Source organism: Tamlana carrageenivorans (assembly GCF_002893765.1).
Classification (GTDB): Bacteria; Bacteroidota; Bacteroidia; order Flavobacteriales; family Flavobacteriaceae; genus Pseudotamlana; species Pseudotamlana carrageenivorans.
The window spans coordinates 346,030-403,700 of the sequence record NZ_CP025938.1 but is presented as its reverse complement, the minus strand read 5'-3'; the positions used below and the strand labels follow the sequence as shown (position 1 = coordinate 403,700).

46 protein-coding genes and 3 pseudogenes (2 of these 49 only partly in view) are annotated in these 57,671 nt (G+C 34.8%); 29 read left to right on the top strand and 20 right to left on the bottom strand.

Annotated elements, in window-relative coordinates; all coding sequences use genetic code 11:
• From C1A40_RS01845 to C1A40_RS01825, 5 genes are all read left to right on the top strand, one after another.
• Positions 1–1,394: the 3' portion of a glycoside hydrolase family 65 protein gene (locus C1A40_RS01845; RefSeq protein ID WP_102994403.1), read on the top strand. The gene continues 919 nt to the left of window position 1, outside the view; only the last 1,394 of its 2,313 coding nucleotides appear in the window; its start codon lies beyond the left edge, outside the window; it ends in the stop codon at positions 1,392–1,394.
• 19 nt (positions 1,395–1,413) lie between these two features.
• Complete coding sequence (locus C1A40_RS01840; protein WP_102994402.1) at positions 1,414–3,528, top strand: glycoside hydrolase family 97 protein; 2,115 nt, start codon at positions 1,414–1,416, stop codon at positions 3,526–3,528.
• 92 nt (positions 3,529–3,620) lie between these two features.
• On the top strand, positions 3,621–5,462 hold the full coding sequence (locus C1A40_RS01835) for a glycoside hydrolase family 13 protein (protein ID WP_241910520.1): 1,842 nt from the start codon (positions 3,621–3,623) through the stop codon (positions 5,460–5,462).
• Positions 5,463–5,816: 354 nt separating this feature from the next.
• Positions 5,817–7,703, top strand: coding sequence for an alpha-amylase family protein (locus C1A40_RS01830; protein ID WP_102994400.1), 1,887 nt, complete (start codon positions 5,817–5,819; stop codon positions 7,701–7,703).
• 3 nt (positions 7,704–7,706) lie between these two features.
• Entirely contained in the window at positions 7,707–9,371 is a 1,665-nt protein-coding gene (locus C1A40_RS01825; RefSeq protein ID WP_102994399.1) for an alpha-amylase family glycosyl hydrolase, read from the top strand.
• Positions 9,372–9,712: 341 nt separating this feature from the next.
• On the opposite strand, the gene lysS is transcribed toward C1A40_RS01825, so the two are convergent.
• Positions 9,713–11,404, bottom strand: coding sequence for a lysine--tRNA ligase (gene lysS, locus C1A40_RS01820; protein WP_102994398.1), 1,692 nt, complete (start codon positions 11,402–11,404; stop codon positions 9,713–9,715).
• Positions 11,405–11,675: 271 nt separating this feature from the next.
• Here lysS and C1A40_RS01815 point away from each other — a divergent pair, with 271 nt between their 5' ends.
• Both C1A40_RS01815 and lipB read left to right on the top strand, forming a co-directional pair.
• Positions 11,676–11,840, top strand: a complete 165-nt coding sequence (locus C1A40_RS01815; RefSeq protein ID WP_102994397.1) for a YqaE/Pmp3 family membrane protein — start codon at positions 11,676–11,678, stop codon at positions 11,838–11,840.
• 210 nt (positions 11,841–12,050) lie between these two features.
• The gene (gene lipB / locus C1A40_RS01810) at positions 12,051–12,755 is read left to right on the top strand and encodes a lipoyl(octanoyl) transferase LipB (protein ID WP_102994396.1); all 705 of its coding nucleotides are present in this window, start codon (positions 12,051–12,053) and stop codon (positions 12,753–12,755) included.
• 63 nt (positions 12,756–12,818) lie between these two features.
• Here the strand turns inward: lipB and C1A40_RS01805 are convergent, their stop codons facing one another.
• The 3 genes and pseudogenes from C1A40_RS01805 to C1A40_RS01795 form a co-directional block, all read right to left on the bottom strand.
• Entirely contained in the window at positions 12,819–13,784 is a 966-nt protein-coding gene (locus tag C1A40_RS01805; RefSeq protein ID WP_102994395.1) for a bile acid:sodium symporter family protein, read from the bottom strand.
• 85 nt (positions 13,785–13,869) lie between these two features.
• The gene (locus C1A40_RS01800) at positions 13,870–14,454 is read right to left on the bottom strand and encodes an acetate uptake transporter (protein WP_102994394.1); all 585 of its coding nucleotides are present in this window, start codon (positions 14,452–14,454) and stop codon (positions 13,870–13,872) included.
• 170 nt (positions 14,455–14,624) lie between these two features.
• Positions 14,625–15,761: pseudogene (locus C1A40_RS01795) on the bottom strand (IS4 family transposase).
• Positions 15,762–15,982: 221 nt separating this feature from the next.
• On the opposite strand from C1A40_RS01795, the gene C1A40_RS01790 reads away from it, so the two are divergent.
• Both C1A40_RS01790 and C1A40_RS01785 read left to right on the top strand, forming a co-directional pair.
• Entirely contained in the window at positions 15,983–16,750 is a 768-nt protein-coding gene (locus C1A40_RS01790) for an OmpA family protein (protein WP_102994393.1), read from the top strand.
• 23 nt (positions 16,751–16,773) lie between these two features.
• The gene (locus C1A40_RS01785) at positions 16,774–17,190 is read left to right on the top strand and encodes a hypothetical protein (RefSeq protein ID WP_102994392.1); all 417 of its coding nucleotides are present in this window, start codon (positions 16,774–16,776) and stop codon (positions 17,188–17,190) included.
• Between the two features lie 203 nt (positions 17,191–17,393).
• Here the strand turns inward: C1A40_RS01785 and C1A40_RS01780 are convergent, their stop codons facing one another.
• The 3 genes from C1A40_RS01780 to C1A40_RS01770 are packed head-to-tail and all read right to left on the bottom strand — an operon-like array spanning position 17,394 to position 21,555.
• Positions 17,394–18,443, bottom strand: a complete 1,050-nt coding sequence (locus C1A40_RS01780) for a nucleoid-associated protein (RefSeq protein ID WP_102994391.1) — start codon at positions 18,441–18,443, stop codon at positions 17,394–17,396.
• A 27-nt stretch (positions 18,444–18,470) separates the two neighbouring features.
• Positions 18,471–20,903, bottom strand: coding sequence for a ribonuclease HII (locus C1A40_RS01775; protein WP_102994390.1), 2,433 nt, complete (start codon positions 20,901–20,903; stop codon positions 18,471–18,473).
• 52 nt (positions 20,904–20,955) lie between these two features.
• Positions 20,956–21,555 (bottom strand): ribonuclease HII, encoded by a 600-nt coding sequence (locus C1A40_RS01770; protein ID WP_102994389.1) that lies wholly within the window; start codon positions 21,553–21,555, stop codon positions 20,956–20,958.
• 433 nt (positions 21,556–21,988) lie between these two features.
• Here C1A40_RS01770 and C1A40_RS01765 point away from each other — a divergent pair, with 433 nt between their 5' ends.
• Positions 21,989–23,983, top strand: a complete 1,995-nt coding sequence (locus tag C1A40_RS01765; RefSeq protein WP_102994388.1) for a putative porin — start codon at positions 21,989–21,991, stop codon at positions 23,981–23,983.
• A gap of 228 nt (positions 23,984–24,211) precedes the next feature.
• Here C1A40_RS01765 and C1A40_RS01760 read toward each other — a convergent pair whose 3' ends face one another.
• The 8 genes from C1A40_RS01760 to htpG form a co-directional block, all read right to left on the bottom strand.
• Positions 24,212–25,183, bottom strand: coding sequence for a DUF4372 domain-containing protein (locus tag C1A40_RS01760; protein WP_102994387.1), 972 nt, complete (start codon positions 25,181–25,183; stop codon positions 24,212–24,214).
• 288 nt (positions 25,184–25,471) lie between these two features.
• Complete coding sequence (locus C1A40_RS01755; protein ID WP_102994386.1) at positions 25,472–26,713, bottom strand: DEAD/DEAH box helicase; 1,242 nt, start codon at positions 26,711–26,713, stop codon at positions 25,472–25,474.
• 98 nt (positions 26,714–26,811) lie between these two features.
• Positions 26,812–29,001 carry a B12-binding domain-containing radical SAM protein gene (locus tag C1A40_RS01750; RefSeq protein WP_102994385.1) on the bottom strand — a complete coding sequence of 730 codons (2,190 nt, stop codon included), beginning with the start codon at positions 28,999–29,001 and terminating at the stop codon, positions 26,812–26,814.
• A gap of 140 nt (positions 29,002–29,141) precedes the next feature.
• Positions 29,142–29,522, bottom strand: coding sequence for a hypothetical protein (locus C1A40_RS01745; protein ID WP_067148745.1), 381 nt, complete (start codon positions 29,520–29,522; stop codon positions 29,142–29,144).
• A gap of 61 nt (positions 29,523–29,583) precedes the next feature.
• Positions 29,584–30,219: an MOSC domain-containing protein gene (locus tag C1A40_RS01740; RefSeq protein WP_102994384.1), complete on the bottom strand. Its 636-nt coding sequence runs from the start codon at positions 30,217–30,219 to the stop codon at positions 29,584–29,586.
• Positions 30,220–30,361: 142 nt separating this feature from the next.
• The gene (locus C1A40_RS18720; RefSeq protein WP_158651240.1) at positions 30,362–31,189 is read right to left on the bottom strand and encodes an FKBP-type peptidyl-prolyl cis-trans isomerase; all 828 of its coding nucleotides are present in this window, start codon (positions 31,187–31,189) and stop codon (positions 30,362–30,364) included.
• A 58-nt stretch (positions 31,190–31,247) separates the two neighbouring features.
• Positions 31,248–31,832: a DUF4377 domain-containing protein gene (locus C1A40_RS01730; RefSeq protein ID WP_158651239.1), complete on the bottom strand. Its 585-nt coding sequence runs from the start codon at positions 31,830–31,832 to the stop codon at positions 31,248–31,250.
• A gap of 316 nt (positions 31,833–32,148) precedes the next feature.
• Positions 32,149–34,059, bottom strand: coding sequence for a molecular chaperone HtpG (gene htpG, locus C1A40_RS01725; protein ID WP_102994382.1), 1,911 nt, complete (start codon positions 34,057–34,059; stop codon positions 32,149–32,151).
• 277 nt (positions 34,060–34,336) lie between these two features.
• Between htpG and C1A40_RS01720 the strand changes: the two genes are divergently transcribed.
• From C1A40_RS01720 to C1A40_RS01710, 3 genes and pseudogenes are all read left to right on the top strand, one after another.
• Entirely contained in the window at positions 34,337–35,344 is a 1,008-nt protein-coding gene (locus C1A40_RS01720; protein ID WP_102997110.1) for a 3-oxoacyl-ACP synthase III family protein, read from the top strand.
• Between the two features lie 490 nt (positions 35,345–35,834).
• Positions 35,835–36,714 (top strand): annotated as a pseudogene (locus C1A40_RS01715) (IS982 family transposase).
• 16 nt (positions 36,715–36,730) lie between these two features.
• Complete coding sequence (locus tag C1A40_RS01710; RefSeq protein WP_102997109.1) at positions 36,731–37,093, top strand: CoA-binding protein; 363 nt, start codon at positions 36,731–36,733, stop codon at positions 37,091–37,093.
• On the opposite strand, the gene C1A40_RS01705 is transcribed toward C1A40_RS01710, so the two are convergent.
• Positions 37,043–38,512 (bottom strand): sodium:solute symporter, encoded by a 1,470-nt coding sequence (locus tag C1A40_RS01705; protein ID WP_102994381.1) that lies wholly within the window; start codon positions 38,510–38,512, stop codon positions 37,043–37,045. The genes C1A40_RS01710 and C1A40_RS01705 overlap by 51 nt on opposite strands.
• A 96-nt stretch (positions 38,513–38,608) precedes the next feature.
• Here C1A40_RS01705 and recR point away from each other — a divergent pair, with 96 nt between their 5' ends.
• The 14 genes from recR (at position 38,609) to rimO (ending at position 51,707) form a co-directional block, all read left to right on the top strand.
• Positions 38,609–39,226, top strand: a complete 618-nt coding sequence (recR, locus tag C1A40_RS01700; RefSeq protein WP_102997108.1) for a recombination mediator RecR — start codon at positions 38,609–38,611, stop codon at positions 39,224–39,226.
• Positions 39,227–39,319: 93 nt separating this feature from the next.
• Positions 39,320–40,423 carry a glycosyltransferase family 2 protein gene (locus C1A40_RS01695; RefSeq protein ID WP_102994380.1) on the top strand — a complete coding sequence of 368 codons (1,104 nt, stop codon included), beginning with the start codon at positions 39,320–39,322 and terminating at the stop codon, positions 40,421–40,423.
• A gap of 86 nt (positions 40,424–40,509) precedes the next feature.
• Positions 40,510–41,844 carry a dihydrolipoamide acetyltransferase family protein gene (locus tag C1A40_RS01690; RefSeq protein ID WP_102994379.1) on the top strand — a complete coding sequence of 445 codons (1,335 nt, stop codon included), beginning with the start codon at positions 40,510–40,512 and terminating at the stop codon, positions 41,842–41,844.
• A gap of 116 nt (positions 41,845–41,960) precedes the next feature.
• Positions 41,961–42,287 carry a DUF134 domain-containing protein gene (locus tag C1A40_RS01685; RefSeq protein ID WP_102994378.1) on the top strand — a complete coding sequence of 109 codons (327 nt, stop codon included), beginning with the start codon at positions 41,961–41,963 and terminating at the stop codon, positions 42,285–42,287.
• Positions 42,288–42,728: 441 nt separating this feature from the next.
• Positions 42,729–44,801 carry a hypothetical protein gene (locus tag C1A40_RS01680; protein WP_102994377.1) on the top strand — a complete coding sequence of 691 codons (2,073 nt, stop codon included), beginning with the start codon at positions 42,729–42,731 and terminating at the stop codon, positions 44,799–44,801.
• Between the two features lie 121 nt (positions 44,802–44,922).
• A complete protein-coding gene (locus C1A40_RS01675; RefSeq protein ID WP_102994376.1) occupies positions 44,923–45,699 on the top strand; it encodes a 3'-5' exonuclease in 777 nt (258 codons plus the stop codon).
• Between the two features lie 70 nt (positions 45,700–45,769).
• Positions 45,770–46,381: a fumarylacetoacetate hydrolase family protein gene (locus tag C1A40_RS01670; protein ID WP_102994375.1), complete on the top strand. Its 612-nt coding sequence runs from the start codon at positions 45,770–45,772 to the stop codon at positions 46,379–46,381.
• Positions 46,382–46,723 (top strand): Hpt domain-containing protein, encoded by a 342-nt coding sequence (locus tag C1A40_RS01665; RefSeq protein WP_102994374.1) that lies wholly within the window; start codon positions 46,382–46,384, stop codon positions 46,721–46,723. It abuts the gene before it with no gap.
• Positions 46,724–46,731: 8 nt separating this feature from the next.
• Positions 46,732–47,982, top strand: a complete 1,251-nt coding sequence (locus tag C1A40_RS01660; protein ID WP_102994373.1) for a competence/damage-inducible protein A — start codon at positions 46,732–46,734, stop codon at positions 47,980–47,982.
• Positions 47,983–48,065: 83 nt separating this feature from the next.
• On the top strand, positions 48,066–48,302 hold the full coding sequence (rpmB, locus tag C1A40_RS01655) for a 50S ribosomal protein L28 (RefSeq protein WP_067148698.1): 237 nt from the start codon (positions 48,066–48,068) through the stop codon (positions 48,300–48,302).
• A gap of 25 nt (positions 48,303–48,327) precedes the next feature.
• Positions 48,328–48,510, top strand: coding sequence for a 50S ribosomal protein L33 (gene rpmG, locus C1A40_RS01650; RefSeq protein ID WP_102994372.1), 183 nt, complete (start codon positions 48,328–48,330; stop codon positions 48,508–48,510).
• 48 nt (positions 48,511–48,558) lie between these two features.
• Positions 48,559–48,711, top strand: a complete 153-nt coding sequence (locus C1A40_RS01645; RefSeq protein WP_067148695.1) for a DUF4295 domain-containing protein — start codon at positions 48,559–48,561, stop codon at positions 48,709–48,711.
• A gap of 212 nt (positions 48,712–48,923) precedes the next feature.
• On the top strand, positions 48,924–49,898 hold the full coding sequence (gene ftsY / locus C1A40_RS01640; RefSeq protein WP_102994371.1) for a signal recognition particle-docking protein FtsY: 975 nt from the start codon (positions 48,924–48,926) through the stop codon (positions 49,896–49,898).
• Between the two features lie 504 nt (positions 49,899–50,402).
• Positions 50,403–51,707: a 30S ribosomal protein S12 methylthiotransferase RimO gene (gene rimO, locus C1A40_RS01635; protein ID WP_102994370.1), complete on the top strand. Its 1,305-nt coding sequence runs from the start codon at positions 50,403–50,405 to the stop codon at positions 51,705–51,707.
• Positions 51,708–52,003: 296 nt separating this feature from the next.
• Here rimO and ttcA read toward each other — a convergent pair whose 3' ends face one another.
• On the bottom strand, positions 52,004–52,771 hold the full coding sequence (gene ttcA, locus C1A40_RS01630) for a tRNA 2-thiocytidine(32) synthetase TtcA (RefSeq protein ID WP_102994369.1): 768 nt from the start codon (positions 52,769–52,771) through the stop codon (positions 52,004–52,006).
• A 209-nt stretch (positions 52,772–52,980) separates the two neighbouring features.
• Here ttcA and C1A40_RS01625 point away from each other — a divergent pair, with 209 nt between their 5' ends.
• Positions 52,981–53,637 (top strand): peptidoglycan DD-metalloendopeptidase family protein, encoded by a 657-nt coding sequence (locus C1A40_RS01625; RefSeq protein ID WP_102994368.1) that lies wholly within the window; start codon positions 52,981–52,983, stop codon positions 53,635–53,637.
• A 109-nt stretch (positions 53,638–53,746) separates the two neighbouring features.
• The gene (locus tag C1A40_RS01620; RefSeq protein WP_102994367.1) at positions 53,747–54,916 is read left to right on the top strand and encodes an IS4 family transposase; all 1,170 of its coding nucleotides are present in this window, start codon (positions 53,747–53,749) and stop codon (positions 54,914–54,916) included.
• Between the two features lie 303 nt (positions 54,917–55,219).
• Here C1A40_RS01620 and C1A40_RS01615 read toward each other — a convergent pair whose 3' ends face one another.
• The 3 genes and pseudogenes from C1A40_RS01615 to C1A40_RS01605 all read right to left on the bottom strand — a co-directional run.
• Positions 55,220–55,450 (bottom strand): hypothetical protein, encoded by a 231-nt coding sequence (locus C1A40_RS01615; protein ID WP_199287733.1) that lies wholly within the window; start codon positions 55,448–55,450, stop codon positions 55,220–55,222.
• A 195-nt stretch (positions 55,451–55,645) separates the two neighbouring features.
• On the bottom strand, positions 55,646–56,524 hold the full coding sequence (locus C1A40_RS01610) for an IS982 family transposase (protein ID WP_102994366.1): 879 nt from the start codon (positions 56,522–56,524) through the stop codon (positions 55,646–55,648).
• Positions 56,525–57,149: 625 nt separating this feature from the next.
• Positions 57,150–57,671 (bottom strand): annotated as a pseudogene (locus C1A40_RS01605) (IS3 family transposase) (it continues 641 nt past the right edge of the window).

Here is a 57,671-nt window from a genome sequence, read left to right as displayed (position 1 = left end):
ATATGGCCGATATCACCATCGCTGGTGATGTAAAAGCGCAGCAGGGTATTCGTTTTAATATCATGCAATTAAATCATACCTACCTAGGGAAAGATGCCCGCTTAAATATTGGGCCCAAAGGGTTTACAGGTGAAAAATACGGTGGTAGCACCTATTGGGATACCGAAGCTTATTGCATTCCGTTCTATATGGCAACGAAAGACCAAAAAGTAGCCCGTAATCTGTTGGAATACCGTTACAATCATTTGGATCGTGCTATTGAAAATGCCGAAAAATTAGGTTTCACAAATGGAGCAGCCCTTTACCCGATGGTAACCATGAATGGAGAAGAATGTCATAACGAGTGGGAAATTACTTTTGAAGAAATTCACCGAAATGGGGCTATAGCATTTGCAATATTTAATTACCATCGTTATACCGACGATTACAGTTATATCCCAGAAAAAGGATTAGAGGTGTTAATCGGAATTGCCCGTTTTTGGCAACAGCGTGCTACGCTTTCTTCGGCGCATAACAAATACGTGATTTTGGGCGTAACAGGGCCAAATGAATACGAAAACAATGTCAATAATAACTTTTACACCAATTATATCGCTAAATGGTGTATTGATTATGCTCTAGAAAATATTAAAATTGTTTCTGAAGATTATAAATCAGATTATAAGAGAATCGAATCTAAGGTTCAAATCACCGAAGCTGAATTAGACCAATGGAGGGCTGTTGCCGAGAACATGTATTTTCCATATTCTGAAGAACATCAAGTTTATTTACAACAAGATGGTTTTTTAGATAAAGAATTAATAACAGTGGCCGATTTAGACCAAACTTCTCGACCAATCAATCAAAAGTGGTCTTGGGATCGCATTTTAAGATCGCCATACATCAAGCAGGCCGATACCTTGCAAGGCTTCTACTTTTTTGAGGAAGACTTCACGGTAGATGAATTAGAGCGCCATTTCGATTTTTATGAGCCTTATACCGTTCATGAAAGTTCCTTGTCACCTTGTGTTCATAGTATTCAGGCAGCAAAATTAGGTCGTATGGATCAAGCTTACGAGTTTTATTTACGTACCTCCCGCTTAGATTTAGACGATTACAATAAAGAAGTTGAAGAAGGGTTGCACATCACATCTATGGCCGGTACTTGGATGAGTATTGTTGAAGGTTTTGGAGGTATGCGTGTTAAAAATAACAGCCTCACCTTCGAGCCTAAAATTCCAAAGCAATGGGAAGGCTATTCGTTTAAAGTGAATTTTAGAAATCATATCATCAAAGTAAATGTCACTCAAAAGGGTACGACATTCACTTTAGAAAAGGGAGAGCACTTAAATATTTTGTGCCACGGAAAACCTGTAACCCTAAAAGTTGAAACACCTGAAGTTTCTGTAAGTTAAATTATTAAGATTAGGAATTATGAAAAGAGGAATTAGGTTGTTAGGCGTTTTACTTATAATGATTCAAGCTGTTCAAGCTCAGGAGTTAAAATCTCCCAATGGTCAATTAAAAATGAGTTTTGAACTTAAAAAAGATGGCACACCTACCTATCAGTTGTTTTACAAAAATAAATTGGTGGTTAAAACTAGTAAATTAGGTCTTGAATTAAAGGATGATAAAACGTCTTTATTAAATAATTTCAGCTTAAGCGATACAAAAACTTCAACTTTCGATGAAACTTGGAAACCGGTTTGGGGCGAGGAAGCCCAAATTAGAAATCATTATAACGAATTGGCAGTCACCTTAACGCAAAAGGAAACCGAGCGTATTATAATGGTTCGTTTTAGAATGTTTAATGAAGGATTGGGCTTTCGATATGAATTTCCAACGCAAAAAAACTTAGTGTATTTCACCATAAAGGAAGAACGTACACAGTTTGCCATGGCTGGCGACCATACCGCATTTTGGATTCCAGGTGATTACGATACCCAAGAATATGATTATACAGAATCGAAATTATCTGAAATCCGTAGTTTTTCTGAAGGTGCTGTAACCGAGAATTTATCGCAAACCTCTTTCTCGCCAACAGGCGTACAAACCTCGTTAATTATGAAAACGAATGATGGTTTGTATTTAAACTTACACGAAGCAGCACTTATTAATTATTCTTGCATGCATCTTAATTTAGATGATAAAAATATGGTGTTCGAATCTTGGTTAACGCCTGATGCAAATGGCGATAAAGGCTATATGCAAGCACCTGCAAATTCACCTTGGCGAACCATTATGGTGAGCGATGATGCCCGTGATATTTTAGCATCTAAAATGACTTTAAACTTAAACGAGCCTTGTGCGATTGAAGATACGTCATGGATTAAGCCTGTAAAATACATTGGTGTTTGGTGGGAAATGATTACAGGAAAAGGCTCTTGGCAATATACCGATGATTTACCAGCGGTTCAATTAGGGGTAACCGATTATTCAAAAGTGACACCAAATAAAACGCATTCAGCAAATAACACAAAAGTAAAACGCTACATTGATTTTGCCTCAAAACATGGCTTTGACGCGGTTTTAGTTGAAGGTTGGAATGTAGGTTGGGAAGATTGGTATGGCCATTCTAAAGATTATGTATTCGACTTTGTAACCCCTTATCCCGATTTTAATGTTGAAGAAATTCATGCCTACGCCAAATCTAAAGGCGTAGAAATGATGATGCATCACGAAACATCGGCATCGGTTAGAAATTACGAACGCCACATGGATGCAGCGTATCAGTTTATGAACGATCACGGTTACAAATCGGTTAAAAGTGGTTATGTTGGCGATATTTTACCGCGTGGTGAAAACCATTATAATCAATGGATTGTGAATCATTATCAATATGCTATTGAAAAGGCGGCCGATTATAAAATTATGGTGAATGCGCACGAAGCTGTTCGTCCAACGGGAATCGCAAGAACCTATCCGAATTTAATAGGAAACGAATCGGCTAGAGGTACCGAGTATCAATCTTTTGGAGGTTCAAAACCAAATCATGTTACGGTGTTACCATTTACACGTTTAATTGGCGGACCTATGGATTATACGCCTGGAATTTTTGAAATGGACATTTCTAAATTAAATCCAGAAAACCATTCGCATGTAAACAGTACTATGGCTAACCAATTAGCCTTGTATGTTACCATGTATAGTCCGTTGCAAATGGCGGCCGATTTACCAGAGCATTACGAGCAATTTATGGATGCTTTTCAGTTTATAAAACACGTGGCTATCGATTGGGATCAAAGCATTTATTTAGAAGCCGAACCCGGACATTACATTACCGTAGCCCGTAAAGAAAAAGGAAGCAGTAATTGGTTTGTTGGTAATGTAAACGGAAACGACGCTAGAACGTCAAAAATAAGTTTAGACTTTTTAGATAAAGATAAAAAGTATGAAGCTACCATTTATGCCGATGCTAAAGATGCGCACTATAAAACCAATCCGCAAGCTTATGTTATTTCTAAAAAGAAAGTGACTCACAAAACCAAATTGTCGCAATTATCTGTACCAGGAGGTGGTTATGCTATTAGCATCATGGAAGTGAAATAATTTTTTTATGAAGATTTTTTAGAAACAAAAACAGGTGTAATATGAGTAGGACAATAAAAGGATTAGGTAAAAAAATACAAATCACTTTGTTCATGGTTGCGTTGGTTTTGGGTATGACCTTAAATGCTCAAATTACACGTGTTGAACCATCAAATTGGTGGGTGGGTTTTAAAAATTCAGAACTTCAATTGTTAGTGTATGGTTCCAAAATAGGGGAGGCTGTGCCCGAAATTAATTATGACGGCGTAAGCATTACCAAAGTGCATCACGCTAAAAGTCCGAATTATTTATTCATCGATTTAAATATTTCTGCTTTAGCTAAACCCGGAAGTTTTGATATTGTTTTCAAATCTAAAAAAGGTAAAAAAGCAGCTTATAAATATGAATTGAAAGCCAGAGAAAAATCCGCGGAAGCGTATATCGGATTTAACAGTAGTGATGCCATTTATTTAATTACGCCCGATCGTTTTGCGAATGGCGATACATCCAACGATGTGGTTAAAAGCATGCAAGAAAAAGTGCTTAACCGTAAAGATGATTATGGCAGACACGGTGGGGATATTCGTGGTATAATTAATAATTTAGATTATATCCACGGATTGGGATTTACAGTCATTTGGCCAACGCCAATGTTAACTAACGATATGCCAACATCGTCGTATCATGGTTATGCTATGACCGATTTTTATGAGGTCGATCGGCGTTTTGGAACTTTAGATGAGTACATCGAATTGTCTCAAGAAATGAACGAGCGAGGTTTAAAATTAATTATGGATATGGTGGCCAACCACTGCGGAAGTAACCATTGGTGGATGACCGATTTGCCTTTTGAAGACTGGGTAAATCAGCAAAAAACTTTTGAATCTAACGGCAAACTGAAAAATTCAAACCACAGGCGTACAGCCAATCAGGATGTTTATGCTTCAAAAATTGATAAGCAAGACATGACTGAAGGATGGTTTGTGCCCTCTATGCCCGATTTAAATCAGAAGAATCCGTTTATGGCGAAATACATCATTCAAAATAATATTTGGTGGATAGAAACTTTAGGCTTAGGCGGTATTCGTCAAGACACCTACCCATATCCAGACAAAGCGTTTATGAGCGATTGGGCAGGCGCCATTATGAGCGAATATCCCAATTTTAGTATTGTTGGCGAAGAGTGGAGCACCAATCTGTTATTAGTTAGGTATTGGCAAACAGGCACGCCAAATAAGGAAGGTTACGAGTCGCATTTAACATCGACAATGGATTTCCCAATGCAAGAAAACATTGTAAATGCTCTAAATGAAGACGAAGCTTGGAGCACAGGATTCGTAAAAATGTACGAGGGTTTAGCGATGGATTTTGTCTATACCAACCCTGAAGCGATTTTAGTGTTTCCAGACAATCATGATATGGATCGCGTGTTTACACAGTTAAAAGAAAATGTAGTAAATACTAAAATGGCTTTGAGTTATATATTCCTCATGCCACGCATTGTACAAATGTATTACGGCACAGAAATATTAATGCAAAACACGGCAAAACCTCATGATCATGGTTTAATTAGAACCGATTTCCCTGGAGGTTGGCAAGGCGATGCTGTTAATGCCTTTTCAAGAAAAGGCTTAACAAAAGAACAAGCTAGTATGCAGGATTTTGTTGTTAAAATATTAAATTACAGAAAGAAAAGTGACGCCATTCATAAAGGGAAAACCATTCATTTTGCTCCAGAAAATGGTGTTTACGTGTTAAGTAGAACCGAAGGCACAGAAACCGTGGTGTTAATTTTGAATAAAAATGAAAGTCTTATAGATTTAGATCTGTCGCATTTTAAAGAGTTGGACTTGGAAGGAAAAATACTTAAAAACGTAATTTCAGGTGAAGCGGTCAAGTGGGGTGCTACATTGAAACTTTCAAAAAAAGGACCACTTTTATTAACAACTAAATAATATCCTGCTGGTGGATACCATAAATTAGGTATGATAATTAGAACAATAACGTTTTGAAGTTAATCAGGGTATGGCCTATCGAAAATTTATCGTAAAATTTGAAGTGAAAACACCGTAAAATTTCAGACTGTTTGAGCTAAACGAGTTTTTGAAGCTAGCAATAATTTTCAAAGCGAGTTTCTGAAATTTAGGTGTCGAGCGATAAATTTAGATAAAGATTCGTAAGCCTAGATTTTTTTGGTTCGTTTTTTCATCAATGGAAAAAATGAACAAGACTATGGCTTATTACGAGAATGATAGAAAAATAATATTCAGAAAAAATAAATTTTAAGTTAGAATTAAAATAAAAACAACATGTTAAAGCTTCGCGTAGTATCCATTGTAACGGTTTTAGTTGTATTAGTAAGTTGTGGCTCTAAAGAGAAAGAAGTAATGTCTGAAAATAACTTGATGGCGAACGATAAAAAGTCAAGAAAAGAAGTGGTTTATCAAGTGTTTACCCGCTTGTTCGGTAACACAAACACGACCAATAAACCTTGGGGAACCATTGAAGAAAATGGCGTTGGTAAGTTTAACGATTTTACAGATAAGGCTTTAGCAGAAATAAAGGATTTAGGCGTAACGCACATTTGGTATACTGGCGTTCCGCATCATGATGTCATTACCGATTATACAAAATATGGCATTTCTAACGACGATCCCGATGTGGTAAAAGGGAGAGCAGGCTCGCCTTATGCGGTTAAAGATTATTACAATGTAAATCCAGATTTAGCCGAAAACCCAGCAGCGCGTTTACAAGAATTTGAAGCTTTAATAAAACGTACGCATAAAGCCGGTTTAAAACTGATTATCGATATCGTTCCTAATCATGTGGCACGAAATTATAAAAGCATTTCCAAGCCAGAAGGGATTACCGATTTCGGAGAAACCGACGATAAAGCAGTCGTTTATAGTGTAAATAATAATTTTTATTACAATCCGGGAGAGGCTTTTAAAGTGCCCAATTGGCAAAATGGTTATTTGCCTTTAGGCGGAGAGAAGAACCCGTTGTCGGATGGTAAGTTTGAAGAAAATCCATCGAAATGGACTGGAAACGGTTCGCGTTTATCGCAACCAGAGCCTAACGATTGGTACGAAACGGTTAAGATTAATTATGGGGTATCGCCTGATGGAAAACATGATTTTGATCCTTTGCCCGAAGGTTTCGATATGAAGGATTATAAAGCGCATTTCGATTTTTGGAAAGACAAAACCGTACCAGATTCTTGGGATAAGTTTAAAGATATTGCCTTGTTTTGGACCGAAAAAAGCGTTGATGGTTTCCGTTATGATATGGCTGAAATGGTTCCTGTTGAGTTTTGGAGCTACATGAATTCTGCCATAAAAATGAATAACCCAGACGCATTTTTGCTTGCCGAAGTTTATAACCCGAGTTTGTATCGTGATTATATCCGTAAAGGAAAAATGGATTACTTATACGATAAAGTACAATTGTACGACACCCTAAAACATGTGATTCAAGGTTATGGAAAAACCGATAATATTCCACCCATTCAAGAGGATTTAAAAGATATTGAACACCACATGCTGCACTTTTTAGAGAATCATGACGAGCAGCGTATTGCAAGCCCAGAATTTGCAGGAAATGCTCAAAAAGCTAAACCAGCCATGGTGGTTTCGGCAACCATAAGTACATCACCGACTTTAATTTATTTCGGACAAGAATTAGGGGAGCCAGGGGCCGAAGATTTAGGTTTTGGAGATCCGTCAAGAACTTCAATTTTCGATTACGGTAGTGTACAAACCATAAACCGTTGGGTGAATAATAAACAATTTGATGGCGGCCAATCCACTGCTGAAGAATTAAACCTGCGCGATTTTTATAAGCGTTTGTTAAACGTGACTATTTCTAGCGAAGCCTTAATGGGAGCTTATAAAGATTTACACGAATACAATAAAGCGCATACAAAGTTTTACACGGCAAAACAATTGGCTTATGCCCGTTGGAATACCAATGAAAAACTTATTGTTATAAGTAATTTCGATGCAGATTACGGTGCCGAAATTAATCTGAAGTTGCCAGTAACACTAATTAAAACATGGCAGTTGGAGCCCGGAGACTATCAGGTAGAAGATTTGTTGTATAAAGAATTTAGATCGCTGTTGAAAGTTTCAGAAAATCAAGGGGTAGTAAAAATTACTTTAAAACCTTTAGAGTCTTTCATCTTAAAATTACAATAAGAAATGTTTAAACTAGGATCACTTTTTATTTTAGGAATGCTATTCGTAGGATGTCAAAATCAACAAGAAAAGTTAAAGGAATCTGAGACTGTGCCTTTTGATTGGGATGCAGCTACCATATATTTCATGCTTACCGATAGGTTTAATAATGCTGATACTACAAACGATGTTAATTTTAACCGTAATAAAGAAACCGGCGTTTTACGTGGTTTTGAAGGTGGCGATATTAAAGGTGTTATCGAAAAAATTGAAGCGGGCTATTTTACAAAACTGGGGGTGAATGCCATTTGGATGACGCCCATTGTAGAACAAATTCATGGCGGCACCGATGAAGGGACTGGGGTAACTTACGGTTATCATGGCTACTGGACTAAAGATTGGACCAACCTAGACCCTAATTTTGGAACCAAAGCCGATTTAAAACATCTTGTTGAGGTGGCGCATAAAAACGGCATCCGTATTATTTTAGATGCCGTAATAAATCATACAGGGCCAGTAACCGAAGATGATTCTGTTTGGCCAGACGATTGGGTGCGTACAGGGCCGGCTTGCGATTATCATAATTTCGAAAGTACCGTAACTTGTACGCTGGTTGAAAACTTACCCGATATTAGAACCGAAAGCAACGAAAATGTAGAACTTCCGTTGCCATTGGTGGAAAAATGGAAAGCTGAAAGACGTTACAAGCAAGAAATTGCCGAATTAGATGCCTTTTTTGAGAAAACAGGTTACCCCAGAGCGCCCCGTTTTTATATCATGAAATGGTTGGCCGATTATGTTACCGAATTTGGCATTGACGGTTACCGTGTAGATACCGTAAAACATACCGAAGCTTATGTGTGGAAAGAATTTAGAAAAGTTTTGGATGCCGCTTTCGCTGATTTTAAAACCAATAACCCAGAGAAAGTTTTAGATGCGAACGGTTTTTATTTAGTTGGCGAAGTTTATAACTACGGAATTAGCGCTACCAAAGCATTCGATTTTGGCGATAAAAAAGTAAATTATTTCGATAAGGCTTTCAATCAATTAATCAATTTTGAGTTTAAGTGGGATGCGCAACAATTGGATTATGAAACCATGTTTTCAAAATACGATGCATTGCTTCATAACGATTTAAAAGGTTATAGCGTATTAAACTATTTAACGTCACATGACGATGGGCAGCCATTCGATCCTAAACGAGAAAAATCTTTTGAAACGGCTACAAAACTATTATTATCACAAGGGGCGGCTCAAATATATTACGGCGACGAATCGGCTAGGGTTTTACATGCCGAAGGGGCAGTAGGCGATGCCAATTTACGAACGTTTATGAATTGGGAGGCTGTCAAATCAAATCCAGAAACACAAGCTGTTTTAGCGCATTGGCAAAAACTTGGGCGGTTTAGAGCAAAGCACCCGTCAGTAGGTGCAGGAAAGCATCATATGATTTCTCAAACACCTTATGTGTTTTCTAGAAAGTATGCCAAAGAAGGGGTTCGTGATGCGGTGGTAGTTGGTTTAAATCTAGATAAAGGACATAAAACTATGGCTGTTTCAGAGGTGTTTTTAGAAGGTGACCTGGTTCGCGATTTTTACTCAGGAAAGACATCAAAAGTGATAAATGGCATAGTTACTATAAATTCTAAGTTTGATATGATTCTGCTAGAATCTATAGGAAGGCATTAAGTTCATCACGGTAAAGTTGTGTGGTAAGTGGAGCTTGTTAAAACTCACAGCTAATTACATAATTATTAAAAAAATTAACAAAATACTTAAGCAATCTTAAGGAAAGTATAAAGTTAACTAGCAATGCTGTTAAATATTTCTAAAACTCTTAAACATATCACAGATATTCCTTCTCTTTGTAGTGTATAATTAGTTTGAAACAAATACTATTAAAAAGTTCCTCCTAAAATAACTTTTTAATTTACAATATATTGGTTTAAGAATTATGTTTAGTTGTTAGTTAGTTAAAAAAAAAGCCGGGGTGGTTCCCGGCTTTTTTATTTTATATGTTGTTTTAGAACTTAAAGTAGTTCCACAAACAAGCCGTCATTGGTATTTTCAACCTTAGCCAATTTGTTTTTTGTTAATTCCTTAATGGTTTTATCCCATTTCTTATTCGATAAACCAGACTGTGTTTTTAAATCTGTTAACGCTATTTTTTCAGCTTTCTTTAAAAGATCTAAAACAGCTTTGCCTTCATCACTTAAAGCAACCGCTTTTTTCTCTGGTCGCATTTGTGGGAAGAATAAAACTTCTTGAATGGATTGGTTGTTTGTTAAAAACATAATTAGTCGATCCATACCAATTCCCATACCCGATGTAGGCGGCATACCGTACTCTAAAGCACGTAAAAAGTCGTGGTCTATAAATTCGGTAGCTTCATCATCACCCTTTTCAGCAAGTTTTAATTGGTGTTCAAAACGTTCGCGTTGGTCTATTGGGTCGTTAAGTTCAGAATATGCATTTGCAATTTCTTTACCACAAACCATAAGTTCAAAACGCTCGGTTAATTCAGGATTTTCTCTATGTTCTTTACATAACGGACTCATTTCTTTTGGATAGTCTGTAATATAAGTCGGTTGAATGTAATTGCCTTCACATTTCTCTCCAAAAATTTCATCAATCAGTTTGCCTTTACCCATGGTTTCGTCAACTTCAACACCTAGATCTTTGGCAGCTTGCCTTATTTCTTCTTCAGTTTTTCCAGTAATATCAAACCCTGTAAAGTGTTTAATAGAATCGGCCATAGTCACTCTAGCGTATGGTGCTTTAAAATCGATTTCATGCTCACCAAATTTCACTTTTGTCTTCCCGTTAACGGCTATTGCACAGTATTCAAGTAGGCGTTCACAGAAACTCATCATCCAGTTGTAGTCTTTATAAGCTACATAAATTTCCATAGCGGTAAATTCAGGATTATGCGTACGGTCCATTCCTTCGTTTCTAAAGTTTTTAGAAAACTCGTAAACCCCTTCAAACCCCCCAACAATCAATCTTTTTAAATAAAGTTCGTTAGCAATTCGCATGTATAAAGGTACATCCAAGGCGTTATGATGCGTCATAAATGGGCGTGCAGCAGCACCACCAGGAATAGGTTGTAAAACTGGTGTTTCAACTTCAAAATAACCAGCAGAATTAAAAAATTCACGCATCGCATTAAAAAGTTTAGTACGTTTAATAAATACGTCTTTAACGTGTGGGTTTACAACTAAATCGGCATAACGTTGTCTGTAACGTTGTTCTGGATCGGTAAAAGCATCATATACAACTCCGTCTTTTTCTTTTGGCAACGGAAGCGGTTTTAAGGCTTTACTTAATAAGGTGAAATCTTTAACACGAACCGATTTTTCGCCAACTTTCGTAGTAAATAATTTACCTTCAACACCTATAAAATCGCCAAAATCTAAAAGCTTTTTAAAAACTTCGTTGTATTTAGTTTTGTCTTCCCCAGGACAAATTTCATCACGGTTAAAATAGACTTGTATTTTACCCTCAGAATCTTGTAACTGTGCAAAACTAGCCTTTCCTTGCACCTTTATCATCATTAAACGCCCTGCAATGGTAACAGATTTGCCTACTTCAAAATCGTTTTTAACTTCTCTAGAAGTATGATTTACAGGATATAAATCTGCTGGATAAGGATTAATTCCTAACTCACGCAGTTTTACTAATTTCTCTCTTCTTACAAGCTCTTGTTCAGATAATTGTGCCATACTTTAAATATGATGTGAAAATTTTTAAGGCACAAATATAATCATTTGATTTCCGATTTACACTTTATGATTTATGAATTTTAAGGGCGTTACACTCCCGATCCCAATCGGGAGGTCGGGCTATACGCTGCAATCTTTTTATTCGTACCTCACAAAAAGGATTTCCGCTGCTATCCCTAACGCAGCGCCGTCGTTTTTTAGGAAATTTAATGTAACGTTTAAACGTTTTAAGCGTCATAAAGGTAATCGTCAATCAAAAGAATAACAACACATGAGTTTTTGGAGAGTTTTACTGGCAATTATATGTCCGCCATTAGCCGTTATGGGCAAAGGTTGTGGCTCTGTATTAATCGTATTTTTATTATGGCTGTGCGGTTGGGTACCTGGTGTTATTGCTGCTTTGGTTATTTTAAACAATCCGAAGTACGCAAATTAATGGTATAAAAAAGTCTGATATTTGTTTTACGCATATTTCAGAATTATTTGAAGTAAGTTGTACAGAATTCCAGTCAGGCTGTGATTAAAAATAGTCACTTTAAAACACCAAATTCTTCAATCTACATTTATTGGCTTTTAATAATTACCTTTGCGCAACGTATTGGTGGGGTATCCCATAGAGTCGTCAAACTTTTATCATAAAAAGCTAGTGAATAAAGAAGTTAAAGTTCAAGAATTAGGTGTTAAAGATTACAAGGAAACTTGGGATTATCAAGAAGCTATTTTTAAGGAGATTGTCGATTTAAAAATTAAAAATAGAAGAGAAGATACCGCCTTAGCTACGCCCAATTATTTACTGTTTGTAGAACATCCTCATGTGTACACTCTAGGAAAGAGCGGCGTCATGTCTAACTTACTTTTAAGTGAAGCACAACTTACCGAAAAAGGCGCTGCTTTTTATAAAATAAATAGAGGTGGCGATATTACTTATCATGGTCCCGGACAAATTGTAGGCTATCCCATTTTAGATTTAGAAAACTTTTTTACCGATATCCATAAGTATCTACGTTTGTTAGAGGAAATGATTATTCTAACGCTGGCCGATTACGGACTTAAATCTGAACGTAGTCCAGGGGAAACGGGTGTGTGGCTAGATGTAGGCACACCATTTGCACGTAAAATATGTGCCATGGGTGTGCGTGCCAGTCGTTGGGTTACCATGCATGGTTTTGCTTTAAACGTTAATGCCGATTTAGGGTATTTTGATAATATCATTCCCTGTGGAATTAGAGGAAAAGCCGTAACCTCTTTAAACGTAGAGTTAGGAATATCTAAAGTAGACGAAGCCGAAGTAAAGGAAAAACTACTTAAACATTTTAAAACCCTATTCGAGGCCAAGCTAATAACACTCTAATTACGTAACTTCTTAACTTCTCACCTCCTTCACCTCCTCACCTCCTTAACTTCTCGCAACTCCTCATAACTCCTCATAACCCCTCCCCAACCGCGAAGCCACAACACTTATAATAAAAATCTGCAAAGCATGGAAAAGCATCAGTGGTAATAAAATCAAGCCTACGGGAAAAGTTGCTGGGAATAATATCTCTGCGAAAACAGTACCATGAACTAGCGATTTTTTTGTGCCGCAAAACTGTGCTGTAATTTGATCTTCTCTATTAAATTTTAAAACTTTAGATATTAATCCAATAAAGAAATATACGGCATAAAAAAGTAAAATAAGCAGCCCAGCCATAATTAACAAATCAATGAAGCTCATACTGCTAAAAATGTGGTCTTCAAAAGAGTGTACAAAGCTCTTATAAATAATTAAAAGTATAACAAGCTTATCGAAGGAGGTTAATTGGTTCTTGTATTTTGCTGCAAAATGTCTTCCAAAACGCTGTAAAAGGATGCCCAAAAAAACAGGGGCAATGATGGTGATAATTAATTTGGTGTAAATTTCTGTTAAATCGAAATCTGCCGTACTTGGAGGAATAAAAAGCTCCATCCATAGCGGTGTAATCATAATACCTATAAGTCCCGAAATACTGGCGTTAAAAATAGCTGCTGGCACATTGCCTTTAGCAATAGAAACCATAACGACCGACGATGATACCGTAGAGGGTAAAGCCCCTAGAAAAAGAAACGAGAGCCATAAGCTTTCTGCTTCATCAGAATAAATAAATGGTTTTGCCGCGAGAATAATTAAGGGAAATAGTAAAAATGTAGAAGCTTGTACTACCAGGTGAAGCTTCCAATTTTTTAAACCAGATTTAATTTTATCCGGACTTAATTTCAATCCGTAAAAAAAGAAAATTAGAGAAACACCAATAGTTCCTATGGTGTCCAAGGGCACAGGGCTTGAAGAACTTCCTAATTGTGGAAAAAAATAAGCGGCTATAATTGTAGTTATTATAGCCAATACAAAACGATCAATTTTCATTAAAGGCAAGGGTTTATCATAAAAAAACCATTTTTTAAAAAGGATTAAAAAATGGTTTTTGTAAAGCTAAAATAATACTTGTTTTCTAACCGATAGGCCCAATAGGTAGTATCACTTTTTTATATAATTCATTTATAACTTGCGCCATGCCAGTATAAATTGCCGAAAATCCACAGATGATACCAACAGAACCGGCAATAAAACCAATAGTGTCGTTATGCGTATAATCGCCTAAAGCTAGTAAAAAGAATAAAATGGTTAAAGAGGCAAATACAAACTGTAGCGCTTTACTTATTTTTAAAGTCCCTACAAATAAAGCTCCTGTGAAAATCCCCCACATGACTAAATAAGATACTAACGAGGCATTTTCTGGAGCTGTTGTTAGTCCCGTTTTAGGTAAAAGCACTAAAGCAGCAAAACTTAGCCAGAAAAAACCGTAAGACGTAAAGGCGGTAGTCGCGAAAGTATTTCCTTTTTTCCATTCCATAATCCCCGCAATCACTTGGGCTAAACCACCATAAAAAATACCCATACCTAATATTATGGCATCTATTTTAAACAGACCAATATTATGTAAATTTAATAATACTGTAGTCATGCCAAATGCTAACAATCCCAATGGAGCAGGGTTTGCAGTAGCGTCGATTAATTGTGTTTTATTATTTTCCATTAAAGATAAATTTTTAGGGCGCGAAATTAAATTATTAAATCGCCAAAAAACATGAGTATTGTTAGGAGATAAAATTATTTTTTAAAAATTTATCAATCCTGTCCTAAACATTTTTGATCTAATCAAAAGTCAACGATTTTACTGGTAATTAGCCATGTTTTTTATCTTTTTCAAAAAAGAACCCCTTGTGTATAATTTTGTTTGGGGGGAGGCTGCTCGTTAAAAGGGCTATCAATCCATTTTTGCAAATCCACTTTGACAAAAAGGTTAAGTCTTATAAAAGCTACTAAATTGGACAAGTACCAATTATATTTTGCATTTGCTTTTAAGGCTTTTAGGATGAGTATAGTAATAAGAGCCGTCCATATTTGTATCATTACGGCATTTTCAGAAGTTCCTATAAACGATTTAGTATGTAGCTGTTGTTTGATGTCTCTAAAGAATATCTCAATATCCCATCTAGCTTTGTAGAGTTGGCTAATTGTGTTTGCTGTCCAAGACATTTGGTTGGTAATAAGTTCTATTTCCTGGTTATTTTTATCGTCCCATACAGCTATTCTACGTAGCTTCTTTGGGTATTTTGTTTTTGATTTAGCCCCTGTTAGCTCAATGATTTCATCTTTTAAAACATGATGATGTCTATTTTCTGGCAATTCTTTTTCTTTAATACTCTTAAATTGGATGTTTTCTTTGTGCCTAATTACAAAAAACACTTGGTTGCTGTCTCAAACGTTAAGTAACGAAAAATCATTATAAAATCGATCTGCGACAATAACCGAACGGCTAATCAAAGGAATATCGTAAGCTCCTTTATTATCTGCTGTTTTACCATCATAATCAAGCAAGGTGTGCATTTTTACAGCTCCTTTGTGGGTTTTGTATTTTGCCCAATCAAAGAGACTTAAACATAGACTTATCGTTGTAGAATCTAATAGAAATATCTTGGATTTAATTTTGAATTTAACACGTTTTAAGTGAGGGTGCTGTCCAAAACTTTTTAAAAGAACATAGTAGTAATCTCGATAAAGCGTCCAGTCTCGATGTTTGTTTTGATAGCTTATCGTTGATTTGGAAGGTGCTTTCTGTATGCCTAAATGATTAAGGTTTCCTGTGGCAGAGCGAAGTCCATTACTTATATCTCGGACGGATTGACTTTTTGCAAATTGACAAAACAACATGGAGACTAAATGTGTCCAACTATTAAATCCTTTTTGATGTTTATCTATTCCCTTGGCTTTTACAAGTTTAGAAAAACTAGAACGGTCTAATTTGGAGATTATCTGAGAGAACAATGTTATATTTGTCATGGAGAAAGGTTGTTTTTTGTTGTGCAACTCAAAAATAATATTTTGAGATACAAAATCCCTTTCTCTTTTTAAGCGTTTTGGACGCTATTGAAAATTTATATTAAAAAAGTAATGTTTATATAAACGGTCCAGTAGGTGTTACTCATTGTTTTACGAAGGTAAAAGTTTATATATTATGGTTTTTTTTCGTACATTGAACAGGAATACTTAAAACCGTTAAAATGAAAAAAACATTAGCTTTCTTACTATGTATTCTTTTTCTGCTCTTGGCTTGGTTTAGCTGGGGTTGGTATAAAGATACAGTCGTGTGTTGTGCCGAACCCGAACCGGTAGTCGAATACGGGCCTTTAATTTTTGATTGTAATACAGGTGCTGTTATTACCAATGAAAAATGGCCAGCAAAAAAACAAGAAATTTTGGATGCTCAAGTTGCAGGTAAAAAATTACTTTTAGTAGGTCCTTATTTTACAGGTGAAGAAGAGCAAGCAGGATTTGATCGTGCAGAAAAAGTAAAAGCCTTATTTACCGAATTACCGGCAGAGGATATTGAAATAGACGTACGAGCAGCTAGCGATTGTGAAGCTACTAAAGTGAAAATGCTGCACGAACTTAAATACAAATGGGTAACTCGAAATGATAACGTAATGGAGCATTTAGAAAAAACCTTAGTGTTTTATAAATACGATTCGGCCGAGGAAGTTTCTAACGAAAGTATTTTAGCTTATTTCCAAGAATTGGCAACTTTCTTAAAAGATTCTGGAGATCATATTAAATTAGTAGGACATACCGATAGTGATGGCCCTCTACAGTATAATGAGGATTTAGGACTTAAGCGCGCTAACGAATATAAATCACACTTAGTGAGTTTAGGTGTTGAAGCAGATAAAATTACCGTAGAGTCTAAAGGCGAAACCATGCCGCTAAAGCCTAACGATTCTCCAGAAAATAAACGACTTAATCGACGTGTAGAAGTGCACATCACCAAATAACAATTAACCAAAAAAATAAAATTATGAGATTATTACAAATAAGTACGACCGCTTGCGATGGGTCTGATGTATTTTGGCCATGGTTTTTATGGCTTTTAGCAGCGTTTATTTTAGGCTTTCTTTTAGGCTGGCTTCTAAAATCGATTTTTGGATGTGGAAATAGTAAAGAAGAAGAAACTTATGTGAAACAAGATTTGAAAAAAGTTGAAGGTATAGGGCCTAAAATTGAAGGTTTACTCAACGATAAAGGTATTATAAGCTATAAGCAACTTTCTAATACTTCAATAGATTTTCTTGAAAGCATGCTCGTTGATGCGGGTCCTGCTTTTATTACCCATAGAGGAATGACTAGAACTTGGCCAGCACAAGCAAACTTAGCCGATTTAGGCGAGTGGGAAGAACTCGAAAATTGGCAAAAAGTCCTCAAAGGAGGCGTTTAATATTTAGATTACCACTTTATCAACTAAACCAAAAAAAAGAGGCTGTTTGAAAAGTTAGTAAAACTTGATTTTTAAGATTTAACTTATCCCAACCGATGGTGTTATCATTAATAGGACAAGTTCATTATAATATCAGGTATACTTTTCAAACGCCTCTTTTATTTATTTCTACAGCCGAGACGAGTTGCTTTCTTTTCGGTAAATTAGTCCTCGGCATTAAAAAACACTTTGTAGTAATGCATTTTTTTCTCCTCGTCGTAGCCACGTTCTAAATATTCTGCCGAAGAATCAGGTGCATCAATATCCAGTTTTATTTGAATATTGGTATCCAACTTAATATCGGTTTTAATCTTGCGCTTTGCTTTGGTTACAACGGCTTCAGCGACATCAAACTGATTTCTAATGATGAGGTTTTGGGCACCTTCAAACTCTTTTTTGTAATCATCAAACTGTTGTTTGTGTTTGTCTTCTTCAAAAAGCTCTTCTTTAAAACGTTCTACATTCACCACTTCATTCTCTTTAAAGAAATCGATAGTTTTAGCTAAAAAGCTGTTTTTTTCTTGAGCACCATAACTGGTTTGAATAATTTCTGTCGAAAATTCTTTGCAAAGCTCAATATATTGCTGGGTGTGGTTGTTGGCATCGTCGGCGTATTTAATATTAAGGAAGTGGTTAATCCAGTACTGTGCATCATAACTGTTATTGTCCACACTTAGAATGATATTGCCTTCACCATCACTTTGGTTTAAAATCAAGCAACCTTTATCAACCTTTCTAGAACTGATACCTTTTTGTACTAATACATCGTAGCTGTTGTCTTCTAAATAGGTTTGAAAGAAATTCACTTTACTTTCAATTTTAAATATACCTACAGCATTGGTCGTGATATCTTGAAATTCGATGCCTTCAAACATCACCACTAAAACATCACCCGTTTTAATTTGTGAAGAATTTGATTGTTCATACAAATGCGTAACAATATGTTTTGAAACATCAATAAAGGCTTCTTCATCATTAAATAATTGTGCCGCATAACTGTTAATTTCATTTAATGAAATATTAGAATGATGATTAAAACGGTAACTCTGCACCACGCTGCCAAATGGTTTTAACAAAAAAGGGAGCATGAGTTCGTAGCTAGCTTCATCGAAATCTACGGTTTTCTCGGAAAAAGCATTTTTAGTATCGTTGAATTTGTTACCAACTTTATGAATTATAAATTGAGAAATTGAAGCGTTTTTTCTAGAAATCATGGCTGTGTTTTTAGGAATGCAATAGTATTAATTAATTTGATACATAATGATGGAATTTTCATCACCTTTAGTTACAAATTCCAGTTTGTTGTCTTTGTCGATTTGCTCTAATGCTATGGGGCCATTACCGTAAACTGGGAAATTAGGTAAAAGCTGGGATTGACTATCAAAAAGATATACTTTATGAGCCTGTATATCGGTAGTCGATACATATATTTTATTGTTTATGTAAAACAAACTTGGCTTGGTGTATTGTCCGAAATCTAACTCGGTAGTTTTGTCTTTTATGGTAAGTTTGTTTTCACTTTGAGCGACTAATGTTTTACTTGTGGTTTGTAAACCATGATTTTCAGAAAGGTTTAAGTTTTGTGTGGACATACCGCCTTTGGTATCTGTAGAAATCAAATGACCATCGACCGAAGTACTTGTAAAGTTGCCGTTATATAAAAACACAGGTTCATCTGAAAAACTATGGAAATCTTGTGTTTTTACGCGGGTTTTACCGGTTCGGTTTAAAATATGTAGGTTGGTTTTTGTTTTGAAAACAATATAATCCTTACTAGAAATTCTAAAGTGTTCTGGTTTGCATATAATGTCGCTTTTGGCCGAATTAAAAGAAAAACCTTTCACAAACTTCCCTTTGCTATCATACATAATCAGGTTTTTGCCTTGTGTAACTAATAGGCGGTAGTTTTTGCGTTTATCATAATCGAAAACAGCCAAGGGCTGGGTGATTTTATCTTTAAATTTTAAAGCAAACGGTTTAACTTCTTTTCCGTTACGGTCTAAAACATATACCCGATGAGGTGTGGCGAAAGCAAGTTGTAGTCTGCCGTTTTTATACATGTCAATTTGTTCGATACGACCTAGAACAGGACCTTGAAGTTGTTTTTTCCAGAGTATTTTTCCGCCATTAGATATTAAATACAAGTTGTTGTTAATGTCCTGAACTACAATTTCCTGTTGATTGGTAATGTGGTTTTTTACAAACTGTGGGGCATTTAATAAAGGGGCATCAAGCTTAATATTAAGTTCTTCTGAAATGGATTGATCGGATACCTTCGTTTTATTTTTCTGAATAATGCCATTAACATGAGCAAAATTATTGTCGTAAATAAATTGAATCATAGTAGCATTATACTGAGAAATATCAAAATTTTCGCTACCTCCAAAATTACGATCTATAATAGATTTTAAAGTCGCTCCATTATTAAATAGCAGTATGGAAGCCGCATCACTTATAGCTATCTGGCTGTTTTTGTAAAAGTCTTTTTCGGCAAGCGTGGTTTTATTTTGATAATTCGATATGATATTTTGAAGCAACTCGGTATCGTTAGCAAACACAAAAAACTGATCTAAAACACAATACTTCGTCGCTTGGCTAAAAGTAATTATTGGAGAAAACATCTGTTTGAATAATTCTGGTCGACTAAAATCGTAAATGTTTATTTCTCTATACTGGTCTGTAATAGTTTGCTCTCCTAAAAGCGCATCATTGGTGGCAATAACATCTATAGAGTTTAAAACAATAGCACGCTTGTCGTCTTCATAAATTGAGCCTATTTCAATAACATCATTAAATAAAGCAGACTCGTTAATTATAGAATCTCGACGTTTAAATACTGCCATGTTTTTTTCAAAAGTTTTGAAATTATCAAAGGTCGTACTTAAAAACCCATCACAATTTGATGGCGCTATATGTTGAATTTGATTTATTTGCGGTACGGTTCCTTTAAATATATTGATTAAACTTTGAGTCGAATCGTTGGCTTTTGAAATGCCGTTAAATAAAATGTTATTCTGATTAAGATCGATATCCAGGGCTAAATACTCTGAGAAATCATTAAAAGGAATCGAGTCCTGTATAAATAGGGATTTAAGAAAAGTGCTTTCGGGCTTAATAATAAGTGAGAGCGTTTTATCTTGGGCAGTTGTACGGTATATTTTTATTAGCCCTTCATCTTTTGGGGCGTTTTCAAAAACAGCTTCAACGAGTGCTTTTGAAGATGATGCGAAAAATGTACTGTCAATAACAGCACTGTAAAAAGTAGCATCATTAATAGTCGATTTTGTAATGGTTTTCTTTTTATAAGCAAGAGACTCTTCAAAATAACTAGGAATAGAATCTGTTGTAAATAAAGCTTTATGGTACTTGGTTATAACCGAATAGTGCAGGCTGTCAAGATTATCTTTAGAAAGACAAATTAAAGTTTCACCTTGAGGTTTTAAATAAGAAATATTTTCTAGTTGCTGTTCTAAACCGGTAAAAGCAGTAGTTTTAGAAATTTTATTAAGAAAATCATTGTTCGTAATACCACTTTTCACTCTGTTTAATTCTTGGGTTTTAATAATAACAGCCGTGTTTTCAGGGGCAAAATCTAGCAGTTCAGAACGTTTAGTATTAGCATTGGTACAGCTTAATAATATTGTAAAGAAAAGAGGAATGCAAAAAAATCTCATAGGTTGCAAATGTTTCTACAAACCTAATATATTTTTTAGTGCCTTTAAAACCTTATAACTTTAACTTTAACTGTTCTGGTAATAATCGGAAAGATTTTCGGTGGTATTTTGTAATGCCGTATTTTTTTATAGCCTCCCGATGCTCTTTGGTGGGGTATCCTTTATTTTTTTTCCAATTATACATGGGGTATTCTTCATGGATGCTATCCATATAAAGGTCTCTATAAGTTTTTGCTAAAACAGAAGCCGCAGCAATACTTAAATATTTACCGTCGCCCTTAATAATGGTTTCATGAGGAATATTGGGGTAGTCTTTAAATTTGTTGCCATCTACAATAATAAACTCTGGGAGGGTTGTTAGTTGGGCAATCGATTCATGCATAGCAAGAATAGAGGCATTTAAAATATTGATGTCGTCTATTTTTTCTTGAAATACATGAGAAACGGCGAAGCATATAGCTTGCTCTTCAATAATAGGTTTTAAAAATAAGCGCTTTTTTTCGCTAATTTGCTTCGAATCGTTTAATATGTGATTGTTGAAATTTTCAGGAAGTATTACCGCAGCAGCTGTCACAGGACCCGCTAAACAGCCACGACCCGCTTCGTCGGTGCCACATTCTAAACTTAAACCGGAATGATTATTTAATAACATGGGGCTAAAATATTGAATATTTATTATTGCCTATTGATTAATTATTATTAATTCTACCGCTATAGTTACATGTTTTCAATAGTCGCTAGCCTAGCATATAGCGTACAGCCTAAAGCATTTATTATTGTCCTTTGATTATTTATTATAGCCTATTGAATATTAACCTTCCCTCTCTAGTTCCATGTTTTTTATAGTGGTCTGTCTAGCATATGGCTTACAGCATACAGCATAACGTCATCTCTGAAACTATGTGACTTTGCAACTCTGAAGCTTCCTTCGGCTATCAGCATACCACCTACAGCCTCCAGCTCATGACCTTTTTCAATATTTAAAATAATTTCGTGCTCTTTACGTTCAAATAATTACTTTTGCTTCAAGAAAAAAATGTTTGAGCGCTGCAGCATAATCGTTAGCGTTTACCTATAAGTTTAATATGATTGTAACGTTAAAAGTGCATACTAAAAAAAGGAATCTACAATTTACTACCCTAGTTTTAGTATCCATATTTCTTTTTTGTACCAACGTTATAGGGGCGCAAGCAAAACGTCTAGGCACGACGAGTCAAGATTCTGTTCGTACTTTTAAACCTAATGAAGGCCTAGGAAATAAAAAAACAAAAAAAATAAAGGGAGATATCGACCAATATCAAATCATATCGCATGAGAATGATACGACTTTTGTAGATACCACTCTCAGTATTCAAAAAGATTATAAGTTTAATTATCTTAGAAAAGATAATTTCGGATTGATTCCTTTTTCAAACCTAGGCCAAACCTACAATACCTTAAGTTATAATTTTGAAAGCACCCAGTTAATGCCATTATTTGGTGCGCGAGCAAGGCACTTTAACTATATGGAGGTAGAAGATATTAATTATTATCGCGTGCCTACACCGTTAACAGAGCTTTTCATGAAAACTGCTTTTGAACAAGGGCAGCTTGTCGATTCTTTTTTTACCGCAAACATGACCCCTGGCTTTAATTTTTCAATAGCCTATAAAGGGCTGCGTTCTTTAGGGAAATACCAGCATCTATTAACAAGTACAGGAAATTTTAGATTTACTTTTAATTATGCCACTAAAAATAACCGTTATAATGCCCGGGGTCATTGGGTTACGCAAGATTTAATGAATCAAGAAAATGGAGGGCTAGACGAAGCTAGTGTGCTTAATTTTGAAAGTGGAAACCCCGAGTATTCCGACCGTTCCATTTTAGAAGTTGGTTTTGAAGATGCCGAAAATATCATAGTAGGTAAACGTTATCATTTCGATCATAACTATAAAATTATTAAGCAAAACGATTCTGTTGCCAAAAACACCTTAACAGTTAATCATGTAATATCTGCCGAAAGCAAATATTACCAGTACGTACAAGCAACTGCAAATACCGAGTATTTTGGGAGTGCTTTCAATGCTAGTAATCTGTCGGATAAAGTCACTCTTAAAACCTTATATAATCAGTTACAGTTAAATTATAGTAACAATTTAATTGGCGATATTCAGTTTAATGCGAGTAATACTTATTATAATTATGGTTACGATCAGTTGGTGTTGGTTAACGGTGAAACCATTATTAATAGATTAAAAGGAAGTGTGACTGCTATAGGAGGGAAGTATCATAAACGTTATCGTAGATTTGATTTAGTTGGTGATATTGGAGTTAATGTTGCAGGAGACTTCGAAGGAAATTATTTAAAAGGAGTCGCGTCCTTTAAACTGAATAAAGATATTGAAGCAGTTGCTTCTATCAACCATAGTGCTAAAGCGCCAAATTTTAATACTTTATTATATCAAAGCAATTACTTAACCTACAATTGGCACAACGATTTTTCTAATATCGAAACCCAGCAATTGGCTTTTAAATTAAATTCCGATAAATGGGTTGATATTTCAGTCGATTTTACTTCTATAGGCAATTATATTTATTTTACAGAAAACCCAACTTCAGGGCAGATAGCTCCATTTCAAAACGACAAAACCATAAGTTATTTAAGACTGCGATTAGGAAAAGAATTTCGAGTAGGAAAGTTTGCGCTTAATAATACCATAGAATATCAAAAAGTAGACGATGAGAGTGGCGTTTTTAATGTCCCAGAATTCAATACTCGAAATACTTTGTATTTTTCTAGTCATTTGTTTAATAAAGCCTTGTTCTTGCAAACAGGATTAACCTTTAATTACTTTACAAAGTATTATATGAATGCCTATAATCCGGTTTTGGCAGAATTCTATGTTCAAAACATCAGAGAATTTGGAAACTTTCCAAGGTTCGACTACTTTATAAATGCTAAAATTCGGCAAACCCGCCTTTTCTTAAAGGCAGAACACTTCAATTCTTCATTTACAGGGAATAACTTTTATTCGGCACCAAATAATCCATACCGCGATTTTACTGTACGCTTCGGTGTGGTCTGGAATTTCTTCTTATAATTTTTTTTATGGTTATAAAGGTGTTCTTGGTCTGTTTGGTCAATTGAAATGCTTCGTTATAATGGATTAATAATTAAAATCATCATTTAAACAGGTTCGTGTGTGTTTTCTAGGATAGAATATAATTTTAAAAATATTATTGTCCGATAAAAAACAGAATTAGCTAAAAAAGCTTTGGTGTTGGCCTTTTTTATTGATCGCACTCTTTATTTTGAAAACAGAACCTCCTTATGGGTCAAAAAGGCTTAATTGCCCAATGTTTTTGGTTGTAATCTCTTCCCAATTAGCTTCTGGGTTTTTCAGGAATTTGAACAAATCGATATATGTCATCAAATGGTATCGTATGACGGACATCATATTGGAATAAGCCCAGTTTCTTTGGGTTTTTCTTTGGATCACAAGCATAATGAGCTGGATTATCAAACTGACCCAGATTTGTATTTCGATGGCATTTTGATTGTCTCCCAAAAAATACTTTAGCGGAAAGTTCTGTTTAAGCCGCTTGAACATCGTCTCAATCTGCCACCTATTTTTATAGATGTCGGCTATTTTGTCTGCATCAAGATCATAATTATTAGTGATGAACTCATAAACTTTTTGGTGCTTTTCGTGCCAAAAAGCGATTCTCCTCAGGGAAAAAGCGTGGTCGTGCGTGGCCGCGCTTGAAAACTTAATCAGACAAGGAACGTCTTCCATGGCGTTTATCATAGTATGCATCTTGATACCTCCTTTCTTTTTGCTGTTGAGCGGGTTCCTTCCTACACCTTTAAGAATGTCACTAAATAGGGGTATGGTCGAGGAATCAACGATTTTAAGGTTCTTCACTGCAGGTTCTAAGGGTCTGCTGTCCGATAAAAAGCGATGGTAACGTTTGTAGAGTAAATGATAAATATCGGCAAATACTTCAGAGCTTCTTCTCCTGTTAGCATCTGACAAGGTACTGCGTTTTGGAAAGTCCGTGAGTCCTAGATGGTTGATCTTTCCCTCGCAGGCAAGCATAATACTGGAAACCTCACGAAGTGAGCTACAGCCACTGATCACGGTAAATACCATAGTGGCCAAATGCTCATAGGTGGTAAACTTTTTGGTATAGCGATCGCTGTTGTGCTTTTTGGCTGTCCGATGAACATCTTTGGGCAAAATGAAATTTAATACCTGTTTGATTATGGGTTGTCCGCTAAAGTTTTTACTTTTATTCATATCTTGGATGTGTGATAACTTCAAGATACAAAATAAGCGGGAAATCCTATCTTGGAAATCCCGCTTTTAAAATCTTTTATTGGACACTAATGATAAAAAAACAAAAAACCAAGACTGATATTTAATCAATTCTTGGTTTTTAATATCTGAGTATTACTCAATTGAGCTAAATTCTGAATGTGCCTTTTTATGTTTTATAGAATAGCCTGTAATTTATCTTGTTTAATAAAAGCATCTAGTAGTGCAGATACGTGTCATATATTGCGATGAAAGCACTAATTTTAAAAGTTAATACCAGCGTTTCTTTTTCTTTTTTGAAGCCTCACTTTTTCGCCCTTTTTTGTGTTTACTTCCCGTTTTTTTGGATTTATGAACAATAGGCTTGGCCTTGGGGTCTAATGGATATGGGTGGTCTTCAATAACGTCTAATTGGATTTGAATGAGCTGTTGTATGGTTTGTACATAAGTCTTCTCATCAGCAGAACACAGCGAATATGCTACGCCTGTATTACCCGCTCTAGCCGTTCGTCCAATACGATGGACATAGGTTTCAGGGATATTTGGTAAATCAAAGTTAATAACAGCATCTAAATCATTGATGTCAATGCCACGCGCTGCAACATCGGTAGCTATTAAAATATTAGCATCCCTATTTTTGAATTTACTTAAAGCATCCTGTCTTGCAGTCTGACTTTTGTCACCGTGGATACTTTCTACTTTATAACCATTTTTAAGCAAGGTTTGTTCCAGTTTTTCAACGCCAAATTTGGTACGTCTGAAAATGATAATATGGCCTTTAATCGTATTTCTTAGTAAGTGTAAACACAACTCAATTTTATTGCGTTTAGGCACATAATAAAGCAATTGATTAACATTTTTTGAGGTTGAAGCGTTCTGAGCAACTTCAATACGTTCAGGGTTATTTAATATTAAATTTGCTAATTGTTCTACCTTGTATGGAATAGTTGCCGAAAAAAGTAAAATTTGTTTTTCTTTGGTGCAAAGGCGTTCAATTTTTTTAACATCATCAATAAAACCCATGTCTAACATCAAATCGGCTTCATCTAAAACAAGCGTTTCAACATAATCTAAATTGACAATATCTTGTTTGTGTAAATCTAATAATCGACCTGGAGTTGCTATTAAAATATCGACTCCTTTTTTTAAAACTTCCTTTTGAGGTTCAATTGAAATACCACCGTAAACAACCGCTGTTCTTAAATTAGTATAGGTGCTATATTTATTAAAGTTGTCGCTAATTTGTGATGCCAATTCTCTGGTAGGGCTTACAATGAGGGCTTTTACTTGTTTACCTTTTTTTGGGGCATCTTGTCGGTCAAATAAAGATTGAAGTATAGGCAGAGCAAAGGAAGCTGTTTTCCCTGTTCCGGTTTGAGCCGAAACAATCATATCCTTTTTTTCTAATATTAAAGGGATGGTTTTTTCTTGAACTAAAGTCGGATTATCATATCCAGCTTCAGCTACAGCTCTTAAAATTGGCCTGTTGAGTTTTAAATCTTTAAATGACATGTAGAAAGTTTCCGCAAAGATAGTGGAAATTGTGTTGGCTTTCCTTTAGCGGAAAAAATAAGAATATGATTCTTTTTTATCTGAAAGTGATTTCATTTTTATAAAACCAAAAGTCCGTTTTCCCTTAAAGTCATAATAGGTTTTGAAAACCAGAACAATTCAAAATTGTCAAAATGGCTTTCAAAATCTTTTTTCAATTCGGAAAGCGTTAGTAATTGCTCATTATTTGGTGTGAGTTTACCAAAGATATCTGTAAACCAATCGCCATGATTTTTGTTGAGCGTTATATCGATCGTATCCGTTTTTAAATGAAATGAGAGTTTTAAATAGGCATAAGTATTTCCTTTTTTAGTTTTTGAAAATTCACTAACTAAAGGGTGTGATCCTAACCAAAGGACTTTTCCTCGTGGTTTTAATTTGAAATCTACAGGTGTTTCTAGGCTATCATAAATGAAATCACGATGAATAGTGGTGTGTGGAATTTTAAAATCAAACCAATCTTGTAGAGGTAAATCGAATCCAATACCGTGCATGAAATTAAACAAGGATTTTTTTAATCCGAAACTAAACATGTGGTGGTCTATGCCTGTATTGTCTGAAAAATCGATATCGTTGTTTGCAAAGCTGATGTTCTTATAGTGCGGAGTAATGTTATAAGCGTCTGGATTTTGACCAATGGGACTGTGAGCTGTAAGAGCAAACTGATGCCAGAAGCCAGACTGAATAATGCCAAGTTCAAACAATTGGCGCACCATTTCTAAGCTATCAACCGTTTCTTGAATGGTTTGTGTTGGGTAACCGTACATGAGGTAACTGTGTACCATGATGTTTGCTTCGGTGAAATTGCGGGTCACTTGGGCAACTTGCTCCACGGTAACCCCTTTGTCTATCAATTTTAGTAAGCGATCGGAGGCTACTTCCAAACCTCCAGAAACGGCAATGCAGCCAGAAGCTTTTAAAAGCTGACATAAATCGTGGGTGAAATTTTTTTCAAAACGAATATTTGCCCACCAAGTCACCGTCATTTTTCGTTTTAAAATCTCTAGAGCTAGAGCTTTCATAAGGGAAGGAGGCGCGGCTTCATCTACAAAATGGAATCCGTTTTCTCTTGTTTGAGCTATGATTTGCGCCATACGATCCACCAATAATTTAGCGGTGATAGGTTCGTAGATTTTAATGTAATCTAATGATATGTCACAAAAAGTACATTTCCCCCAGTAGCAACCATGTGCCATGGTAAGTTTATTCCATCGGCCATCACTCCATAAACTGTGCATGGGATTTGCAATTTCAATTACCGAAATGTATTGGTCTAGGTGTAAATCGGAATAGTCGGGAGTCCCTATTTCAAGCTGTTTATAATCAGGTTTGGGGCTGTTATTTTTATATGAAACCTTACCGTTTTCTAGTAAAAAGGTGCGTTTGTAAAGTGGAGGAGAATCGTTTCCAACGAGGTTGTGGTATAATAATTCGATGGGTAATTCACCATCATCTAGAGTGATGAAATCGAAAAATTCAAAAACTCGAACATCGGTTAATGACCGTAATTCAGTGTTTGGAAATCCGCCACCCATGGCGATTTTAATTTCAGGAAAATGAGTTTTAATATATTGAGCACAACGAAAAGCACTGTACAAATTCCCTGGAAAGGGTACCGAAAAACAAATTAACTTGGGTTGTGTAGCTTTAATGCGATTATCAAGAATGTCAAGTGTTATTTGATCGATGTAAGTGGGCTGCTCTTCTAAATTCGAATAGAGTTCATTAAAACTATGAGCACTCTGACCTAAACGCTCAGCATATCGGCTAAATCCAAAATTATCATCGATGCATTCAATAATGAAATCGGATAAATCTTCGAGATACAAAGTGGCCAGATGCTTGGCCTTATCTTGAAATCCCATCGAGCCGAAGGCCCAGTCCATATCGTCCAACTGATTGAAACGCGAGGCACGAGGTAAATAATGATCGGTGCAAATTTGTCGAGCTAAACTCTGGTTTTTGCCCTGAAGAAATTGGATGATATCATCTAAAGGGGCTAAATAGGCCTCTCTTAGGGCGTAAATACGCTGACAATTATCTGATACAATGCGTTGGTTTTTGGCAGCTAAATGAAATAATTCCTCGAAGGTTTTTTTATTGAATAATTCTAAAATAACTTCAATACCCAAATCCATTTGAAAAGCACTAATGTTTTTCGTATTAAGGAAGCCTTTCAAGTATGCCGTAGCAGGGTAGGGCGTATTGAGTTGTGTAAAAGGCGGGGTAATAAGTAAGAGGTCTTTCAAAATTTATGCAATATATAGGCACAAAGATAATTGAAAAGGAATTAGGGATGTTGTTTTAAAATAACAATAGATAGTTTCAAAAAGGAACCTTAGTATTTTGAATAGGAGCTGAAAAGTAGTATTATTCCGAAAAGGATCTTTTAGACATGAATCTTTTTAATCTTCATGGCATTCCATGTGTTGTCTATGGCGATTAATTTAGTGGGTTTTAAACGGTAATCGCCTAAAAAATCCCAGTCTAGCTCGATATGTAATTTTGAAATTTCACTAATAGAAGTATCATTAGGATAAAATACCCAAACTACAGAATGGTCTAACAACCTTGGGAATAAGGTGAGCATTTGATTGATAAATTCATCTTTGGTTTGTGAGAACACCAAAGCACACTCCACACAGGAAGTGGTTACAATAGATTCTGAATATGAAATGTCTTTGAAAGTATCATCAAAAGATTCCGGTTTGTTCAGAATATAAATATCGCTATACTGCTGTAACTTTAATTTTTTTGTTGTCTTGCTCATAAACTAAAAGTACAAAAAAATGAGATACAACAAAACCTAATTTTTATAAAATAGTAAGTCTTTAATCTATTAGCTTTTTAACATCATTTCGAAGCTTTGGAGCTAAGGCTTCGTTATTTGTGGCTTTTAAAAGCAGGTCTTGGTTTTTAGTTTTGTCAAAAATTAAATGGAAGAGTTCTGAGGTGGTTAGGCTGTTTTCTGCTGGCTTAACCAAGGTAAATGTATCTCCGTTTTGCACATGGCCTTCTTCTATTACTCGGATATAGGTACCACAAAAACCATGATGTATGAACTGTTTTAAAACCTCTTGTGTTTTAAACTTAACGCCCAATTTAAAACAAGGCTCTCGGTGTTCGCTAATCTGTACTAAAGCAGTTCCCACACGGTAAATATCTCCAACCTGAATTTTAGTTTCATCTAAACCTTCTACAGTTAGGTTTTCACCAAACATGCCGTAATTCCAGTTTAAATTTGGATAAAGTCCTTTCCAGTACGGATAATGATCTTTTGAGAATAAATAACATGCCTTAAATTCACCTCCATGATACTTTCTGTCGGTTACGGTATCGTTTTCAACATCACTGTGTCCTAGAAAAATGGCTGAAGCTGTTGGGGTTTTAAAAATGCCCGTGGTTACTTCTTCATTGTTCCAGATAATCGTGGTTGGCTTGGCGGTATTGGTAGATGTTATTTTCAAAAGATATTTTTTAAAATAATTAAAATTGAACTGATGTCAAAATTAATAAAAAAAGCTACTTTCAGGGTAGAAGTAGCTTTTTTTAGATCAGAGGTGTCTGTTTCATTATAACAGCACTGAAATTTATATAGGTTGCAATTTTTTAATTTATTTTAACAAGTTCCACCTCAAAAATAAGAACGGCTCCAGGAGGAATACTTCCCTGTCCTGCATTTCCGTAAGCTAAATGGGCAGGGATGTACAAAGTAGCGCTACCACCTTCATTAAGCATGGATATCCCTTCAGAAAATCCTTTAATGACTCTAGATAAATCGAAACTCACTTCAGAAGTGCTTTTGTCAAACTCTTTTCCATCTAAAAATTCTCCCTTGTAAGTAACACTTACAACATCGGTTTCTTTGGGTTTATCACCTGTTCCTTGGTTATGAATCTTGTAGTGCAAGCCCGAGTAGGCCCTAGTAACGTTTTCAATATTGTTTTCTTCTAAATAAGCTTTAATGTCTTTCTCGTTTTCGGTAGCATAATTCACATAAATGAGTTCGATATCAAAAATAATGACTGAGCCTCTTGGGATATTTCCTTTATCTACATCGCCATAGGCCAAATGAGCAGGGATGATTAAAGTGCCTTTTCCACCCTCTTTCATATACCCAAGTCCTTCAACCCACCCTCTAATAAGGTAGTTTAGAGGAATAGATATGCCTTCTTCATTTTCTTCGAAAACCGTACCGTCGGTAAAATATCCTTTATAGGCAACCTTTACACGGTCGTCGGCTTTTGGTACTGCTCCTGTTCCTTGGTCTTCAATAATATAATATAAACCAGTACCACTTTTTTTAGCATCTAGGTTGTTTTCACTGAGGTAAGCTTGAATTTCTGCATCATTCTCAGCCGAATAATCTTTTGGTGCTTCGTCTTTTTCACAGGCAGTAAAAAGTACAAGGGCACAAATAAATAGGAATTGTTTCATGGGTATTATTTTGTGTTATTAATTAGGGGGTATCTTAATAGCGGAATTATTAAACGTTTTAGTCTGCTTTATTAAAACGTAGGGTTTCGTGACCTTCAGAATCATAAAAATAAAGCGTTAAACCATCTCTCTTATAGGTTGTAGAAAGGGTTAAAGATTTGCTAAAACGATCAGGAACTTCCATATTGGGGCACATTTTTCTAGTCATAGCAATAGGACCCAACGCTATGGTGTTCGTGTTAAGTTTTTTGATGCTTCCCGAGAAATTATTACAACCATCGGTACCTGAAATCATGAGTTTGGCGATGTTGATTTCTAAGTAGGGTGGCTCATTATTATTCGTGTCAAGGGCAACGCCTTCAACGTGGGTAGCGGCCCAAATATCGTTTAAGATCATTCTGGGGTCGTCCTTTTTTTCTAAAACTTTCACCAATTTGTACTTGATGGAAGAAGCGTCGGCAGGTACGTCATTTTCATTCAAATGAATTTCACACACTGCTATTTTTTGAAACAAACCGGGTTCAAAGTTAAAGTCTTCAATCGTACTGTAAAAGTAAGTCCATTCAGCATTTTCAATATCATCGCCTTTATAAATTTGTAGGCATTGGGCTTTCCCTGCTCCAGCATCGCATTCTGCCTTCATGCTGTTTATCCAAAAGCTGGTGTTTTTAGTGCTGATAGGGCTGCATGACATGTTTATAATAGTCAATAGAATGATAGCTGAAAAGGTTTTAATCAATTTCATAGACGGAATTTTGTTATTAGATGTGATATGTTGTAAAAGGTTGCGCAAAGGTTGAAAAAATATTCCTTAAAAAAATCATAAAAAAAACCACTTTGTAAAATCAAAGTGGTTTTTGGGTTTTATTTCCGCGAAAGCGTTAGGGTTTCGACAAGCTCATTTTGACGAGTACTTAAATAGGAACATTTACATAGCGATCCTAAGCTTCACAGCATTCTTATTTTATCATTTCGTAGCTACGTTTAATGAAGTTTGTAAGCTCTTTACCTTTTAGTAGACCTTGCGATAAACGAGCTAAATCTAAACTCTGATTAATTAAACGTTCTTGTTTGTCTTTAGCTTCTGTGTTTAATATTTCTCCAACTAAGTTTGAGTTTGTGTTAACCACCAAGTTGTACATTTCTGGCATATTGCCAAACATGTTCATGCCGCCTCCGCCTGTAGCTTGCATTTCTTTCATACGACGCATAAATTCTGGTTGCGTGATAGTAAATGGCGACTCCGAGCTGTCCATAGCTTCTAATTGTACGGTGAATTTTTCAGAAGGAATCACTTCTTTTAACAACTCATCTAAAGTTTTCGTTTGATCTTCATCTAATTTAGAGATGGTATTTTCATCTTTCTTAATTAGATTATTGATATGATCGCCATCAACGCGAGCAAACGTAATGTTCTCTTTTGTACCTTCTAATTTCTGAATTAAGTGTGAAATGATAGGTGAGTCTAACAATAATACTTCGTAATCTTTAGCTTTAGCCGATTCGATGTAACTGTGTTGTGCATCTTTATCTGAAGCGTAAAGAATGACTAACTTACCATCTTTATCAGTTTGATTGGCTTTAATTTTATTGAAAAGCTCTTCGTAAGTGTAGAATTTACCATCAACTGTTGGGTATAAAGCAAAGGCTTCAGCTTTTTCGAAGAATTTCTCTTCAGAAAGCATACCGTATTCAATGACGATTTTAATATCATTCCATTTCGCTTCAAAATCTTCACGATTAGCATTGAAAAGAGACTTTAACTTATCGGCAACTTTTCTCGTGATGTAAGATGAAATCTTTTTAACAGCACCATCGGCTTGTAAATATGAACGCGATACGTTTAACGGAATGTCTGGCGAATCGATAACACCACGTAACATAGTTAAAAATTCTGGAACAATACCTTCAACATTATCCGTCACAAAAACTTGGTTTTGGTACAGTTGAATTTTGTCCTTTTGCATTTGCATATCGTTCGATAATTTAGGGAAGTATAAAATCCCTGTTAAGTTGAACGGGTAATCAACATTTAAGTGAATGTTGAATAAAGGCTCCTCGAATTGCATCGGGTATAATTCACGGTAAAAACCAGTGTAATCTTCTTCTTTTAAATCTGCCGGCTGCTTTGTCCAAGCTGGATTCGGGTTGTTTATAATGTTGTCAACTGTAATTTTTCTGTGAGGTTCGGTAGTTTCTTTACCGTCTTCACCTTTTACAGTTTGTGGTTCGTGCTCAGGATCATTAATTTCCTTAGTTCCAAATTTAATTGGCACTGGCATGAACTTGTTATATTTTAAAAGTAACTCGCTAATTTTACTGTCTTCTAAAAACTCAGTTGAGTCTTCAGCGATATGAAGAATGATTTCAGTACCTCTATCTGTTTTATCCGCAGGTTCTAAAGTGAATTCTGGCGATCCGTCGCAAGACCAATGTGCTGCAGGCTCATCTTTGAAAGATTTGGTGATGATTTCAACTTTTTCAGCCACCATAAAAGCAGAGTAGAAACCTAATCCAAAATGACCAATAATTCCAGAATCTTTAGCTGAATCTTTGTATTTGTCTAGAAACTCTTCAGCTCCAGAAAAAGCCACTTGGTTAATGTATTTTTCTACTTCTTTAGCAGTCATACCTAAACCTTGGTCTATAATGTGAAGTTTTTTACCTTCTTTATCAATTTTAACTTCAATTTTTGGATTGCCATATTCAACCTTAGCCTCACCAATATTGGTTAAGTGCTTTAATTTTAAAGTGGCATCTGTAGCATTACTAATCAGCTCACGTAAAAAGATTTCGTGATCGCTGTACAAGAATTTTTTAATGAGAGGAAAGATATTCTCTACCGATACATTAATGTTTCCTTTTGTCATGATAAATAGTTTTAATTTTTATGCCCTCGAAGGAGGGAATCTTTTAGATTATTTTATGTTCCCTTGAAAAAGGGAATCTAATTCATTTATAGTTTTTATTACTGTAACAGCAACAGACAACAAAAATGCCAATTGAAGAAATATGACAAACTGACACAATTTGAAAGGAAATATTAGACTAACGCTGCTATTATATTCGAGAATCATGGTATTATTTTGTATTTTGCTTAACGATATTAAGATTTTCGCTTACGCGGAAATGAAAACTTTGCGCAATATGTATAATTCTAAAATAATTGGTTTAGGAAAATATTTACCTGAAAATGTGGTAACTAATAACGATTTGTCAAAACTCATGGATACCAATGACGAATGGATTCAAGAGCGAACAGGTATAAAAGAACGGCGTTGGATTCCTGAAGGCAGCGAAGACACCTCGGCCGTCATGGGAGCTAAGGCCGCTAAAATAGCTATTGAACGTGCAGGCTTAACCAAAGACGATATCGATTTTATTGTGTTTGCAACGCTAAGTCCCGACTATTATTTTCCGGGCTGTGGCGTGCAAATTCAAGATATGTTAGATATGCCAACGGTGGGTGCTCTAGATGTTAGAAATCAATGTTCCGGATTTGTATATGCCATATCGGTTGCCGATCAATTTATTAAAACGGGCATGTATAAAAATGTGCTGGTTATTGGCGCAGAATATCATAGTAATGGTTTGGATAAAACCACACGCGGACGCGGCGTTTCAGTAATTTTTGGTGATGGTGCTGGCGCATGTGTGTTATCTCGAGAAGAGGATAATTCAAAAGGTATATTATCAACACATCTGCATAGTGAAGGTAAATACGCCGATAAACTTATTGTAGAATCACCAAGTATTGCGCATTGGGTACCTGAGATTTTAGATTCTGATGGCGAAGATATTTCATACTTCCCTTATATGGATGGTACCTTTGTGTTTAAACATGCCGTGGTACGATTTAGTGAAGTGATTATGGAAGGCTTGATTAAAAACGGTATGAATAAAGAGGACATCGATTTGCTTATTCCGCACCAAGCGAATTTGCGTATTGCGCAATTTATTCAAGGTAAATTTGGATTACGAGATGATCAAGTTTTTAATAACATTATGAAATATGGTAATACTACAGCCGCTTCTGTAATTATAGCACTTACCGAAGCCTGGGAAACTGGAAAAATTAAAGCAGGCGATAATGTAGTACTTGCTGCTTTTGGTAGTGGTTTTACATGGGCGAGTGCCATTATTAAATGGACTTAGTCCTATGCAATATAAAAGCCCGAACGTTACATTCGGGCTTCTGTAACTATTAATCAACTTCAATTAACACTTAAAGTGAAAAATCTTATTACTTAGACGTAGAAATTGATTATATATTTCATAACACGCTGATATTTAACGAATTTTAACATAAGAGAAAAGCTCGAAACGTATTTCGAGCTTTATTATACAAATCTTTTTTGACGAATTTTAATATGTGTAGATGACTAACTCTAATAATTATATTTGACTCGCTAGTTTAGATTGTATGTTTTGGTAACGTTTAAACGTCTGATTTATTGTAAAAAAACCGAAAAAAATGCATTAAATTATAGTTTTTCTGATTAACTACGATTAAAACTGTTTAAACGTAACTTTTAATAGAAATGAATTTTAAATAATGGAACCCGTTGTGCATTATGATTTAAAAGAAAAAAGTTGTTCATCTTACTGAAAATCAGTAAATTGATTTAACTACAAATCATTAATAATGAACAACTTGAGTGCAAATTACGAAAAGAATATTGGAAGTATTAAGAAAAATATCGAAAGAACAACTTTTAAGTTATCAAAGACGACAACCAAAGCTTAGTGATTTAGAACTTATCAGCTTGAGTCTTACTGCCGAATTTATGGGAATAGATAGTGAAAATGACCTTTTTAGAAAACTTCCAGATTCCCTATTATCAAAAATAGAGAGAAGTGTCTGCAATAGAAGAAGACGAAAACTAGTTAATAAGCTCAACAGTATCAGGTTAAGCTTAGCTTCCCATTTTAATGAATTTGAAGATTATTTTGTAGTAGATAGTATGCCTTTAGAAGTTTGTAAATTATCACGCAGTTCTCGTTCAAAGATTTGTAAAGAAAACACTTATGCATTTCCAGATAAAGGTTATTGTGCAGCTCAAAGTTCTAATTATTACGGTTATAAACTGCACGCTGTTTGTTCTGTAAATGGTGTCTTTCAAAGTATCGATTTGAGTCCAGCATCTGTACACGATATTAATTATCTTAAAGATATTAAGATGCAAATAAGCGATTGTACATTAATTGGTGATAAAGGCTATTTATCAACAGAAATACAGCTTAACTTGTTTGAAACCTGTAATATAACGCTAAATACACCTATGAGAAGCAATCAAAAAAATTACAAAGTACAGCCTTATGTATTTAGAAAAAAGAGGAAAAGGATAGAAACATTATTTTCACAACTTTGTGACCAATTTATGATAAGACGCAATTATGCTAAAACTTTTGAAGGTTTTAAAACAAGAATCGTAGCTAAGATAACTGCTTTAACAACTATTCAGTATATCAATAAGTTTATTTTTGGGAGAAACATTAATAATATTAAAATTAACATTATTTAAAATGCACAACGGGTTAATGGATAAAAAAACACTTGTAATTGGGGCTTCCTTAAAATCGAACCGGTATTCATACTTGGCTTTGCAGCGTTTGTCAGCCAAGTCTGTTGAGGTTGTAGCTTTTGGATTAAAAAAAGGAGTGGTTTCGGGTGTAGAAATTGATACGCAGTTAGTTCCGTATAAAAATATACACACCGTGACTTTGTATTTAAATCCAAACAGACAAAAACCGTTTTACGATTACATCATGTCATTAAAACCAAAACGCGTCATTTTTAACCCCGGAACAGAAAATCTAGAGTTTTATACATTACTTCATGATGCGGGTATTTCATACGAAGTTGCCTGTACTTTGGTCTTGCTTTCTACGAATCAATATTAATCCTAAGAAAGTTAGCAAACCATTAACTATAAGAATCTCAAATCCAATTTGGTAACCGTTTAGAAGTTCCATAGAATAGGCATTTATAAAATAAGATACGATTGGTGCGATTAATGCCACTATCCAAACATAACGGTCTTTAAGTTGCGTTTTGGTAAAAATACCAAGTGCAAATAAACCTAATAAAGGTCCGTAAGTGTATCCTGCTGCTTTAAACAATTCCCAAATTACAGAAACGTCTTTAAAAATAGCATCAAATAAAACAATAACAAGCACCAAAATAAAACTGATTAGGATGTGTGTACGTTTTCTTATGCGTTTCTGAACTTTCTTTGGTTTTTTATCTAATTCAATAATGTCTATACAAAAGGAAGTTGTTAGCGAGGTTAAAGCAGAATCGGCGCTAGAGTAAGCTGCTGCTATTAAGCCTAAAAGGAAGAACGAGGAGGTAAGGATGCCTATTTCAGGAAGCATAGCAATGGTTGGGAACAAGTCATCCTTTTTGGCGGTTATACCATTTTGATTCGCATATTGGGTAAGTAGTAATCCTAAAACTAAAAAAAGGATATTCACAAAAATTAAAATGACACTAAAGGAAATCATGTTTTTTTGAGCCTCTTTTAGGTTTTTGCAGGTTAGATTTTTTTGCATCATGTCTTGGTCTAGCCCAGTCATAGTTATGGTGATAAACATGCCTGCTACAAAACTTTTAATAAAATATTGGGCGTCGTTAGGATTGTCTAAAAAGAGTGTTTTACTCATAGGACTTGTTGAAACTTGGCTATGGATTTCCGAAATGCTATTTAAATCCAAGGCATGGGCTAGAAATACGATAGTGACCACTACCGAAATAAGCATGAAAAGCGTTTGCAGGGTGTCTGTAAATATGATGGTTTTTATACCGCCTTTAAAGGTGTATAACCATATTAAAGCAATGGTAATCATGACGGTTATTGTAAAAGGGATGCCATACTGGTCAAACACCAATAACTGCAATACTTTAGCAACCAAAAACAAGCGAAAGGAAGCACCAACAACTCGAGAAATTAAAAAAGCTACAGCGCCCGTTTTATAGCTTATGCGTCCGAAACGATCTCTTAAATAGGTGTAAATGGAGGTTAAATTGAGTTTGTAATAAATAGGAAGCAAAACATAGGCGATAACTAAATAACCAAAAAAGTAGCCAAATACCACTTGTAAATAACCAAATTGTTTCGTTTCTACGGCTCCAGGAACCGATATAAAAGTAACACCCGAAAGTGAGGCGCCAATCATGCCAAAAGCAACCAAATACCAAGGGGCCGATTTATTGGCTTTAAAAAAAGCATCATTGCTATCTTCTTTTCCTGTGAAGTAAGATATTAATATCAAAACAACAAAATAAGCAAGTATAAGTAGAAGAATTTGAGTAGGCGTCATCACTATTTATTTTGAGCCAAAGTACAAAAAAGCATCAGATTTTATTCTTTTTTGAGTTTGCTTTCAATTGTTTTAAAAAATGCTAAATTCGCAAACATGGAATTTTCATCTAAAATATTAGAGCGTGCTGTTAACGAAATGTCGCAGTTGCCTGGAATTGGTAAACGAACAGCCTTACGCTTGGTTTTGCACATGTTAAAGCAGCCCAAGGAGCAAACCACTGCTCTCGTGGAAGCTTTAAAAACCATGCGTGATGATATTAAATTCTGTAAATCTTGTCATAATATTAGTGATGTGGAACTTTGTGAAATTTGTTCAAATCCCATTAGGGATACCAGTTTAATTTGTGTTGTTGAAGATGTTCGTGATGTCATGGCTATCGAGAATACAAGCTCTTTTAAGGGGGTGTATCATGTTTTGGGTGGTAAAATATCGCCTATGGATGGTGTAGGGCCTCACGATTTAAATATTGAATCTTTAGTAAACAAAGTTAAACAGGGTGAAATAAAGGAATTGCTTTTTGCGTTAAGTTCAACGATGGAAGGCGACACCACAAATTTCTATATTTACAAGCAAATTCAAGATTATAACGTTTTTACTTCAACCATTGCAAGAGGAATTTCAGTAGGAGATGAATTGGAATATGCCGATGAGATTACCTTAAGCCGAAGTATTATTAATCGTGTGCCTTTTGAAAACTCATTAAAATCATAAAAAGTCACGTCAAATAAACCGACCAACCAAAACTATTAAAACGATTAAATTTGGAGTCTATAAAAACATATCGTTAAATAAGATAAACCACTTGTGAAACTCTCTGTTGTTATTCTAAATTATAATGTGCGCCACTTTTTGGAACTTTGTTTAAAAAGTGTACAGGCTGCCACAGTTGCTATAGATTCAGAAATTATTGTAGTAGATAATAATTCTGAGGATGATAGTTGCCAAATGGTGAAGACTTTATTTCCAGATGTTATCCTTATAGAAGAAAAAACAAACGGCGGCTTTTCTAAAGGAAATAATATAGGAGTAGCTCGGGCAAAAGGAGAATATCTATGCATTCTAAATCCGGACACCGTCGTTGCTGAAGATACGTTTTTAGAATTATTAGAATTTTCAGAAACAAAAGTAGACTTAGGTATTGTAGGTTGTAAACTAATAAATGGTTCGGGGTTTTTTCTTCCAGAAAGCAAGCGAAATATCCCCTACGTAAATGTGGCTTTAAAAAAGATTTGTGGTCATTCCAAAACCTATTATGCGAACCAAATAAGTAAGGAAGAAATTGGTGAAGTCGAAATACTTGTCGGCGCATTTATGTTTTTAAAACGAGAGGTTTACAATAAAGTAGGAGGTTTTGATGAGGATTACTTTATGTATGGCGAAGATATCGACTTGTCCTATAAAGTGCTTCAGGCGGGGTATAAAAATTATTACTTTGGAAAAACCTCGGTGATTCATTATAAAGGAGAAAGTACTTTACGAGATAAAAATTATGCACGTCGTTTTTTTGGTGCTATGCAAATATTTTATAAAAAGCACTTTAAATCTAATGCTATTTTCGATTTTGTAGTTTGGATAGGGATTAAGTTTTTCTATTTATTAAGAAAGGTGCCCAATGTTAGCAAGAAACAGATTCAGACCTATTATTTTGTGTCTAAAACCAGAAATTTATCATTAGAAAAGATTCTAGATCGCCCTGTTCTTTTGAAAAGTGATTTAAAAACTGTTGAAACGGAGGTAGAGGTTATTTTTGATGGAAATTTTTTAAGTTTTAAAGAAATCATTCAATTCATAGAATCTTCATTTTCTCAAAATAAAGTCCTAACTTATAAGATACTGCCAAATAATTCAGAGTTTATTATAGGAAGTGATAACGGATTGGCAAGAGGAGAGATTATAAGTTTAAAGTAGTTTTTATTGCAAATAGTTTAAAGAAATTAATGTGTTTTCAGTAATTTTGCAACTGGAAATTAAAAATACACTATTACGTTATTGATATGGCAAAGTTCGAGCTTAAGTTACCAAAAATGGGGGAAAGTGTTGCAGAGGCAACAATAACATCTTGGTTGAAAGAGGTTGGAGACTCTATTGAAATGGACGATCCGGTTTTAGAAATCGCAACAGATAAAGTGGATAGTGAGGTGCCAAGTGAGGTTGATGGTGTTATTGTAGAGCGCTTTTTTGATGTGGATGATGTGGTACAAGTAGGTCAGGTTTTAGCGGTAATAGAAACGGAAGGCGATTCTGCTTCAGACCAAAATACAAAAGAAGACGATGCCCCTGTTGAAATTACAGAAGACCAAGAAAAAGCAGTTGAAGAAATCACACAACAGATTACTAATGTTCAGGAGTCTGTAAACCCTATAGTTTCTAGTGATAATAAATTCTATTCACCTTTAGTTAGAAATATTGCTAAGGCTGAAAATATTTCACAATCAGAGTTAGATGCTATTGTGGGTACTGGAAATGAAGGGCGCGTTACTAAAAATGATATTCTAGATTATATAAAAAATAGGACAAATAAACCAGTTGAAGAAAAACCTGTGGTTGATGCATCTGTAACCATCCAAACTAAGCCTGTTGCTAAAGCAACTCCTGTTGCAGTACCTGTTATTTCTAGCGGTGAAGATGAGATTATTGAAATGACTAGAATGGGGAAACTGATAGCTAACCACATGACCGACTCGCTTCAAACGTCTGCCCATGTGCAAAGTTTTATCGAGGCCGATGTGACTAATGTTTGGAATTGGAGAAAGAAAGTTAAAGATAATTTCATGAAGCAAGAAGGTGAAAATTTAACCTTTACACCAATTTTCATGGAAGTTATAGCTAAAGCACTTCGCGATTATCCCATGATGAATATTTCTGTAAAAGGAGATACCATAATAAAAAAGAAAAATATAAATTTAGGAATGGCAGCAGCCTTACCAGATGGGAATCTTATTGTGCCTGTTATAAAAAATGCCGATCAGCTTAACCTAGTGGGTATGACTAAACAGGTTAACGATTTGGCAAAGCGTGCTAGAGAAAACAAACTGAAGCCAGACGAAATTCAAGATGGCACCTATACAATTACTAATGTTGGATCTTTTGGAAGTATTATGGGAACGCCAATTATAAATCAACCACAAGTTGGAATTTTAGCTCTTGGTGCTATTCGAAAAGTACCGGCAGTTATAGAGACTCCAGAAGGCGATTTTATTGGGATTCGTTATAAAATGTTCTTGTCGCATTCTTACGATCATCGTGTCGTAAACGGAGCATTAGGAGGTATGTTTGTTAAAGCTGTTAAAGATTATCTTGAAGCTTGGGATGTTAATAGAGTAATCTAATCTTAATAAGAATTAGTAATTTAATAGATAAAAAACCAGGGAAGTGAATTCTCTGGTTTTTTTACAAACCACGGGTTTTGAACGTAAGTTCATTATATTTGCTGAAAATTTTAAAAATGCCACGGCCTAAGAAAAAGAGAAAAATTAATTATCCTCCTAAAATGTTAGGGTTTAAGCCATTTGGTATTCGGTTTTGTGATTCCGAGCCTGTACTAATACAGTATGAAGAATATGAGGCTGTTAAGTTGGTTGTTTACGATGGGTTATCACAAGATGTCGCGGCCGAAAAGATGGAAGTGTCAAGGCCTACACTTACTAGAATTTATAATAGTGCTTTAAAAAAAATCGGGCAAGCATTTGTTGAAGGGAAATCAATACTTATTAAAGGGGGGATTTTGAGTTTGAAGAAGCTTGGCATAAATGTAGCAAATGTTTTAAGGTAATTGCTAGTATGGACGATAATATTAAATGTGATGATTGTTTAACAGTTGATTCACAGGGGATAGTGAGTTTAAAATAAATGAATCAACTTATTCTATTGTTTAATAAATAAAATTAGGTTGCCATGAAAATAACTGTACCCATTACTAGTAATAATGAAGTTGTTGAGTGTTTTAGAGGCTCAAAGCTTTATGAAGTTTATGTTTTCTTAAAGACAAAAAGAGGTGTTAGATAAAAGTCGCGTTTACTTAGTCGCATTCCAAATGCTATAAAAAAACATAAGCCTAAATTTTTAACGCATGCTTCATGCTTCAGTTTTTTAGGGCCTTTAGTTGTGGGGTTAAAGGTTAGTTGGAGTTAAATTGAAAATCTTTATAAGGTAGAAATGTCAAATTTTTCTCCAAGGAGAAAAAGTTCTTAACGAACGTCTTAAATAAAATTTTATGACAAATAATGTAATTATTGAAAATCAATACAAAAGGACGAGTTTATTTAAAAAAGATAACGTGAATTATTTAGTTCATGTTTTAAAAAGGTTCAATACGGTACCAAAATTAAATAACATTAATATTATTACGTCCAATACTCAGCCAGATGTATTTAAGATTGTGCCAAATAAATCAATTATTATTGGGGCTTTATATTTAAAAAACCCTGTATTGGCCTTGGTTTATTTGAGATATGGTGTAGAGTGGCAGTTGTGGTATAAGGCTTTGGGTGAAAAAAAGGATAATATTGCGCTATGCGATACTGCAGCATTTGAGGTAACTCGTGTTTTTTATCAATTATTACCTGAATTAGATAAGGAAAAATTAAAGCCGCTTAGTAATGTTTTAATTGAATTAGTGAAAAAAGGAAGCGGGGTAGCTCCCGAAACCTTGCTAGCTAATACAGAGTTACAGGCTTTTCATGGTGTTGAAAATAACTCTAAATTGTTTAAGGAGTCATGGAAGCCTGTTGTTGAGAATTTGGCAAAACCTACAGAGTATTTACTTATGTCGGGTGGAGATCATAGATTGAATATTGATGAGGTGGCACTTTTAAATAAATATGGTTGCCGACCATTTCCAAGACCTGATGCCTTCACTTTCGCTTCCTCTACAGCAACAAGTGTGTCCAATTTCGCTTTTGATAAAACAGATAAGGTTAGAAGTATATTGATAAAAAATTGCTTGAAAAACGGATTTGAAAATACAACAATAGATTTTTCGGAATTATTAAAAACGAATCTTAAAAAGATATTTAAAATAAATGAAGCTTGTGAAATTATTTTTTCACCTTCAGGTACCGATTCCTCCCTTCAAATTGCAGCCATAGCTCAGATAGTCACCAATAAAGAAATAACTCATATTCTAGTAGCGTCTGATGAAACTGGTAGTGGCGTTTCAACAGCGCTAAATGGGTGTCATTTTGAGAATACTTCGGCTTTAAATTATACCGTTAAAAAAGGAGATAAAATTAAAGGCTTTCAGGATGTTGACGTAGTAAAAATTCCTTTTAGAGATGCTCATGGAAAATTAAAATCAACAGATCAATTGGATGATGAGGTTTTTAAGGCTATAACCAAAACTATCGAATTAGGAAGATTTGCGGTGCTTCACGTTATGGATCATTCAAAGTTAGGCTATCAGTCTCCTAGTGAGAGTATGATGTATGAACTAAATAAATTTGAAAGCTCCTCTTTACAAGTTATTGTAGATGCCGCTCAATTAAGATTGGATGCCGCTGATATTCAAGATTACTTGAAAAAGGGATATATCATATCTATTACAGGAAGTAAATATTTTACAGGACCTCCGTATTCAGGAGCATTGATTCTGCCCGAAACGGTCAATGCATTAATTCATGCTTCTGAAAAATCCTTGCCAGTAGGGTTGTCTCAATATTATAATCACTCCGATTTCCCTAAATCATGGTCTTGCTCTAAAGTTCTGTCAGACGGATTTAACTATGGTTCTTATATGCGTTGGAATGCCGCCATTGTAGAAATGGATAGGTACTACAAAACACCAATCTTGTATCGAAACATTGGGATTGAGATGTTCTGTAATTTTGTTGAAGAATCTATAAGTGAAGCTGCTTTTTTAGTACCGCTTTATGCTGAAGACATGAAAACAAATAATTTTAATGGTAATGAGTTTGGGATAAGAAGCATTCGAACTATTTTTCCTTTTTTTATTCTTAAAAATAATGAAGTTTTAACTGTAGATCAAGTTAAAAAGCTATACCTATTACTGAACTCAGATTTATCAAATGAATTTGAAGGAGCTCCTCTGGAAGTTGTCAGACTTGCAGCTTTAAAGTGTCATATCGGTCAAGCGGTTAATGTGAAGTATGAAAATAACCAACAAAGTGCCGTTCTGAGAATTAGTTTAGGAGCACGCGTAATATCTGAGAGTTGGGTAAATAGAGATATAAGTCTTTATTTTAGAAACATAGAGGCGCAAATGAATCAAATAACTGTAATTATTAAAAAAATCAAGTTAATTCTTAATACCCCAGATTTGTTAGGTTAAACAATAAAATCAATTTTATGTCCCTTTGATTTGTTTTAAAGGAAACCAAAAAAAGCTTTTTGGTTTCCTTTAAGGCTATTCTGTAGATTCTATTTATATTTGATTTTTTAAAACAACATGAATGGAACTCGACCTTAAAAAACCTATTTGTTTTTTCGACTTAGAAACTACCGGAATCAATATCACATCTGATCGTATTGTTGAAATTTCAATATTGAAAGTATTTCCAAACGGAAATAAGGAAAGTAAGACTTGGTTGGTAAATCCTGAAAGACCCATTCCGGCAGAAGTCACCGCTATTCATGGTATTTCGGATGAAAAAGTAGCTAATGAGCCTACTTTTAAAGCTTTATCAAAAGATATTTATAATATGATTAAGGATTCCGATTTAGGAGGCTTTAATTCTAATCGTTTCGATATTCCACTATTGGCGGAAGAAATGTTGCGTGCTGGTATCGATTTTGACATGAAAAACCGTTTAGCCATCGATGTGCAAACCATATTTCATAAAATGGAACAGCGTACATTAAGTGCTGCCTATAAGTTTTATTGCAATAAAGATTTAGAAGGAGCACATACCGCGGCAGCCGATACCAACGCGACTTACGAAGTGTTGAAAGCTCAGCTTTCTAAATATGACGAATTGGAAAATGACACTAAGTTTTTGGCAGAATTCAGTTCCAGAAAAAAGTTCGCCGATTTTGCAGGATTTATCGCTTTTAATAAAGATGGTGAAGAGTGTTTTTCTTTTGGAAAACATAAAGGTAAGTTGGTAACCGAAGTTTTAGAAAAGGAGCCAGGGTATTTTGGATGGTTATTAAATGCCGATTTTCCCTTGTATACCAAAAAAGTACTAACAGCCATAAAATTAAGGAGCTTTAACAATAAGTTGGGGTAGTGCCTAATTAACAATTTGCAATTATTAATAGATAACCAAGAATATTCAATAATCAATTAAAATAATCCGAGTGAAACTTATCTGCATCGGACGTAATTACGCCGAACACATTAAAGAGTTACATAATGAAAAGCCTAATGATCCGGTTATTTTTATAAAACCAGATACCGCAATTCTGCTTAAAAAACAGCCTTTTTTTATTCCAGACTTCTCTGATGACGTTCATTATGAGGTGGAGGTTTTGGTGAAAATAAACAGGGTAGGAAAGCATATCGATAAAAAATTTGCGCATAAATATTATAACGAAATAGGCTTGGGAATTGATTTTACAGCCCGGGATTTACAAAGTCAATTAAAAGAAAAAGGTTTGCCTTGGGAAAAGGCTAAATCTTTTGATGGGGCTGCAGTAGTAGGACGTTGGATTCCAAAATCGGAATTTCCAAATGTTAATGATATTGCGTTTTCTTTAAAAAAGAACGAAAATATTGTTCAAAATGGAAATACTAGCCGTATGCTTTGGGAAATCGATGAAATCATAGAATATGTCTCTAAATATTTTACATTAAAGATAGGAGATATTATATTTACGGGTACCCCAGCAGGCGTAGGTAAAGTTTACGCAAATGATAAGTTAATAGGATCCTTAGAAGACAACGAAATGTTTTCAATAACAGTAAAGTAAATGGAGCAATATTACAAATTATTTAGGGTACGAGAATTGGCAGACAATGATGAAGATTTTGTAGCTGATTTGGCAGGTGCCTTTTTAGGTGAAGTGCCAGAGGATGCCGAAAGATTGAAAATCGCTGTTTCTAATAAAGATTATTACAATGCCTATCAGGCAGCTCATAAAATGAAGCCTACAGTCGATTTATTTGAATTAGGTGTTTTAGAAACGCTTATCGAAGTTCAAGATTGGGGTAAGTTTGAGAAAAAAGATCAAGATATTACAGAACAATTAAATATTGTTTTAACTGCAGTCGATAACGCTGTAGCTGAAATAAAGGCAGATTTTAATTTATAAATTCATACATGATTGCAGAAATAATAACCATAGGTGACGAACTTCTTATAGGTCAGGTTATCGATACAAATTCTGCTTTTATTGCCAAGCAACTTAATAAAATAGGGGTTTCGGTATATCAAATTACTTCTATTCAAGATGATAAGAGTCATATATTAAAAGCTCTTGAGGATGCTGAAAACAGAGTCGATATTGTTATTCTTACAGGAGGATTAGGACCAACTAAAGACGATATCACAAAAAAAACCATAGCAGAATACTTTAATGATGCTTTGGTTTTAAACACGTCTGTGTTAGAAAATATAAAATCTATTTGGCAACAACATATTAAAACACGATTGCTTCAAGTTAATAAAGACCAGGCTTTAGTGCCATCAACTTCTAAGGTTTTAATGAACACATTGGGCACTGCGCCAGGGATGTTAATAGAAAAGGGAGACAAAGTTTTTATTTCCCTTCCTGGAGTTCCTTATGAAATGGAGTCCCTTATTGAGCATGAGGTGATTCCTTGTTTGAAACGTAAATACAATTGTCCTTATATACTTCATAAAACGTTACTAGTATATGGTTTAGGCGAAAGTGCTTTAGCCGAACGTATTGAGTCATGGGAAGATGCATTACCATCGCATATAAAGTTAGCTTACCTGCCCAGTTTGGGTTTAATGCGATTACGGTTATCCACCAAAGGTTTCGATGAAAAGGTGCTTATTAAAGATGTTCAAAGTCAAATAGATGCTGTAATACCGCTTATACAAGAAGAATATGCTGGCATAGAAGATGAAGAGGGCTCGGTAGAGATCATAATAGCGAAGCAGCTCACCAAACTAGGTGAAACCTTAGCAATAGCTGAAAGCTGTACTGGAGGAGCTGTTGCCGAGAGGTTTACAGTAAATCCTGGTGCTTCAGCTTACTTTAAAGGCGGGTTAGTTACCTACTCAACGCAATCAAAAATTAATGTGTTAAAGGTTTCTGAAGAAGAAGTTAATACACATTCTGTTGTAAGTAAACAGGTTGCAGAAAGTATGGCGAGAAATGCACGCGAATTATTTCAGTCGGATTACGCGATTGCAACAACGGGCAATGCAGGTCCTAAAAAAGGCGATTCAGAGGCAGAAGTTGGTACTGTTTTTATTGCTGTAGCGACTCAAAATGCCGTTTATTCTCAGGAATTTAACTTTGGAAATTTGCGAATTAAGGTCATAAATAAGGCGGTAAATAAGGCCTTAGAAATGCTTTTAAAAGAAATTTTTAAAAATTGATTAAGTTTCTGTTGTTAGAATATAAATTAGTTGTATATTTGCACCTCGATTTTAAGCAACAAAGAAATTAAAGTTATATAGAAATGTCAAGAGTTTGTGAACTAACAGGAAAGAAGGCGATGGTTGGAAACAACGTGTCTCATGCATTAAACAGAACTAAACGCAAGTTCAATGCGAATTTACTAAAGAAACGTTTTTACATTCCAGAAGAAGACAGCTGGATAACTTTAAAGGTTTCTGCGTCTGCTTTAAAAACCATTAATAAAGTTGGTATATCTGCAGCGATTAAAGATGCGAAATCTAAAGGATTTTTAAAATAATAGCTGTATTTAAAAGTAAAAAGACATGGCAAAGAAAGGCAACAGAATACAAGTAATTTTAGAGTGCACAGAGCACAAAGAGTCTGGACAACCAGGAACTTCTAGATATATTACTACGAAAAACAAAAAGAACACGCCAGATAGAATGCAGATTAAAAAATTTAATCCTATTCTTAAGCGTATGACAGTTCATAAAGAAATTAAATAATTAGACATTTTTACATTGTTAAAAATGCCAAATAAAACCAAATAGGTCATGGCAAAGAAATCAGTAGCATCATTACAAACAGGATCTAAAAGATTAACAAAAGCAATAAAAATGGTGAAGTCTCCAAAAACAGGAGCTTACATGTTTGTTGAATCTATTATGAGTCCAGAAGAAGTTAACGACTTTTTAGCTAAAAACTAAAACGTAGCGTTTCAAGATATTATAAGCTGCTTTCTTTACGAAAGCAGCTTTTTTATTTTTATATTTGAAATGATTTTCGATATTTTCTGACATATTAGCAGTTTGTTTAAAATGGTTAGGAAATTGACAAGAATACAATAGGTAACAAAACATGAATGATAAACTTAGTTTTCTGTTACCATATATGTTTAAACAACCAACCGCAAAGCCATATGAGTTTTTTTAAAAAAATATTTTCCTCAGAAAAAAAAGAAACCCTAGATAAAGGATTAGAAAAGTCTAAATCTAGTTTTTTTGATAAATTAGGTAAAGCTGTAGCTGGGAAATCTAAAGTTGATGATGATGTTTTAGATAACCTTGAAGAAGTTTTAGTTTCTAGTGATGTAGGTGTAAATACAACCCTTAAAATTATTGAGCGTATCGAAGAACGTGTAGCTCAAGATAAATATTTGGGCACCGATGAGCTTAATAAAATATTGCGTGAAGAAATTGCTGGACTTCTAAGTGAAACTAACTCGGGAGAAGACACAGAGTACACCATTCCTAATCTTCCTAAACAACCGAATGGGGCAAAAACACCTTACGTTTTAATGGTTGTTGGTGTTAATGGTGTTGGAAAAACCACAACAATAGGTAAGCTAGCCTACCAGTTTAAGAAACAAGGTCTAAAAGTTGTTTTAGGAGCCGCCGATACTTTTAGAGCCGCTGCCATAGACCAACTTCAAGTTTGGGCCGATCGTGTTGATGTGCCTATGGTACGTCAAGATATGGGAAGCGATCCTGCTTCTGTGGCTTTTGATGCCCTAAAATCTGGCGTTAATCAAGATGCTGATGTTATTATTATAGATACCGCTGGTCGTTTGCATAATAAAGTAAACTTAATGAACGAGTTGTCTAAAGTAAAACGTGTGATGCAAAAGGTGATTGGCGATGCACCTCACGATGTATTATTGGTTTTAGACGGCTCTACAGGGCAAAACGCTTTCGAGCAAGCTAAGCAATTTACAGCGGCTACCGAAGTGACGTCATTAGCAGTAACCAAACTAGATGGTACTGCCAAAGGGGGTGTGGTTATTGGTATTTCAGATCAATTCCAAATTCCAGTTAAATATATCGGAGTAGGCGAGGGTATTGAAGATTTACAAGTTTTCAATAAATTTGAATTCGTCGATTCTTTTTTTAAATAAAATCAAGCCTGTGAATTTAGGAGTCTCTTCAATTCTAGCTATTAATTTCTTTTAGAATTTTTACATTTTTAAGTTATAGGCACTACGCTTTATGCGATATGCCTGAACTTTTTGGAGTTTAGCCTGGATACTAAATAGTTCTAACTTTTTGTGTCTTTGCATCTCTGAGACTCTATAAATTTGGCGCTTTGTATTCCATTTCCTAAATCATTCCGTATCTCAAAAGCCTTGAAAATAGCTATCATCAAGTCTTTATATTTCCAGAGTCAACTTTCATTATTAGAAGTGAAATAAATAAATAGGGTAGAAAATATACATTTCCTTTTTTATAAAGGGGAAACTTAAACGTAACAGTTTCCCTCCTAAAAAGGAGGGATTAAGGGAGGTGTTTTGTTCAGAAGTAACTAAATTAGAACTAAACTTCTAAAGCTTTGATAAAGTCTGATATTCAAAACTTAAAATCCTAAATCATTCCGTATCTTTGCCCCCTCATTTATTCAAGTTATGCGTACAAAAACTCTAAAGAAAAATAAAATAAACGTGGTTACTCTAGGTTGTAGCAAAAACGTTTACGACAGTGAAGTCCTAATGGGGCAATTAAAAGCTAGCGGTAAAGATGTTGTGCATGAAGAAGAAGGCAACGTTGTTGTGATTAACACCTGTGGTTTTATAAATAATGCCAAGGAGGAAAGTGTGAACACTATTTTAGAGTACATGCAAAAGAAAGAGGATGGTGAAGTCGATAAGGTTTTTGTTACTGGCTGTTTAAGTGAGCGTTATAAGCCAGATTTACAGAAGGAAATTCCTAATGTCGATCAGTATTTTGGGACAACCGAATTACCAGGACTATTAAAAGCTTTGGGAGCCGACTATAAGCATGAGTTGATTGGAGAACGTTTAACGACAACACCTAAAAATTATGCCTATTTAAAAATTGCTGAGGGTTGCGATAGACCATGTTCGTTCTGTGCCATTCCTATTATGCGCGGTAAGCATAAAAGTACGCCTATTGAAGACTTGGTTACTGAAGCTGAAAAATTGGCTGCAAACGGCGTTAAAGAATTAATTTTAATTGCTCAAGATTTAACCTATTACGGTTTAGATTTATATAAAAAACGTAACCTGGCCGAATTGTTAGAAGCCTTAGTAAAGGTTGATGGTATCGAATGGATTCGTTTGCATTACGCGTTTCCAACGGGATTCCCTATGGATGTATTAGATATTATGAACCGCGAACCAAAAGTTTGTAACTATTTAGATATTCCATTACAACATATTTCAGATGATATACTAAAGAGTATGCGCCGCGGAACGACTAAGGAAAAAACAACAAAGTTAATTCAAGAATTTCGTGCTAAAGTGCCTGAAATGACTATTAGAACGACATTGATTGTGGGGTATCCTGGTGAAACTGAAGCGAATTTCCAAGAACTAAAACAGTGGGTTAGCGATATGCGTTTTGAGCGTTTAGGCTGTTTCACTTATAGTCATGAAGAGAATACACATGCCTATAATTTGGAAGATGATGTTCCTGAAGAAGTAAAAATTGATCGCGCCAATCAAATCATGGAAATTCAATCTCAAATTTCATGGGAATTAAACCAACAAAAAATAGGGCAGGAGTTTAAAGTGGTTATCGATAGAAAAGAAGGAAACTATTTTGTTGGACGTACCGAGTTTGATTCGCCTGATGTAGATAACGAAGTTTTAATAGATGCTACTAAAACCTATTTAAAAACAGGTGAGTTTGCTATGGTAAAAATTATTGAAGCAGAGGATTTCGATTTATACGGTGAGGTAATTTCTTAGTAAATGCTTATGCGCTGTCATGCAGAAGGAGGTACGACTGAAGCATCTTATTTCTGGAAGTTTACAAGGTCTTCGAGCGGAGTCGCGAAGTTTTTGTTTAATGGAAGCTATAATGTTCTCAACTCCACGCCAACGCCCCTATTAAAGGAGATAAGTTTCTATCTGCATAACACACGCCTACTGTGATTTCTAGCTTAGGAGAAATCTTCTCGGTAAGGAATATCCTAGTTCTAAAAAGAGATTCCTTACTGCCTATCGGAATGACAAAAAAATAGGTGTTTTATTATTTTAAAAACCTATTCCAAAACATCAAAATCGTAAATATTCTTATCCAAAAGGTGAGAGGGTGATACATTCTGTAAGGCATTGAGCATAACCGAACTTCTGTCAGGAAATTCATTTTCCCATTGGCTAATCATTTCTTTTACTTTTTTACGTTGTAAATTTTCTTGAGAACCACATAAATTACAGGGAATGATCGGGAAATCCATGTGCTGTGCATATACTTCTATATCCGATTCTTTGCATAGGGCTAAGGGGCGTAAAACAATTAAATCGCCAGCGTCATTCTTAAATTTGGGGGGCATAGCTTCTAATTTACCAGCAAAAAAGAAGTTCAATAAAAAGGTTTCAATAATGTCATTTCTATGATGGCCTAGCGCTAGTTTATTGCAGCCTAAATCTTTGGCAGCTTCATAGAGCGTGCCACGTCGTAGTCTGGAACACAGACTGCAGGTAGTTTTACCTTCAGGGGTCTTTTCCATTACTACTTTATACGTGTTTTTTTCAATGATTTTATAAGAAACACCTAACTCATTTAAATATTCAGGAAGTACATGTTCGGGGAAACCAGGTTGTTTTTGATCTAAATTTACCGCCATGATTTCAAAAGAAATGGGAGCCACCTTTTGAAAGTGAAGCAACATTTGAAGCAAAGTGTAGCTGTCTTTACCGCCAGAAAGACAAACCATAATGCGATCGCCATCTTCAATCATAGTATATTTTTTAATGGCCTCGCCTGTAGCGCGATGTAATTTTTTAGTAACCTGTTCTATACTTTCCATCTTGCAAAAGTATTACATTATGTCATATTCTGGAATTATATATGACAACTAAATTATGGTATTTTATGAATTCAATACCATTTTAAAAATCTGCCGAAGTTTATTTTGTAAACTTATAATTTCATATTGAAAAGTAGAATTTTGTCTAACTCGTTTTTGAAAATTTCGCTTATATTACAACTGTTAAATTAACTTAAGTTACCGTAAAAATGGATGTAATTGATGATGTTATTAAAAAGCTAAAACAGCCTTTAAAACTATTTGAAGCTTCTAAATATGTCTCTATTGATTTATCGGTTACCAATAAACGATTTTCAAAAGTAGATTTGAATTCTGTTGAAAGTTTCAGTGCTTATATTAATGATTTTCTTGATACCCATGAGGCGGAAGTGGCTTACGGAGGGTATTTAGAGGAACGTCATATTTATAAACGTAGCACATATTTTTTAGAAAATAACAGCGAAGCGCGAAATATACATTTGGGCGTGGATTTTTGGTGTCCTGCAAATACACCAATTTTAACACCTATACAAGGTAAAATTCATAGCTTTAAGAACAATAGGAATTTTGGCGATTATGGCCCAACCATTATTTTACAACATGAGTTAGATGAACACAAGTTTTACACGCTTTACGGCCATTTAAGTGAGGACAGTATTGCTCATATTTCAATCGGACAGACTTTTCAACAAGGTGAAGTTTTAGGAAGATTAGGGGATGCTTATGTAAATGGAAATTATCCACCACATTTACATTTTCAGCTAATAAAAGATATTCAAGGTTTTTGTGGTGATTATCCTGGGGTTTGTAGTAAGCAAACTCTAGCCTTCTATGCAAAAAATTGTCCCAATTTAAAATTTTGTTGATTTATTTATAGTATTAAATCAATAGCGTCCAAAACGCTTAAAAAGAGAAAGGGATTTTGTATCTCAAAATATTATTTTTGAGTTGCACAACAAAAAACAACCTTTCTCCATGACAAATATAACATTGTTCTCTCAGATAATCTCCAAATTAGACCGTTCTAGTTTTTCTAAACTTGTAAAAGCCAAGGGAATAGATAAACATCAAAAAGGATTTAATAGTTGGACACATTTAGTCTCCATGTTGTTTTGTCAATTTGCAAAAAGTCAATCCGTCCGAGATATAAGTAATGGACTTCGCTCTGCCACAGGAAACCTTAATCATTTAGGCATACAGAAAGCACCTTCTAAATCAACGATAAGCTATCAAAACAAACATCGAGACTGGACGCTTTATCGAGATTACTACTATGTTCTTTTAAAAAGTTTTGGACAGCACCCTCACTTAAAACGTGTTAAATTCAAAATTAAATCCAAGATATTTCTATTAGATTCTACAACGATAAGTCTATGTTTAAGTCTCTTTGATTGGGCAAAATACAAAACCCACAAAGGAGCTGTAAAAATGCACACCTTGCTTGATTATGATGGTAATTTACCGCACTATGTAAATATTAGCGATGGTAAAACAGCAGATAATAAAGGAGCTTACGATATTCCTTTGATTAGCCGTTCGGTTATTGTCGCAGATCGATTTTATAATGATTTTTCGTTACTTAACGTTTGGGACAGCAACCAAGTGTTTTTTGTAATTAGGCACAAAGAAAACATCCAATTTAAGAGTATTAAAGAAAAAGAATTGCCAGAAAATAGACATCATCATGTTTTAAAAGATGAAATCATTGAGCTAACAGGGGCTAAATCAAAAACAAAATACCCAAAGAAGCTACGTAGAATAGCTGTATGGGACGATAAAAATAACCAGGAAATAGAACTTATTACCAACCAAATGTCTTGGACAGCAAACACAATTAGCCAACTCTACAAAGCTAGATGGGATATTGAGATATTCTTTAGAGACATCAAACAACAGCTACATATTAAATCGTTTATAGGAACTTCTGAAAATGCCGTAATGATACAAATATGGACGGCTCTTATTACTATACTCATCCTAAAAGCCTTAAAAGCAAATGCAAAATATAATTGGTACTTGTCCAATTTAGTAGCTTTTATAAGACTTAACCTTTTTGTCAAAGTGGATTTGCAAAAATGGATTGATAGCCCTTTTAACGAGCAGCCTCCCCCCAAACAAAATTATACACAAGGGGTTCTTTTTTGAAAAAGATAAAAAACATGGCTAATTACCAGTAAAATCGTTGACTTTTGATTAGATCAAAAATGTTTAGGACAGGATTGGTATTAAATTAATTCTTTATCAGTGATATAGCTCAATTTATTACTGATTTTTCAGTATATTTAATAGGTAAATTAATTAATAATTATTGTCCGATAAAAAACAGAATTAGCTAAAAAAGCTTTGGTGTTGGCCTTTTTTATTGATCGCACTCTTTATTTTGAAAACAGAACCTCCTTATGGGTCAAAAAGGCTTAATTGCCCAATGTTTTTGGTTGTAATCTCTTCTCAATTAGCTTCTGGGTTTTTCAGGAATTTGAACAAATCGATATATGTCATCAAATGGTATCGTATGACGGACATCATATTGGAATAAGCCCAGTTTCTTTGGGCTTTTCTTTGGATCACAAGCATAATGAGCTGGATTATCAAACTGACCCAGATTTGTATTTCGATGGCATTTTGATTGTCTCCCAAAAAATACTTTAGCGGAAAGTTCTGTTTAAGCCGCTTGAACATCTTTGGGCAAAATGAAATTTAATACCTGTTTGATTATGGGTTGTCCGCTAAAGTTTTTACTTTTATTCATATCTTGGATGTGTGATAACTTCAAGATACAAAATAAGCGGGAAATCCTATCTTGGAAATCCCGCTTTTAAAATCTTTTATCGGACACTAATGTATAAAAATATAAAGATCAACCCGTTGTGCATTTTAAATAATGTTAATTTTAATATTATTAATGTTTCTCCCAAAAATAAACTTATTGATATACTGAATAGTTGTTAAAGCAGTTATCTTAGCTACGATTCTTGTTTTAAAACCTTCAAAAGTTTTAGCATAATTGCGTCTTATCATAAATTGGTCACAAAGTTGTGAAAATAATGTTTCTATCCTTTTCCTCTTTTTTCTAAATACATAAGGCTGTACTTTGTAATTTTTTTGATTGCTTCTCATAGGTGTATTTAGCGTTATATTACAGGTTTCAAACAAGTTAAGCTGTATTTCTGTTGATAAATAGCCTTTATCACCAATTAATGTACAATCGCTTATTTGCATCTTAATATCTTTAAGATAATTAATATCGTGTACAGATGCTGGACTCAAATCGATACTTTGAAAGACACCATTTACAGAACAAACAGCGTGCAGTTTATAACCGTAATAATTAGAACTTTGAGCTGTACAATAACCTTTATCTGGAAATGCATAAGTGTTTTCTTTACAAATCTTTGAACGAGAACTGCGTGATAATTTACAAACTTCTAAAGGCATACTATCTACTACAAAATAATCTTCAAATTCATTAAAATGGGAAGCTAAGCTTAACCTGATACTGTTGAGCTTATTAACTAGTTTTCGTCTTCTTCTATTGTAGACACTTCTCTCTATTTTTGATAATAGGGAATCTGGAAGTTTTCTAAAAAGGTCATTTTCACTATCTATTCCCATAAATTCGGCAGTAAGACTCAAGCTGATAAGTTCTAAATCACTAAGCTTTGGTTGTCGTCTTTGATAACTTAAAAGTTGTTCTTTCGATATTTTTCTTAATACTTCCAATATTCTTTCGTAATTTGCACTCAAGTTGTTCATTATTAATGATTTGTGGTTAAATCAATTTACTGATTTTCAGTAAGATGAACAACTTTTTTCTTTTAAATCATAATGCACAACGGGTAAAGATCAGATTAATTATCAGATTGTTTTAAGGTTAAATTAATGTGAATGACAAATGTCCTAATGCTTTTCTGTGACCTATGGTATGTTTACAAAACCGTCCTCATTCCTCATGTTTTAGTTATGCATCTTATTATCAGTAAAATAAAATGAGGACGGTTTTTGCTTTAATAACATAGCTAAAGTAAAACTGCATAGTTTTGTGTTTTATAAGGTTATCCTTTCCAATTCAAAGCCCTGGTCTTTGAGTATGTCATAATTTAGTATGTAGGCACTTGTCCGGCTTTTGCCAAACAATACATTTTTTCTGCGGTGTTCTATAAATGAGCGGTGTTTCTTCAGTTACTCACCAACAACCGCCTGGTCTAGCGTGGTTAATCATTCTTTTCGTGCTTGTTCTCTGTACAGTCCGTGTATCGAGCCAACTCTCAGGTAAAGTTGTTTGCTGTTGTTTTCTCCAACCTCAATCTTGTAATGTACATCCTCGATAAGCTTGTACAGGTTAACCTGGACTACCTAATAAATTTGGTACTATTTTATACTAAGCAGCTTTGTTAATAAATCCTTTTAATTGTAATTCTTTTTCAAGAGGCGTCATGTATCCTAAACTAGAATGTAATCTTTGAGTGTTATACCAGTTTAAATATTGATCAATAGATTTGTATAATTGATTATAAGACGTATACTTAAATCTGTTAATCCACTCATATTTAATGGTTTTAAAAAAACTTTCAGCTACAGCATTATCCCAGCAATTTCCCTTTCTACTCATGTTTTGTATCACTTTTTGATTAAAAAAGAACATATTTGTGATTCTGTTGGATGCATATTGCACACCCCTGTCCGAATGAAAAATACACTGCTGGTTTATCACTCTGTTTCTTCTAGCATCAACCCAGGCCTTTAAAACCGTATTCTCAGTAGTCATATCTTCACTTAAAGACCAGCCTATTATTTTTCTATCAGCCAAATCCATTATCGTGGTTAAATAGTTCTATTGTTGATTAACTCTTATATACGTAATGTCAGAGACTAATTTGTAGCCTAAAGAAAAACTGGTAAA

Excerpts from the sequence above, each read along its gene's own strand:
- C1A40_RS01745 (WP_067148745.1), bottom strand. The coding sequence starts at position 29,522 with ATGAGCAAGACAACAAAAAAATTAAAGTTACAGCAGTATAGCGATATT.
- C1A40_RS01760 (WP_102994387.1), bottom strand. The coding sequence starts at position 25,183 with ATGAATAAAAGTAAAAACTTTAGCGGACAACCCATAATCAAACAGGTA.
- C1A40_RS01790 (WP_102994393.1), top strand. The coding sequence starts at position 15,983 with ATGAAAAAAACATTAGCTTTCTTACTATGTATTCTTTTTCTGCTCTTG.
- C1A40_RS01705 (WP_102994381.1), bottom strand. The coding sequence starts at position 38,512 with ATGACGCCTACTCAAATTCTTCTACTTATACTTGCTTATTTTGTTGTT.
- C1A40_RS01755 (WP_102994386.1), bottom strand. The coding sequence starts at position 26,713 with ATGTCATTTAAAGATTTAAAACTCAACAGGCCAATTTTAAGAGCTGTA.
- C1A40_RS01730 (WP_158651239.1), bottom strand. The coding sequence starts at position 31,832 with ATGAAGGCAGAATGCGATGCTGGAGCAGGGAAAGCCCAATGCCTACAA.
- recR (WP_102997108.1), top strand. The coding sequence starts at position 38,609 with ATGGAATTTTCATCTAAAATATTAGAGCGTGCTGTTAACGAAATGTCG.
- C1A40_RS01645 (WP_067148695.1), top strand. The coding sequence starts at position 48,559 with ATGGCAAAGAAATCAGTAGCATCATTACAAACAGGATCTAAAAGATTA.
- C1A40_RS01780 (WP_102994391.1), bottom strand. The coding sequence starts at position 18,443 with ATGATTTCTAGAAAAAACGCTTCAATTTCTCAATTTATAATTCATAAA.
- C1A40_RS01625 (WP_102994368.1), top strand. The coding sequence starts at position 52,981 with ATGGATGTAATTGATGATGTTATTAAAAAGCTAAAACAGCCTTTAAAA.
- htpG (WP_102994382.1), bottom strand. The coding sequence starts at position 34,059 with ATGACAAAAGGAAACATTAATGTATCGGTAGAGAATATCTTTCCTCTC.
- C1A40_RS01710 (WP_102997109.1), top strand. The coding sequence starts at position 36,731 with ATGGATAAAAAAACACTTGTAATTGGGGCTTCCTTAAAATCGAACCGG.
- rpmB (WP_067148698.1), top strand. The coding sequence starts at position 48,066 with ATGTCAAGAGTTTGTGAACTAACAGGAAAGAAGGCGATGGTTGGAAAC.
- lysS (WP_102994398.1), bottom strand. The coding sequence starts at position 11,404 with ATGGCACAATTATCTGAACAAGAGCTTGTAAGAAGAGAGAAATTAGTA.
- C1A40_RS01805 (WP_102994395.1), bottom strand. The coding sequence starts at position 13,784 with ATGAAAATTGATCGTTTTGTATTGGCTATAATAACTACAATTATAGCC.
- C1A40_RS01675 (WP_102994376.1), top strand. The coding sequence starts at position 44,923 with ATGGAACTCGACCTTAAAAAACCTATTTGTTTTTTCGACTTAGAAACT.
- rimO (WP_102994370.1), top strand. The coding sequence starts at position 50,403 with ATGCGTACAAAAACTCTAAAGAAAAATAAAATAAACGTGGTTACTCTA.
- ttcA (WP_102994369.1), bottom strand. The coding sequence starts at position 52,771 with ATGGAAAGTATAGAACAGGTTACTAAAAAATTACATCGCGCTACAGGC.
- C1A40_RS01610 (WP_102994366.1), bottom strand. The coding sequence starts at position 56,524 with ATGAACAACTTGAGTGCAAATTACGAAAGAATATTGGAAGTATTAAGA.
- C1A40_RS01620 (WP_102994367.1), top strand. The coding sequence starts at position 53,747 with ATGACAAATATAACATTGTTCTCTCAGATAATCTCCAAATTAGACCGT.
- C1A40_RS01765 (WP_102994388.1), top strand. The coding sequence starts at position 21,989 with ATGATTGTAACGTTAAAAGTGCATACTAAAAAAAGGAATCTACAATTT.
- ftsY (WP_102994371.1), top strand. The coding sequence starts at position 48,924 with ATGAGTTTTTTTAAAAAAATATTTTCCTCAGAAAAAAAAGAAACCCTA.
- C1A40_RS01815 (WP_102994397.1), top strand. The coding sequence starts at position 11,676 with ATGAGTTTTTGGAGAGTTTTACTGGCAATTATATGTCCGCCATTAGCC.
- C1A40_RS01840 (WP_102994402.1), top strand. The coding sequence starts at position 1,414 with ATGAAAAGAGGAATTAGGTTGTTAGGCGTTTTACTTATAATGATTCAA.
- C1A40_RS01775 (WP_102994390.1), bottom strand. The coding sequence starts at position 20,903 with ATGAGATTTTTTTGCATTCCTCTTTTCTTTACAATATTATTAAGCTGT.
- C1A40_RS01835 (WP_241910520.1), top strand. The coding sequence starts at position 3,621 with ATGGTTGCGTTGGTTTTGGGTATGACCTTAAATGCTCAAATTACACGT.
- C1A40_RS01720 (WP_102997110.1), top strand. The coding sequence starts at position 34,337 with ATGTATAATTCTAAAATAATTGGTTTAGGAAAATATTTACCTGAAAAT.
- C1A40_RS01825 (WP_102994399.1), top strand. The coding sequence starts at position 7,707 with ATGTTTAAACTAGGATCACTTTTTATTTTAGGAATGCTATTCGTAGGA.
- C1A40_RS01830 (WP_102994400.1), top strand. The coding sequence starts at position 5,817 with ATGTTAAAGCTTCGCGTAGTATCCATTGTAACGGTTTTAGTTGTATTA.
- C1A40_RS01615 (WP_199287733.1), bottom strand. The coding sequence starts at position 55,450 with ATGTTCAAGCGGCTTAAACAGAACTTTCCGCTAAAGTATTTTTTGGGA.
- C1A40_RS01785 (WP_102994392.1), top strand. The coding sequence starts at position 16,774 with ATGAGATTATTACAAATAAGTACGACCGCTTGCGATGGGTCTGATGTA.
- C1A40_RS01660 (WP_102994373.1), top strand. The coding sequence starts at position 46,732 with ATGATTGCAGAAATAATAACCATAGGTGACGAACTTCTTATAGGTCAG.
- C1A40_RS01690 (WP_102994379.1), top strand. The coding sequence starts at position 40,510 with ATGGCAAAGTTCGAGCTTAAGTTACCAAAAATGGGGGAAAGTGTTGCA.
- C1A40_RS01680 (WP_102994377.1), top strand. The coding sequence starts at position 42,729 with ATGACAAATAATGTAATTATTGAAAATCAATACAAAAGGACGAGTTTA.
- C1A40_RS01665 (WP_102994374.1), top strand. The coding sequence starts at position 46,382 with ATGGAGCAATATTACAAATTATTTAGGGTACGAGAATTGGCAGACAAT.
- rpmG (WP_102994372.1), top strand. The coding sequence starts at position 48,328 with ATGGCAAAGAAAGGCAACAGAATACAAGTAATTTTAGAGTGCACAGAG.
- C1A40_RS01770 (WP_102994389.1), bottom strand. The coding sequence starts at position 21,555 with ATGTTATTAAATAATCATTCCGGTTTAAGTTTAGAATGTGGCACCGAC.
- C1A40_RS01800 (WP_102994394.1), bottom strand. The coding sequence starts at position 14,454 with ATGGAAAATAATAAAACACAATTAATCGACGCTACTGCAAACCCTGCT.
- C1A40_RS01685 (WP_102994378.1), top strand. The coding sequence starts at position 41,961 with ATGCCACGGCCTAAGAAAAAGAGAAAAATTAATTATCCTCCTAAAATG.
- C1A40_RS18720 (WP_158651240.1), bottom strand. The coding sequence starts at position 31,189 with ATGAAACAATTCCTATTTATTTGTGCCCTTGTACTTTTTACTGCCTGT.